Source organism: Nocardiopsis moroccensis (assembly GCF_055763695.1).
In genome coordinates this window covers 4,565,456-4,620,151 of the sequence record NZ_CP199747.1, presented here as the reverse complement: position 1 = coordinate 4,620,151, position 54,696 = coordinate 4,565,456, and the positions used below count along the sequence as shown (strand labels likewise).

56 protein-coding genes (1 of these 56 running past the window's edge) are annotated in these 54,696 nt (G+C 69.6%); 23 read left to right on the top strand and 33 right to left on the bottom strand.

Annotation, left to right across the window (positions count from 1 at the left end):
- The first annotated feature begins 124 nt into the window (after positions 1–124).
- Together ACUKCB_RS20375 and ACUKCB_RS20370 are read left to right on the top strand one after the other, a co-directional pair.
- Positions 125–1,402 (top strand): MFS transporter, encoded by a 1,278-nt coding sequence (locus ACUKCB_RS20375; RefSeq protein ID WP_473037192.1) that lies wholly within the window; start codon positions 125–127, stop codon positions 1,400–1,402.
- A 371-nt stretch (positions 1,403–1,773) separates the two neighbouring features.
- Positions 1,774–3,060 (top strand): MFS transporter, encoded by a 1,287-nt coding sequence (locus ACUKCB_RS20370; RefSeq protein WP_473037191.1) that lies wholly within the window; start codon positions 1,774–1,776, stop codon positions 3,058–3,060.
- Between the two features lie 75 nt (positions 3,061–3,135).
- On the opposite strand, the gene ACUKCB_RS20365 is transcribed toward ACUKCB_RS20370, so the two are convergent.
- From ACUKCB_RS20365 to ACUKCB_RS20345, 5 genes are all read right to left on the bottom strand, one after another.
- Positions 3,136–3,876, bottom strand: coding sequence for an anti-sigma factor (locus ACUKCB_RS20365; protein WP_473037190.1), 741 nt, complete (start codon positions 3,874–3,876; stop codon positions 3,136–3,138).
- A complete protein-coding gene (gene sigK / locus ACUKCB_RS20360; RefSeq protein WP_452540257.1) occupies positions 3,870–4,460 on the bottom strand; it encodes an ECF RNA polymerase sigma factor SigK in 591 nt (196 codons plus the stop codon). Before sigK ends, ACUKCB_RS20365 begins: the two co-directional genes overlap by 7 nt.
- A 143-nt stretch (positions 4,461–4,603) precedes the next feature.
- The gene (locus ACUKCB_RS20355) at positions 4,604–5,254 is read right to left on the bottom strand and encodes a fasciclin domain-containing protein (RefSeq protein WP_473037189.1); all 651 of its coding nucleotides are present in this window, start codon (positions 5,252–5,254) and stop codon (positions 4,604–4,606) included.
- A 98-nt stretch (positions 5,255–5,352) separates the two neighbouring features.
- Positions 5,353–7,053, bottom strand: coding sequence for a molybdopterin-dependent oxidoreductase (locus ACUKCB_RS20350; protein ID WP_473037188.1), 1,701 nt, complete (start codon positions 7,051–7,053; stop codon positions 5,353–5,355).
- A gap of 101 nt (positions 7,054–7,154) precedes the next feature.
- A complete protein-coding gene (locus tag ACUKCB_RS20345; RefSeq protein WP_473037187.1) occupies positions 7,155–7,769 on the bottom strand; it encodes a fasciclin domain-containing protein in 615 nt (204 codons plus the stop codon).
- Positions 7,770–8,010: 241 nt separating this feature from the next.
- Here ACUKCB_RS20345 and ACUKCB_RS20340 point away from each other — a divergent pair, with 241 nt between their 5' ends.
- Complete coding sequence (locus ACUKCB_RS20340; RefSeq protein WP_473037186.1) at positions 8,011–9,603, top strand: OmpA family protein; 1,593 nt, start codon at positions 8,011–8,013, stop codon at positions 9,601–9,603.
- 156 nt (positions 9,604–9,759) lie between these two features.
- Here ACUKCB_RS20340 and ACUKCB_RS20335 read toward each other — a convergent pair whose 3' ends face one another.
- The 7 genes from ACUKCB_RS20335 to ACUKCB_RS20305 all read right to left on the bottom strand — a co-directional run bounded on the left by ACUKCB_RS20335 (position 9,760) and on the right by ACUKCB_RS20305 (position 19,833).
- Positions 9,760–10,449 (bottom strand): hypothetical protein, encoded by a 690-nt coding sequence (locus ACUKCB_RS20335; RefSeq protein WP_473037185.1) that lies wholly within the window; start codon positions 10,447–10,449, stop codon positions 9,760–9,762.
- 164 nt (positions 10,450–10,613) lie between these two features.
- Positions 10,614–12,020, bottom strand: a complete 1,407-nt coding sequence (gene lpdA / locus ACUKCB_RS20330; protein ID WP_473037184.1) for a dihydrolipoyl dehydrogenase — start codon at positions 12,018–12,020, stop codon at positions 10,614–10,616.
- 126 nt (positions 12,021–12,146) lie between these two features.
- The gene (locus tag ACUKCB_RS20325; RefSeq protein WP_473037183.1) at positions 12,147–13,109 is read right to left on the bottom strand and encodes a DedA family protein; all 963 of its coding nucleotides are present in this window, start codon (positions 13,107–13,109) and stop codon (positions 12,147–12,149) included.
- 130 nt (positions 13,110–13,239) lie between these two features.
- Positions 13,240–14,922, bottom strand: a complete 1,683-nt coding sequence (locus tag ACUKCB_RS20320; protein WP_473037182.1) for a hypothetical protein — start codon at positions 14,920–14,922, stop codon at positions 13,240–13,242.
- A gap of 73 nt (positions 14,923–14,995) precedes the next feature.
- Positions 14,996–16,102, bottom strand: coding sequence for a winged helix DNA-binding domain-containing protein (locus tag ACUKCB_RS20315; RefSeq protein ID WP_473037181.1), 1,107 nt, complete (start codon positions 16,100–16,102; stop codon positions 14,996–14,998).
- A 116-nt stretch (positions 16,103–16,218) separates the two neighbouring features.
- The gene (locus ACUKCB_RS20310) at positions 16,219–18,597 is read right to left on the bottom strand and encodes a trehalase-like domain-containing protein (RefSeq protein ID WP_473037180.1); all 2,379 of its coding nucleotides are present in this window, start codon (positions 18,595–18,597) and stop codon (positions 16,219–16,221) included.
- A 519-nt stretch (positions 18,598–19,116) separates the two neighbouring features.
- Positions 19,117–19,833, bottom strand: coding sequence for a class I SAM-dependent methyltransferase (locus ACUKCB_RS20305; RefSeq protein ID WP_473037179.1), 717 nt, complete (start codon positions 19,831–19,833; stop codon positions 19,117–19,119).
- Positions 19,834–20,004: 171 nt separating this feature from the next.
- Here ACUKCB_RS20305 and ACUKCB_RS20300 point away from each other — a divergent pair, with 171 nt between their 5' ends.
- From ACUKCB_RS20300 to ACUKCB_RS20280, 5 genes are all read left to right on the top strand, one after another.
- Complete coding sequence (locus ACUKCB_RS20300) at positions 20,005–20,835, top strand: SDR family NAD(P)-dependent oxidoreductase (protein WP_473037178.1); 831 nt, start codon at positions 20,005–20,007, stop codon at positions 20,833–20,835.
- A gap of 107 nt (positions 20,836–20,942) precedes the next feature.
- Positions 20,943–21,206 (top strand): phosphoribosyl-ATP diphosphatase, encoded by a 264-nt coding sequence (locus ACUKCB_RS20295; protein WP_014913038.1) that lies wholly within the window; start codon positions 20,943–20,945, stop codon positions 21,204–21,206.
- Positions 21,207–21,294: 88 nt separating this feature from the next.
- The gene (hisG, locus tag ACUKCB_RS20290; protein ID WP_191273941.1) at positions 21,295–22,149 is read left to right on the top strand and encodes an ATP phosphoribosyltransferase; all 855 of its coding nucleotides are present in this window, start codon (positions 21,295–21,297) and stop codon (positions 22,147–22,149) included.
- A 278-nt stretch (positions 22,150–22,427) separates the two neighbouring features.
- Positions 22,428–22,586 (top strand): LPXTG cell wall anchor domain-containing protein, encoded by a 159-nt coding sequence (locus ACUKCB_RS20285; RefSeq protein ID WP_473037177.1) that lies wholly within the window; start codon positions 22,428–22,430, stop codon positions 22,584–22,586.
- Positions 22,583–24,025 carry a glycosyltransferase gene (locus ACUKCB_RS20280; protein ID WP_473037176.1) on the top strand — a complete coding sequence of 481 codons (1,443 nt, stop codon included), beginning with the start codon at positions 22,583–22,585 and terminating at the stop codon, positions 24,023–24,025. The genes ACUKCB_RS20285 and ACUKCB_RS20280 overlap by 4 nt, the downstream gene beginning before the upstream one ends.
- A 50-nt stretch (positions 24,026–24,075) precedes the next feature.
- On the opposite strand, the gene ACUKCB_RS20275 is transcribed toward ACUKCB_RS20280, so the two are convergent.
- Entirely contained in the window at positions 24,076–25,557 is a 1,482-nt protein-coding gene (locus ACUKCB_RS20275) for a cellulase family glycosylhydrolase (protein WP_473037175.1), read from the bottom strand.
- Between the two features lie 58 nt (positions 25,558–25,615).
- Between ACUKCB_RS20275 and ACUKCB_RS20270 the strand changes: the two genes are divergently transcribed.
- On the top strand, positions 25,616–26,188 hold the full coding sequence (locus tag ACUKCB_RS20270; protein WP_473037174.1) for a hypothetical protein: 573 nt from the start codon (positions 25,616–25,618) through the stop codon (positions 26,186–26,188).
- Positions 26,189–26,593: 405 nt separating this feature from the next.
- Here the strand turns inward: ACUKCB_RS20270 and ACUKCB_RS20265 are convergent, their stop codons facing one another.
- Both ACUKCB_RS20265 and ACUKCB_RS20260 read right to left on the bottom strand, forming a co-directional pair.
- Complete coding sequence (locus tag ACUKCB_RS20265) at positions 26,594–27,034, bottom strand: hypothetical protein (RefSeq protein ID WP_473037173.1); 441 nt, start codon at positions 27,032–27,034, stop codon at positions 26,594–26,596.
- A gap of 239 nt (positions 27,035–27,273) precedes the next feature.
- Positions 27,274–27,678: a DoxX family protein gene (locus ACUKCB_RS20260; protein WP_473037172.1), complete on the bottom strand. Its 405-nt coding sequence runs from the start codon at positions 27,676–27,678 to the stop codon at positions 27,274–27,276.
- Positions 27,679–27,811: 133 nt separating this feature from the next.
- Between ACUKCB_RS20260 and ACUKCB_RS20255 the strand changes: the two genes are divergently transcribed.
- Positions 27,812–28,522 (top strand): spermine/spermidine synthase domain-containing protein, encoded by a 711-nt coding sequence (locus ACUKCB_RS20255; RefSeq protein WP_473037171.1) that lies wholly within the window; start codon positions 27,812–27,814, stop codon positions 28,520–28,522.
- A gap of 28 nt (positions 28,523–28,550) precedes the next feature.
- On the opposite strand, the gene ACUKCB_RS20250 is transcribed toward ACUKCB_RS20255, so the two are convergent.
- From ACUKCB_RS20250 to trxA, 7 genes are all read right to left on the bottom strand, one after another.
- The gene (locus ACUKCB_RS20250) at positions 28,551–28,769 is read right to left on the bottom strand and encodes an EF-hand domain-containing protein (protein ID WP_452540298.1); all 219 of its coding nucleotides are present in this window, start codon (positions 28,767–28,769) and stop codon (positions 28,551–28,553) included.
- Positions 28,770–28,966: 197 nt separating this feature from the next.
- The gene (gene pstA / locus ACUKCB_RS20245; protein ID WP_473037170.1) at positions 28,967–29,875 is read right to left on the bottom strand and encodes a phosphate ABC transporter permease PstA; all 909 of its coding nucleotides are present in this window, start codon (positions 29,873–29,875) and stop codon (positions 28,967–28,969) included.
- Positions 29,872–30,876 carry a phosphate ABC transporter permease subunit PstC gene (pstC, locus tag ACUKCB_RS20240; protein ID WP_473037169.1) on the bottom strand — a complete coding sequence of 335 codons (1,005 nt, stop codon included), beginning with the start codon at positions 30,874–30,876 and terminating at the stop codon, positions 29,872–29,874. The genes pstA and pstC overlap by 4 nt, the downstream gene beginning before the upstream one ends.
- Positions 30,877–30,981: 105 nt before the next feature.
- On the bottom strand, positions 30,982–32,127 hold the full coding sequence (pstS, locus tag ACUKCB_RS20235; protein ID WP_473037168.1) for a phosphate ABC transporter substrate-binding protein PstS: 1,146 nt from the start codon (positions 32,125–32,127) through the stop codon (positions 30,982–30,984).
- A 385-nt stretch (positions 32,128–32,512) separates the two neighbouring features.
- Positions 32,513–33,298, bottom strand: coding sequence for a response regulator transcription factor (locus ACUKCB_RS20230; protein ID WP_473037167.1), 786 nt, complete (start codon positions 33,296–33,298; stop codon positions 32,513–32,515).
- A 49-nt stretch (positions 33,299–33,347) separates the two neighbouring features.
- On the bottom strand, positions 33,348–34,220 hold the full coding sequence (gene pstB, locus ACUKCB_RS20225) for a phosphate ABC transporter ATP-binding protein PstB (RefSeq protein WP_473037166.1): 873 nt from the start codon (positions 34,218–34,220) through the stop codon (positions 33,348–33,350).
- A 315-nt stretch (positions 34,221–34,535) separates the two neighbouring features.
- A complete protein-coding gene (trxA, locus tag ACUKCB_RS20220; RefSeq protein ID WP_191276307.1) occupies positions 34,536–34,910 on the bottom strand; it encodes a thioredoxin in 375 nt (124 codons plus the stop codon).
- A gap of 275 nt (positions 34,911–35,185) precedes the next feature.
- Here trxA and ACUKCB_RS20215 point away from each other — a divergent pair, with 275 nt between their 5' ends.
- Positions 35,186–35,533 (top strand): YidH family protein, encoded by a 348-nt coding sequence (locus ACUKCB_RS20215; RefSeq protein ID WP_473037165.1) that lies wholly within the window; start codon positions 35,186–35,188, stop codon positions 35,531–35,533.
- On the top strand, positions 35,530–35,898 hold the full coding sequence (locus ACUKCB_RS20210) for a DUF202 domain-containing protein (protein WP_473037164.1): 369 nt from the start codon (positions 35,530–35,532) through the stop codon (positions 35,896–35,898). The genes ACUKCB_RS20215 and ACUKCB_RS20210 overlap by 4 nt, the downstream gene beginning before the upstream one ends.
- A gap of 249 nt (positions 35,899–36,147) precedes the next feature.
- Here the strand turns inward: ACUKCB_RS20210 and ACUKCB_RS20205 are convergent, their stop codons facing one another.
- The 3 genes from ACUKCB_RS20205 to ACUKCB_RS20195 all read right to left on the bottom strand — a co-directional run bounded on the left by ACUKCB_RS20205 (position 36,148) and on the right by ACUKCB_RS20195 (position 38,791).
- Positions 36,148–37,131: an NAD-dependent epimerase/dehydratase family protein gene (locus ACUKCB_RS20205; protein WP_473037163.1), complete on the bottom strand. Its 984-nt coding sequence runs from the start codon at positions 37,129–37,131 to the stop codon at positions 36,148–36,150.
- An 86-nt stretch (positions 37,132–37,217) separates the two neighbouring features.
- Positions 37,218–37,931: a PIG-L deacetylase family protein gene (locus ACUKCB_RS20200; protein ID WP_473037162.1), complete on the bottom strand. Its 714-nt coding sequence runs from the start codon at positions 37,929–37,931 to the stop codon at positions 37,218–37,220.
- Positions 37,932–38,038: 107 nt separating this feature from the next.
- Entirely contained in the window at positions 38,039–38,791 is a 753-nt protein-coding gene (locus ACUKCB_RS20195) for a WbqC family protein (RefSeq protein ID WP_473037161.1), read from the bottom strand.
- Between the two features lie 333 nt (positions 38,792–39,124).
- Between ACUKCB_RS20195 and ACUKCB_RS20190 the strand changes: the two genes are divergently transcribed.
- The gene (locus ACUKCB_RS20190; RefSeq protein WP_473037160.1) at positions 39,125–40,681 is read left to right on the top strand and encodes a glycosyltransferase family 2 protein; all 1,557 of its coding nucleotides are present in this window, start codon (positions 39,125–39,127) and stop codon (positions 40,679–40,681) included.
- A 122-nt stretch (positions 40,682–40,803) separates the two neighbouring features.
- Positions 40,804–41,229, top strand: coding sequence for a DUF3817 domain-containing protein (locus tag ACUKCB_RS20185; protein WP_473037159.1), 426 nt, complete (start codon positions 40,804–40,806; stop codon positions 41,227–41,229).
- Here ACUKCB_RS20185 and ACUKCB_RS20180 read toward each other — a convergent pair.
- The 5 genes from ACUKCB_RS20180 to ACUKCB_RS20160 form a co-directional block, all read right to left on the bottom strand.
- Positions 41,205–42,005, bottom strand: coding sequence for an SURF1 family protein (locus ACUKCB_RS20180; protein ID WP_473037158.1), 801 nt, complete (start codon positions 42,003–42,005; stop codon positions 41,205–41,207). The two genes, ACUKCB_RS20185 and ACUKCB_RS20180, sit on opposite strands and share 25 nt — an antisense overlap.
- Positions 42,006–42,529: 524 nt before the next feature.
- A complete protein-coding gene (locus ACUKCB_RS20175; RefSeq protein ID WP_473037157.1) occupies positions 42,530–42,949 on the bottom strand; it encodes a hypothetical protein in 420 nt (139 codons plus the stop codon).
- Positions 42,927–43,553: an HAD domain-containing protein gene (locus ACUKCB_RS20170; RefSeq protein ID WP_473037156.1), complete on the bottom strand. Its 627-nt coding sequence runs from the start codon at positions 43,551–43,553 to the stop codon at positions 42,927–42,929. The genes ACUKCB_RS20175 and ACUKCB_RS20170 overlap by 23 nt, the downstream gene beginning before the upstream one ends.
- A 14-nt stretch (positions 43,554–43,567) precedes the next feature.
- Positions 43,568–44,476, bottom strand: coding sequence for a phosphotransferase (locus ACUKCB_RS20165; protein WP_473037155.1), 909 nt, complete (start codon positions 44,474–44,476; stop codon positions 43,568–43,570).
- Between the two features lie 66 nt (positions 44,477–44,542).
- A complete protein-coding gene (locus ACUKCB_RS20160) occupies positions 44,543–45,286 on the bottom strand; it encodes a hypothetical protein (RefSeq protein ID WP_473037154.1) in 744 nt (247 codons plus the stop codon).
- A gap of 282 nt (positions 45,287–45,568) precedes the next feature.
- On the opposite strand from ACUKCB_RS20160, the gene ACUKCB_RS20155 reads away from it, so the two are divergent.
- A complete protein-coding gene (locus tag ACUKCB_RS20155; protein WP_473037153.1) occupies positions 45,569–46,768 on the top strand; it encodes a helix-turn-helix transcriptional regulator in 1,200 nt (399 codons plus the stop codon).
- A gap of 1,548 nt (positions 46,769–48,316) precedes the next feature.
- Entirely contained in the window at positions 48,317–48,715 is a 399-nt protein-coding gene (locus ACUKCB_RS20150) for an excalibur calcium-binding domain-containing protein (protein ID WP_473037152.1), read from the top strand.
- A gap of 378 nt (positions 48,716–49,093) precedes the next feature.
- Here ACUKCB_RS20150 and ACUKCB_RS20145 read toward each other — a convergent pair whose 3' ends face one another.
- Both ACUKCB_RS20145 and ACUKCB_RS20140 read right to left on the bottom strand, forming a co-directional pair.
- Positions 49,094–49,285, bottom strand: coding sequence for a type II toxin-antitoxin system VapB family antitoxin (locus ACUKCB_RS20145; protein WP_191276325.1), 192 nt, complete (start codon positions 49,283–49,285; stop codon positions 49,094–49,096).
- A 99-nt stretch (positions 49,286–49,384) separates the two neighbouring features.
- Positions 49,385–49,924, bottom strand: coding sequence for a DinB family protein (locus tag ACUKCB_RS20140; RefSeq protein ID WP_473037151.1), 540 nt, complete (start codon positions 49,922–49,924; stop codon positions 49,385–49,387).
- 150 nt (positions 49,925–50,074) lie between these two features.
- Here ACUKCB_RS20140 and ACUKCB_RS20135 point away from each other — a divergent pair, with 150 nt between their 5' ends.
- Entirely contained in the window at positions 50,075–50,842 is a 768-nt protein-coding gene (locus tag ACUKCB_RS20135) for an alpha/beta fold hydrolase (RefSeq protein ID WP_473037150.1), read from the top strand.
- 78 nt (positions 50,843–50,920) lie between these two features.
- Here ACUKCB_RS20135 and ACUKCB_RS20130 read toward each other — a convergent pair whose 3' ends face one another.
- Entirely contained in the window at positions 50,921–51,331 is a 411-nt protein-coding gene (locus tag ACUKCB_RS20130) for a VOC family protein (protein WP_473037149.1), read from the bottom strand.
- A gap of 352 nt (positions 51,332–51,683) precedes the next feature.
- Between ACUKCB_RS20130 and ACUKCB_RS20125 the strand changes: the two genes are divergently transcribed.
- From ACUKCB_RS20125 to ACUKCB_RS20100, 6 genes are all read left to right on the top strand, one after another.
- Entirely contained in the window at positions 51,684–52,565 is an 882-nt protein-coding gene (locus tag ACUKCB_RS20125; protein WP_473041078.1) for an ABC transporter ATP-binding protein, read from the top strand.
- Positions 52,562–53,416: an ABC transporter permease gene (locus ACUKCB_RS20120; RefSeq protein ID WP_473037148.1), complete on the top strand. Its 855-nt coding sequence runs from the start codon at positions 52,562–52,564 to the stop codon at positions 53,414–53,416. Before ACUKCB_RS20125 ends, ACUKCB_RS20120 begins: the two co-directional genes overlap by 4 nt.
- Entirely contained in the window at positions 53,409–53,678 is a 270-nt protein-coding gene (locus ACUKCB_RS20115) for a helix-turn-helix transcriptional regulator (RefSeq protein WP_452540334.1), read from the top strand. The genes ACUKCB_RS20120 and ACUKCB_RS20115 overlap by 8 nt, the downstream gene beginning before the upstream one ends.
- Positions 53,679–53,720: 42 nt before the next feature.
- Positions 53,721–54,287, top strand: coding sequence for a hypothetical protein (locus tag ACUKCB_RS20110; RefSeq protein ID WP_473037147.1), 567 nt, complete (start codon positions 53,721–53,723; stop codon positions 54,285–54,287).
- A gap of 63 nt (positions 54,288–54,350) precedes the next feature.
- Positions 54,351–54,608, top strand: coding sequence for a type II toxin-antitoxin system Phd/YefM family antitoxin (locus tag ACUKCB_RS20105; RefSeq protein ID WP_473037146.1), 258 nt, complete (start codon positions 54,351–54,353; stop codon positions 54,606–54,608).
- On the top strand, positions 54,593–54,696 hold the 5' end (the start) of the coding sequence (locus ACUKCB_RS20100) for a type II toxin-antitoxin system VapC family toxin (RefSeq protein ID WP_473037145.1). The gene runs 298 nt beyond the window's last position; only the first 104 of its 402 coding nucleotides appear in the window; the start codon lies at positions 54,593–54,595; its stop codon lies off the right edge, out of view. Before ACUKCB_RS20105 ends, ACUKCB_RS20100 begins: the two co-directional genes overlap by 16 nt.

The following is a 54,696-nucleotide window of genomic DNA, read 5'->3' as shown; positions in this document are numbered from 1 at the left end:
AAGCGAAAAGGTCGTATTTGGCTCGCCAGGAAGAGACCCTTCCCTGGACGGCAGTGTCGCCCGCCGGTCGGCCCCGCTCTGGTGCAACGCCGCACCACCGCAACACAAAGGGACGTCCTTCACCATGAGACCTTCCTCTGTCGTGGCCGTCACCGACCGATCGTCGGTACGCCCGGAACTACGGGGCCGCATCCTGGCCCTGGTCGCCATCGTCTGCGCGGCGCTCAACCTGCGCCTCGTGGTCACCTCGCTGTCCCCGCTGTTGACCACGGTGGGGGCGGAGTTCGGCTTCGCCGCCACCGTCGTCGGCGTCTTCGGCACCCTGCCGCTGATCGCCTTCGCGGTCTTCGGCCTGGTCACCCCCGCGATCATGCGCCGCCTGGGGCCCGAGGCCACGGCCGCGCTCAGCATGCTGCTGGCAGGCGCGGGCCAGGTCCTGCGCGCCTTCGCGCCCGACACCGGAACCCTGCTGCTGCTCACCGGGGTCGCGCTCACCGGCGCCGCCCTGGGCAACGTCGTGCTGCCTCCGCTCATCAAGCAGTACTTCCCGGACCGGCTGGCCGCCCTGAGCACCGTTCAGATGGTCGCCATCCACATCGGCGCCCTCTTCCCGCCCCTGGTCGCCGTCCCCCTGGCCGAGGTCGCCGGCTGGCGGGTGGCCCTGGGGGCCTGGTCCCTCCTGGCCCTGGCCGCGGCCGTGCTGTGGACCTTCCAGTGGGCCGGGTCCGGGTCCAGCGCACCCCGCGCCTCCGCCCCCTCCGGTGGGGCGGCCCTGGCCCGTCCGATCTGGCGGGTGGGCATGGCCTGGCGGATGGCGCTGCTGTTCGGCATGGTCACCTGGAACGTCTTCACGATGTTCACGTGGCTCCCCGCCCTGCTCACCGACGCCGGGCACAGCGCGGCCATGGCCGGGAGCATGGTCTCGCTGATGGTCGGCACCAGCCTGTTGTTCGGCCTCGTCGCGCCCACCGTCACCCTCCGGGCGGCCAACACCTTCCCGATCGTCGCCCTGGGGCTGGGCGGCTACGCGGTCGGCTACCTCGGGGTGGCCCTGGCGCCGCAGTTCGTTCCGGTGTGGGCCCTCTTCCTCGGCCTGGGCACCAGCCTGTTCGTGGTCACCATGACCATGATCAACGCGCGGAGCGCCACCCCGCAGGGCGCCGCCGCCCTCTCCGGGTTCGTCCAGGGCGCGGGCAGCGGTATCGCACTGGGCGGTCCGCTGCTGTTCGGCCTCCTCGGTGAACTCACCGGCGGGTGGACCGCCTCCTACGCGCTGATCGCCGGAGGGTCGCTGCTCGTGGCCTTCGTGGTCGCCTACGTCGAACGCACGCCGTGGACGATCGAGGCCGCGGCCCAGGGGCACCTCCCCGGCCGCCGGGCCGAGGAGCTCCTGCACGACTAGGCCGCGGACCGCACGGTCCGGTCGCGGGCAGAACCCGGTACGGCGCCCTCCGGAGCGGTGGCACCTTCCGGAGGGCGCCGCCGGTCGCGGGACGCACGAAGCCCCGGACGGTGCACATGAGGCCGATAGTGGCCATTTCCCTGAATAGGTGCCACATACTTACTCAAAAGCTCGCTGATGCCCACAACAGGCGCATAATGGCGACATGAGCAACCCACCCCCCGAAACACCCTCCTTCGTGCTTTCCGCATTCCGCACCTGACGCCCGCGAACCGCATGCACACCGTGCCGGGGGCGACAGGACCGACGCCCGGAGCGGGATCCCGGGCCGTCCCGACCCCCTCGGGGAACACGACGGGGGCCCACACGCCATGACGATGGAACGGCGAAAGCCGCACCCGCTCCCGGCCCCGCCGGTGGACGCTGCGGCCGCGGCCGCACCCCTCCTGCGCAACCAGGACTTCCAGGCCCTGTGGACGAGCCGCTTCCTCGCCGGCCTGGGCAAGGAGAGCGGCGAGGTCGCCTACCCGCTCCTCATGCTGCTGCTGGCCGGGTCGGCGGCCCAGGCCGGAGCCGTCGGCGCCGCCCAGGTGGCCACCGCCATGGTCACGGCGGTGCTCGGCGGGGCACTCGCCGACCGGGTCGACCGGCGCACCGTACTGCTGGTCTGCGATCTCGGCCGTCTGGTCCTCCTCGTCTCCTTCGCCGCCGCGCTGTTCGGCGGCTACGCGACGGTCCCCCTGGTGGTCTGTGTGGCGGTGGTGTCCTCGGCGCTGATGGGGGTCTCCAACCCGGTCGCCATGGCCGCGGTCAAACAGCTCGTGCCGCCGTCGCAGATGGCCGACGCGGCCGCGCAGAACCAGATCCGCTTCTTCACCACGACCGCCCTCGGCGCACCCGTCGCCGGGTTCCTCTTCAGTCTGGGCCGTGCCTTCCCCTTCCTGGGCGAAGCCTTCTTCTACCTGCTGTCCGCGGTCCTGATCCTGCGTATCCGCAGACCCATGCAGGCCGACCGCCCGGCCGAGCCGGAGCGGTGGAGCCTGCGCGGCTCGGTGAGCGGCTTCGCCCTGCTGGCCAGGCACCCGATCCTGCGGCCGATGATGCTGTGGATCGTCGGTTTCAACGTCGCCTTCACCCAGACCGGGGTGTTCCTGGCGCTCATCGCCACGGCCGACGACCGGGGGGCCGACAACCTCGTGGTCGGCCTGACCGTCTCCCTGGCGGGGACCGGCGGTCTGGTCGGTGCCCTGGTCGCGGGGATCGTCGTGCGCTGGGTGCGGCCCACGGTGATCCTGCTCTTCACCGCCTGGCTCGCCCCCGTGTGCGCGCTGGCGCTCCTGGCCGCCCCGGGCGTGCTCTCGCTCGGGCTGATCGCGGGCTGTGTGTTCGCCGCGGTTCCGTGTGTGAACGCGGTGTTCTACGGCTACGTCGCGACCTCCGTGCCCGACCACCACCAGGGGCGGGCGCTCGGCGCGGTGACGTTCATGTCCCTGCTGTCCCAGCCGGTCGGGATCCTCACCGTGGGGATCGTCTTCGACCTGGCCGGGCCGTCCCCGGTCTTTTTGATGATGGCGGTCGTGTCGGCGCTGGCCGCCCTGTTCACGCTCGGCCCCACCACGCGGGACCTGCCCCGGCCGGAGGAGATCGCGGTGCCCTGACCGCGGCCCGGCCCCGGAAACGGAGCGGCCCCGCCGAGGGGCGGGGCCGCAGGAGGGAACTCTCGGGTCGGCGGGTCAGCCCGTGACCGGCATCGCCATCACCGGCTCGGTGGTGGGCTGCTGCGAACCGCCCTCGGGCTCGATGGTCACCGCGACGCCCTCGGTCAGCTCGTCCGGCTCCGCGAGCACCGGCAGCACGAACCCCGAGTCGTCAACGGAGATCAGGCCGGCCGAGTACACGGTGCCGTCGTCCCGGGTCAGCCAGAGCTGGTAGTCCTCGTCGTGCAGCTGTTCCAGGCCGTGCGCGCTGAACACCAGGTTGCCCAGACTCTCCGAGTGCACGACTGTGACGTTCACGCCCTCCATGGGCTGGGCGCTGGTGGAGACCGCGTCCGGCGCCGAGATCACCGCGGCGATCTGCTGTTCGTTGGCCCGGAGCTCGTCCACCTGACGGCGCTGTTCGACCACCAGCGCACCCAGGGCCAGGACCGCGGCCAGGCAGGCGGCCAGGGCCAGTCCGAGAGCCCAGGGCCAGCCGCGCCGCCGGGGCTCGGGCAGGCGTTCGGGCGCCGGGGCGAGTTGACGGGTCCGCGATACCTCCTCCAGCACCCGCTCCCGCAGCTCGGCGGGGGGCGTCTGGGCGGTTGCCGACGCCAGCAGGGCGGAGGTCTCGGTGAAACCCCGGACCTCCTGTACGCAGGAGTCGCAGTCGGCGAGATGGTCCTCGAAACGGACGCTCTCGGTCGGGGTGAGGGCGTTCAGCGCGTAGGCGCCCGACAGCGTGTGCAGGTCCTGGTTGAGCGTCCTTCTCACCATTCCACCCCCAAACAGTCCCGTAGCCTGATCAGTCCGTCACGCATGCGCGTCTTGATGGTTCCCAGGGGCGCGGACAGCAGCTTGGCCACCTCACGGTAGGAGTACCCGCCGTAGAAGGCCAGCCGCACCGACTGCTCCTGGAGTTCGGTCAGGGTGTCCAGACATCGGCGCACCCGTTCTCGTTCGAGCCTGTTGGTGGCCTCCTCGGCCACCTCGTCGTAGGGGCGCTCGGTGCCCGCGGCGGCCGCCCTGGCCTCGCGGTCGCTGTTGGCCTGCTCCGAGCGCACCCGGTCCACCGCCCTGCGGTGGGCGAGGGTCATCACCCAGGCCTGCGGGCTCCCCCTGCGGGCGTCGTAGCGGCAGGCACTGCGCCACACCTCGACCATGACCTCCTGGGCGACCTCCTCCGACTGGGCCGGATCGCGCAGGATACGGCGCACCAGACCGTAGACGGACGGGCTGATCAGGTCGTAGACCCGGCCGAAGGCCCGTTCGTCGCCGCGTGCGACCAGGAGCAGCAGCTCCTCCAGCCCAGGTGGAACGGCATCGGCCGCCTCCCGCGGTACCGCTGCTGCCCTGTCCATCTGAACCCTTCTCGTATCGGGGGTACGGCTCTTCGTTCGGAAGGGGCGGCGCGGACGCCGCCCCCGGGTCCCGGACCGGGACCCGGACGGCCCGGCGTCAACGCTCGGACCGCCCGGGGGCCTCAGGCCGGAACAGCCTCCCACTAGGAGGGCATCAGGACCGTGTCGACGATGTAGACGGTCGCGTTGGAGGTCTGGACGTTGCCGCAGACCACCTTCGAGTTGCCGTTCACCGTGAACTCCTCGCCGGAGCCCTCCGTGGTGACGTCGTCGCCCTGGAGCGAGGTGAACGTGCCGTCCTCCAGCGCGTCGGGAGCCTGCTCGCCCTCGACCACGTGGTAGGTCAGCACCTCGGTGAGCTGCTCCTGGTCCTCGAGGAGGGCGTTCAGGTCCTCCTCGGGGATCTTGTCGAACGCGTCATTGGTGGGCGCGAAGACGGTGATGTCCTCGGCCGAGTTCAGCGTGTCGACCAGGTCCGCCTCGCCCACGGCCGTGACCAGCGTGGACAGCAGCGGGTTGTTGGACGCCGCGGTGGCGACCGGGTCCTGGGCCATGCCCTCGAAGCTGCCGTCACCGTCCTCGGGCACCTCGGCGCAGCCCGGGCCGAAGTTCTCGCCCGCGGTCTGGGTGCTCTCGTCCATACCCTCGTCCATGCCGGTGCCCTCGGTCTCCTCGGCGCTACCGGTCTCGGTGTTCTCCTCGGCACCGCTGTCGTCCATGCCGCCACAGGCGGTCAGGCCGAAGGCGAGGGCGGCGGCCGCGGCGGTGGTGGTGAGCGCGCTCTTGCGGATCATTGTTATCTCCCTTGTCATTACTATTTCGTGTCCGGTTTGTTGCTGTCCGTGATGGTCTGTTGGGCTGGTGTTCTCTCCGGCGGCCCGGGGGCCGGGCCTCAGGTCGCCGTGAACTGGATGCGGTGCCGGCCGGTGGCGCCGTCGGGGGTCGGGTCCACCCGTTCGGCGGGCTGGGTGAACCCGGTGGAGTCGGTGGCCCGGACCTGGACGGAGTGGTTGCCGGGGTCGAGGGTGGTCTCGGCGACCCACTGGATCCAGGTGTCGATCCCGGGGACGGCGGCGAGCTCGGCCTCCCACCAGTCGCCGTCGTCCACCCGCACCTCCACCGCGTCGATCCCGCGGTGCTGGGCCCAGGCGACCCCGGCCAGCACGACCTCGCCGGAGTCGACCCGGCCGAGCGGGGCGGGCACGTCGACCCTGGACATGGTCTTGACCGGTGCCCGCACCCCCCAGCCGCGCTGGGCCCAGTAGGCCTGTTCGTCGGCGAAGCGGGTGAGTTTGATGTCGGTGACCCACTTGGTGGCGCTGACGAATCCGTACAGACCGGGCACCACCATCCGCGCGGGGTAGCCGTTGACGTGGGGGAGGGGTTCGCCGCCCATGCCGATCGCAAGGAGCGCGTCGCGGCCGTCCATGACGACCTCGGTGGGGGTTCCGCAGGTCCAGCCGTCGCTGGAGGTGCTGAGGATCTGGTCGGCGCCGGACCGGACCCCGGCCTCGCGCAGGAGGTCGGCGAGGGGGAAACCGAGCCACCGGGTGTTGCTCACCAGGTCCCCGCCGACCTGGTTGGACACGCAGGCCAGGGTGATGTCCGCCTCGACGAGCGGACGGGACAGCAGTTCGTCCATGTCGATCTCGAAGGGCCGGTCCACCATGCCGTGCACGCGCAGCGTCCACCGGGTGGAGTCCAGCCGCGGGATGGTCAGCGCGGTGTCGATCCGGTAGAAGTCCTTGTTCGGGGTGGTGAAACGGGCCAGCCCGGGGATGCCGAGGTCGGTGCCGGCCGGCAGCGGGGGCAGGGCCGAGGCGGGTGCGGGCAGGGCCAGTTCGGCCCGGGAACCCGCACCGGACGTCAGGGAGGGCAGCCAGCGTCCGAGGGCGCCGGCGGATCCGGCGGCGGCGAGGACCCCCGCCGCGGTGAGGACGAAACCGCGCCTGCCCGGTCCGCGGTCCGGTCCTGGAGCGGGCGCGGCGGCCGTGGCGCCCTCCGCGTCCGCCGACGGCTCGGCCTCCCCTTGCCTACCCACGGGGCCGGTCCCCTGCGTGGTCCCGTGGACGTCATCCTCCCCGGTCCCTGCTTCGGTGTCGCTCCCCGGCCCGGTGAGGGCTCGCCCCTTCCTCAGCAGGAGGGCGAGGGCCACGGCTGCCGCCGCCGTACCGACGACCACGGCCGAAGCCGCCCCCAGGTCGTCGGCACGGCGGAGGACGACGGCGGCGAGCCCCGCCGCCGCGAACACCAGCAGTCCCGCGTACCCCACCAGGGGGCGGCGCAGAGCCACGACACCGAGCACCGCCCCGACCAACACGAGGATGACCAGCACTCCGGTGATCAGGACGGCCTTGTCGGCCGTACCGAAGAGCGAGATCGCCCACTCCATGAGGAACGGGGGACTGTTGTCGACGAGCGCGTCGCCGACCGTGACCACGGGAGAGGTCGCGCGCAGGAGCCCGGCGGCGAGTTCGCCGAAACCGAGCGCCGTTGCGACGACCAGCAGGCCGATGACCACACCGACAGCCGTTCGTCGTCCGCCGTGTGACCGGTTCTGTTCCCCACGTGTCCTGGTGTTCACGTGGGGCATTCGGGGCCGGTGCGGGAACGGATTGGTGGACCGGGCATTTTTTTCGGTTCCTCTTCCAGCGGGCTTCGGACGGGTGCCGGACGGTCTCTGCGGGGCACCGCTCAGGAGGGGAGGAGGAGCATGCCCACCACGTGGACCGTGGCGTTGGCGGTCCGGACGTCACCGCAGACCACGGGCGCGTAGCCGTTGACGGTGTACTCGCCGTCCGAGGCGGTGGCGCGCAGCAGTCCGCCGTTGCGGGAGTCGAACACGCCCTCGTCCAGTTCCTCGGTCGGGACCCGTCCCTCGATCACGTGCTGGTTGAGCACGTACGCCAGGCCCTCCGGGTTCCCGAGGATTTCGTCCATCTCCCCGTCCGGATACATGTCGAAGGCGTCGTCGGTGGGTGCGAACACGGTGAGCCCCTCGGCCGCGTCCAGGTCCTCGCTGAGTCCGGCCCGCTCCAGGGCCTCGGACAGATTGCCCAGGACCGGGCTGTCGGCGATGGCCGTGGCGAACGGGTGCCCGGCCATCTCGTCGAAGCTTCCCGATCCCTCGCCGGGGAAGTCCGAGCATCCGGGGCCGAAGGGCTCCGCCGTGCCCCCGACGTCGGCCGAAGCCTCCTGCGGGGTTTCCCGGGCGGCCCCCTGCCCGGTCTGGTCCCGGTCACCGCCGCCGCAGGCAGCCAGAACCAGCACGAGGGCCGCCGCGGCCGAGGCGAGGGTGGTCTTGCGCATCGTCACGCCTCCGAGGGATCTCCCTGGGTAACAGAACTGTAACTCTACGTGCCTGATGCCCGTTGTGCGGTGCTCGACTCACCCGTTTCGGCAGGTGCCGGTAACCGAAGAATCCCCCATAGGGATCACCCCTGGCCAGGGCGGTCGACGGCGGTCCTACCGGGACGCTGTGGTCGGTTCGGCCCCACGAGTGCTGCAGGATGTTGCCCGTACGTCTCCTCAACGATCGGAGTTCCCCCACATGGCGCGGAAGACGCCCCTCACCGTGGTCGCGCTCATGGTCTCGGGCAGCCTCCTGCTCAGCGGCTGTACCCCCGTGTCCGACTGGTGGTCCGAGACCTTCGGCGACGCGTCGGGTCCGCCGGAGGTCAGGGAGGAGTTCCCCTACGTCCGTGAGGGTCGCATCTTCCAGGACACCGGTCAGGACGCCGAGATGCGTTTCTCGATCACCGGCCTGGAACGGACCGACGAGTACACGGTCATGCACTACGAGGTCACCTACCTGGACGACTTCACCGGGCCCAACCGGAACCTGAGCATGGCGCACACCCTCGTCGACCCGCTCACCGGCCGGGTGTACCGGCAGTTCCTCGACGGGGAAGGCCTCAAGTACGGCTCGGAGAGCCCGAACGGGGACGGCCTCTACCCCGTGCACGACGGGGTCACCAACGAGTACACCCGCTACTTCCCGCGCATCCCCGACGAGGTCGCGCAGGTGACCTTCGTCGGCAGCGGCCTGGGCGCCATGACCGGCATCCCGGTCCAGGACGTGGAGGCCGAGCGGGAGGCCCCGGAGAACCCCAACGGACCGGACCACCTCACCCTCGACAACCCGCCCGGACGAGGCGAGAACCTCACCTTCGCCAACCGGGCCCCCGACGAGGACGCACAGGCCGACGAGGGGTGGGTGCAGAGCTTCGTCGACTCCGAGGTCGCCTCCACCACCCGTGACGGCGACCGCGAGATCATCTCGCTGCACTCGGACGTGATGTTCGAGTTCGACCGCTCGGACCTGACCGAGAGCGCGGCCGACGTGGTGCGGCGCGCTGCCACCACGCTGGCGGACAACGTCGACCCCGACGACCCCACCATCACCGTCATCGGCCACACGGACGGCATCGGGGACGACGCCTACAACGACAACCTGTCGGTGGAGCGCGCCGAGTCCGTGCGCGACCTGCTCGCGGAGGAACTCGGCACCGACTACAGCCTGGAGGTCGAGGGGCGGGGCAAGCGCGAGCCCATCGCGCGCGAGGGCGGTCCCGACGACGAGCAGGCGCGCGCCCGCAACCGCCGGGTCGAGTTCTCCTACGTCTTCAACCCCACGGTCGAGGCGACCGAGGAGGAGGAGTACGACGACGACGGCCTGGGCGTGGCCCAGCGCAACGTCACCTGGCCCGCGCCCTACAGCGACGACCCGGGCTCCGTGGTCGCCGAGGGCGAGGAGGGCGGGGTGCGCCTGGAGGTCTACCCGCTCCGCCGGGACGGTGCCTACGTCATCGGCACCGTGGCGATGACCAACACCACCGACGAACCCCTCACCCCCGAGCTGGGCGGTTCGGAGACGGTGGCGGGCGGCCCCGAGCAGTTCAACAAGGGCACGCTCGGTGGCTTCCAGTTGTTCGAGCCGGAGAGCGGACTGGTGCGCTACGTGGCGCAGATGGACTTCGGTGAGAACCGCTACAGCAGCTTCGCCGAGGAGGTGCACATGATCCAGCCCGGTAACACCCACGAGCTGGTCGCGGTCTTCCCCGCGCCCCCGGTGGACGTGGAGGAGCTGACCCTGCGCGCCGGCCCGTTCGGTGAGTTCGAGGAGATCCCGGTCGACTACTAGCAGCGTCCTCCCCGGGCCGTCGCCTCGCGTCGGTCCGGGGCCGAGGACCGGCCCGGCCACCGGGTGAGGGGCCGCCGACGCGCTGTCGGCGGCCCCTCGTGTTCGCGGGGTTCCCGGGGCGGCTTCCCCGGGCCCGGGCCCGTGTTCCGGGGAGTCCTAGTTCCGGATCTGGCCGGCGGCCTGGAGGACGATGCGTTCGAGGTCGCCGCGCTCGACCTCGTCGAAGTAGGCGATCGCGGTGACGTGGAAGTCACCGGGCAGCTGCAGGTACAGGTGGCGGCTGGAGCCGTCCACGGTGCCGACGTACTCCAGGTCGCCGCCGAGGTCGTCGGAGTCCTCCGTGTGGTAGGTGTCCACGTCCACGTCGACGTCCACCTCCCAGTTCATCTCCGCTTCGGATCCGGGCACCCGCACGACGTCCGGGTTGGCGCTGGGGTCGGCGCCCGAGGTGAACACGAGGGTGAACGAGGGGGTGCCCGGATCGGTACCCCCCTCGCTGAACGTGCAGGAGAGCTGCTCGGCGTCCTCGATCCCCTCGACGGGCCCGCTCTCCTCGGTCAGGACCGTCCCCGGGGCCACGCCCTCGACGATCTGGGCTGCGCCCGCGGCCTCACACGACTCGGGGAGGCCGTAGGACGAGGCGGTCTCCTCCTGGCCCTCCTCCGCGTCCTCGGGGCTCGGGTCGGCGCTCGCCTCCTCCGCGGGGGAGTCCGAGTCGCCCGACGACAGGTTCAGGTCCAGGTCGAGGTCGACCACATCGCAGCCGACGAGGACGACACCGCCGATGACGACCGCGGCGACGGCTGTGCCCAGGCATGAAAGGGGTGTGGACGGGATCAGGCGCATGGGTGGCTTTCGGTTCGGGGTGCGCCGGGCTGTGGGAGGGGGCTCCGGCGGGGGACACAGGGAAACCTAGCAAGTCCGGCGGGTCCGGGGCGCCCTCCCCGTCCCCTGGCTGCGGGACCGGTTCCGGGGTGCTCCCGGGACCGGCCCCGCGGACCGTGAGCGGATCAGAAGTTGATCATGTGGCCGGCCAGGCCGTGCACGGCTTCCTTGACCGCTTCGCTGAGGGTGGGGTGGGCGTGGATGTTGCGTGCCACCTCGTGCACCGTCAGGTCCCACTGCTGGGCCAGGGTCAGCTCCGGAAGCAGCTCGGTGACGTCCGGACCGACCAGGTGGGCGCCCAGGAACTCCCCGTACCTGCCGTCGGAGATGATCTTCACGAAGCCCCGGGTGTCGCCCAGGCCGTGCGCCTTGCCGTTGGCCATGAACGGGAACTTGGCGACCTGCACGTCGAAGCCCGCATCCCTGGCCTCCTTCTCGGAGTACCCGAAGCTGGCGATCTGCGGCTGGCAGTAGGTGGCCCGCGGGATGAACCGGTAGTCGATCTCCTGGGTCTCGGCGCCCGCGATGGTCTCCACCGCGACGATCCCCATGGCCTCGGCGGTGTGCGCCAGCATGAGCTTGGCGGTGACGTCGCCGATCGCGTAGATGTGCGGGACGCTGGTGCGGCCGCGGGAGTCGATGTCGATGGCGCGCCGTTCGGTCAGCGCCACACCCGCCTGCTCCAGGCCATAGCCCTCGACGTTGGGCTCGAACCCGATCGCCTGCAGCAGCTTCCCGGCCTCCAGGACCTGCTCCTTGCCGTCGCTGTCGGAGACGGTGACCCTGACCCCGGAACCGGTGTCCTCGACCTTCTCCACCCTGGTGGAGGTCATGACCTTCACACCGAGCTTCTTGTAGGCGCGGGCGATCTCCTTGGAGACCTCCTCGTCCTCCATCGGCACCATCCGGTCGAGGAACTCCACGATGGTGACATCGACCCCGTAGTTGCTCATCACGTAGGCGAACTCGACGCCGATGGCGCCCGCGCCCGCGATGATGATGCTTCCGGGGAGCTCCTCGCTGAGGATCTGCTCCTCGTAGGTGACGACCCGCTCGGACAGGGAGGTCCCCGGGATCAGCTTCGTGGACGACCCGGCGGCGATCACCGCGTTGTCGAACGTGACGGTGTTGGTCGACCCGTCCTCGCCCCTGACCTCGACCGTGTGGTCGTCGACGAAGGTGCCGCGCCCGTTGAGCTCGGTGATCCCGTTCTTCTTCATCAGGAAGTGGACGCCCTTGACCCGGCCGTCCGCGACCTCGCGGCTGCGGCTGAACGCCTTGCCGTAGTCGAACTCGACCGTCCCGTCCACCCTGATACCGAACAGGTCGGCGTCGTTGTGGAACAGGTGGGCGAGTTCGGCGTTGCGCAGGAGCGCCTTGGAGGGGATGCAGCCCACGTTGAGGCAGACCCCGCCCCAGTACTTCTCCTCGATGACGGCGGTCTTGAGGCCGAGCTGGGTCGCGCGGATCGCGGCGACGTAACCGCCCGGCCCGGCGCCGAGGACGACCAGGTCGAAGTGTTGCTGTCCCATGACGGGATCTCCTTGAGTGTGTTTGTGACGCACCCAGTGCAGCCGGCTTGCCCGGGGTGTCGGATTGCCGAACGCCAGCCTAGTCGCGGACCCCGCTTCCGCGCGTGACCATGCGCGCCCGCGACCCTACTTTCGGGAGTCCTCGCTGGTCACGGGGTCGTGATCCGTCCCGGTGAGGTCAGCGGGGGCTCCCGGGGCGCTCTCGGCCCCGGCGGAGTCCCCGGTTCCGGCGGAGCCCTCGCTCCTGGCGGCGAGCCGGGCGGTCTCGGCATCGTAGGCCTCGGCCGCCTCCCGGAGGGCCCGCGCCCTGCGCTCCCGCTGGTCCTTGATGCTGGTGCGGAGGGGGATCGCCGCCATACCGAAGATGAGCGCGAACGTGAGCCAGATGGCGTACCTGTCCACGAGCAGGACCACGTCCACCCCGGCCTGCCCCGAGTGGTACCCGACGAAGGCGACGACGGAGGTGATCATCAGGGCGCCGATCACGTCCAACAGCAGGTAGGTGCGCAGGCGCATCCCGCTCACCCCGGCGATGACGTGCGGGATGCCGCCGGGTACGCCCGGCAGGTAGCTCAGCGGGATGAACAGCCGCATGATCCACGGGTTCATCGTCTCCAGGCGTTCGGCGAACCGCCGGCCCCGCTCACTCGGGACGAGGAAGTGCACGATGCCGCGTCCCCAGCGGCGGCCCACCCACCAGAAGAGCCAGTCGATCTTCACCTTGCCGACCACGCCGGCGACGAGCACGAGCCACACCGATCCCTGCCCGACGCCGGCGAAGGCGGAGGCGGCCCCGACCGCGGCGTGGCTGCCCGTGACGAACGCCAGGGGGATCGGGTGGTCCGCGACGAAGAGCGGACGCAGCGGCATGGTCAGGAGGAAGAAGGCCGGGATACCGATGAGGAGCCAGAGCAGAACCTTGTCCTGCCGCTTCATGCTGCCCTGCCAGGGCTTCATGCCCTTCCACTGGTCCTTGCCGCGCTCGGCCTCCTCGCGGTCCCACTTCTGCCTGGCGGCCTTGAGGGCCTCCTCCCGAGTGGGGCGGGGGGCGTCCGGTTCGCTGTGCCGGGGAGCGGTGTTCGAGGTCATGCCAGTACTCTCCCGCGACCGGGGGTTCCCCGGTAGATGTCGTAGTCATCGCACCGCAGTGAGGTACGCGTGGCTCGGTCCATGACAAGTGTCAGGTGTCGGCCGCCCGGGCCCGGGGCCGCCTGGTTCCTCAGCGCTCGGGCGGTCGCATCGGCCACTTCCAGTGCGGGGCCCAGGTGCTGCTGTCGGAGACCCCTGGCGGCATCGGGGGCAGCAGGCGCGCACCGGGCGGGAGGCCGTCGTCGACGGGGTCGGGCGCGTGTGCCGGGGCCGGCTCCCGCACGGGGTCCGGCTCCCGCACGGGGTCCGGCTCCTGGAAGGGGACCGGTTCCTGGAACGGGTTCGGAGCGGAGAGCGGATCGGGGTCCTGGAGCGGTCGAGGGGAACGCCACGCGGGTTCGTCCGGGTCCGGCCCGGCCGACACGGGATCGATCGGCCCCAGCTCGTCGGAGTCCGGTTCGGCAGCGGTCGGGAAGGCGGACCAGGGGGCGGGGACGGAGAAGTCGTCGGGCTCGTCGGACTCATCCGACCCCTCGAGCGGTTCTGTCGGGGACGCCGAGGCGGGCCCCGGGCTGATCGTTACGTCCTCGAACGCTTGGGACAGTCCCGGCTCGGGTGCGTCCAGGGTCGGGTCGAGGGCGCCGAACGACGCCGACATCGGACCGGAGTCCACCTCGGCGAAGTGCGCGGCCACCCCGAAGTGCCGGGGCGGCCGACGGTGCGCGCCGGTGTCCTCGTTCTCGATCGGCGGGGCCTGCGGGTGGCGGACCGAGCCCGCCGGGTGCATCCGCGACCACCACGCGGCGGCCTCGTCCGGGTGCAGCTCCTCCAGGACGGTGAGGGCGCCCGTGATGTGCGGGTGCCGGCGTCCCGCCCGCCAGGAGTGCATCAGTGACTGCGGTTCCAGGACCAGGACCCGTTCGCCGTCCACCAGGGGGATGTCGCCGGGGTAGGCCTCGTTCCCGACCCAGGTGCCGTCGCCGCCGACCAGGTCCCACTCGCCGCGCACCACGTCGGCCAGCGGGTCCACCGGGCCGTCCAGGGAGGCGGCGACCCAGCGGGGGTCCGGGCGGGTGCCGGGCAGCCGGCGCCCCTCCTTGCCGATGAGGGCGTCGGCGAGCAGGGTGTGCAGTTGGAAGTTGTCGCTCACGCCGTCGAAGCGCACGCGAAAGCCCCGCCAGGAGGCCCGGTCCAGGACCAGTATCCGGCTCACCTCGGACATCCGCAGCAGTTCCGCCACCTCGCCGAACTCGCTCAGCCGGGTGGAGAGGGCGTGCACGATCTGTCCGAGCTCGTTCAGCGCGCCGGGGTCCGCGCGCACCGCCGAGCGCACCCCGGGGTCGCCCAGCATGGCCTTGGCGGCCAGGCCGTACCGCAGGGAGGTCCACCAGCCGGCCGTGGCCAGCGGGGCGTTGTCGCCGAGGACCTCCTCGACCCGCTTCTCCTCCGCCTCGCCCGCGTCGTTCGGGGAGGGCAGCGACCCGCCGCCGGTCTTCTCCCAGGCGTGCATGAAGGCCGCGGCGGCCTGGCCGTAGCTGCCGAGCTGCCGCAGCACCTCCAGTCCCACCTGGCCCGCGGGGGCGCCGGACTCCACGAGGGCTCCGGCCAGGACCGACAGGTCGGCCGCGACGCCCGCGTGGGGTTCGCAGTCGCTGAGGACCGGAGTCAGCGCCTCCAACGCGATGGTGAGTTCCTCCCGGGGCACTTCGGAGGAGAGCCGGAACACGTCGTGTACGGCCTCCGGGAAGTCGGGTGCCTGGCTGGCGGCGGTGTCGAGCACACGTTGGAACGCGGCGCGGAACTCTTCAGTCACCCCAGAATCCTGTCATACCCGCCCGTGCTCTCCGTGGTCAGGACGCACGTGCACAAAACGGGCGGACGAAAACTCAGGCGGGGTCGGTGAAACGGACCTCTCCGCCTTTCTGACCTGGGGAGAGAAAGGCGAGAAGACGAACTCCCTCCGCGGTGATCTCCTCGGTTTCCAAGCTTTTCAGCGGGCGGAAGGGTGTGACGTCGAGGGAGAGCGTGCGGCGGCTCCGGTCCACCCGCCAGGCCGCGCCGACCTCGCCGTCGACGAGCACCGTGGCGGGCGGCATCCCGTTGCGCGCCGAGATGCGCCGGAGGTTCTCCGTGGAGATCACCCGGCTCCGGTCGGCGTGGCCGCGCAGCAGGTTGTCGAAGTCGTAGAGGAAACGCACCGGCGCCGGGGTGTCCGGCGCGGGACGCGGGGCGTCGGGCAGGTCGAACAGTTCCGTGCCCTCCTCGTCGCGGAAGGAGACCAGCCGTTCGCGCAGGCCCTCCAGTACGCCCTTCAGCCGGGTCAGCCCCGACCAGGCCTGCGCGTCCCGCACGCTCGCCGGGCCGAAGGCCGCCAGGTAGCGCAGGACCAGCGCCTCCCGGTCCGGTCCGGGCGCCATGGGCCGCCCGGTCCAGGTGTCGGCCGGGGCCAGCGCCGCCGGGCCCGAGGCACCCCACACCCCGCGCGGCGGTACCTGCACGACCGGCAGCAGGCAGCGGACCATGTAGGACAGGTGGTTCCCGGGTACGCCCTCCCACCGTTCGCCGAGCCGCTCTCCCAGCTCCCTGGTGGTGAGCGGGCGCTCCTCCAACAGCTCCCGGCCCAGGGCGACCAGCGCCTGTCGGTCCACCTCGGCGGTGGCCCTGCCGTGCGTGCTGTGCGCGAGGTCCCGCTCGACGGCCTCCTGGGTGGTCGGCCGCAGCCAGCCGGCGTCCTCGGCGGAGACCAGGTGCAGGGTGGAGCGCATCAGCGGCATCCGGACCAGGGTCCCGTCGGTGAGCAGCCGCCCCACCCCGTGCGGGTCCGGGTCCTCCATCCGGCTCTGCAGTCCGACGTACCAGCTGTGCGTGGTCTGCGCCTGGAGTCCCGCCAGGCGGCCGACCACGTCCGTCGCCGACCCCTCCACGCGGCTCAGCAGGAGTTGGCGGCCCAGGGTGGCGCGGTTGAGCGCGCGTCGGCTGAGGGTCGCGGACATGAGGGGTCCCTCCCGTGGTTCCGGAGCGTGCCGGAACCCTACCGGCAGGGTCGGACGGGACCGGGGTCTTGCGGACCGGGCGCGGGACGCGCGCCCGGTCCGGGAGCGGTCGGGTCCTAGAAGCGGTCGAGGAGCTGGGCGCAGCGGATCAGGCCCAGGTGCGAGTAGGCCTGCGGGTGGTTGCCCAGCGCCCGCTCGGTGACCGGGTCGAACTCCTCCGGGATCAGCCCCGTCGGCCCGGCGCAGTCCACCAGGTGCTTGAACAGCTCCTCGGCCTCCGCACGGCGCCCGGTCAGCAGGTACGCCTCGATCAGCCACGTGGTGCACAGGTGGAAGCCGCCCTCGCCACCGGGCAGGCCGTCGTCGCGGTGGTAGCGGTAGACGGTCGGGCCGCTGCGCAGTTCGGCCTCCACCGCGGTGACGGTCGCCTGGAAGCGCTCGTCGGAGGGGTCGATCATCCCGGACAGGCCGATGTGCAGCGATGCGGCGTCCAGGTCCACGCCGTCGTAGGCGGTCGTGTAGGCCTGGGCCTGCTCGTTCCAGCCCTTCTCCAGGACCTCCTCCGCGATCCGCGCGCGCAGTTCCGGCCAGGTCGGGTCCACGGTGCGGCCGTACCGTTCGGCGAGGGCGAGGGCGCGGTCCAGCGTCACCCAGCACATCACCTTGGAGTAGACGCGCTGGCGGGGCTCGTCGCGTTCCTCCCAGATGCCGTGGTCGGGCTCGTGCCAGTGGCGGGCCACCGCCTCGGCCATGGCGCTCACCAGGTCCCAGTCACGGTCGGAGAGCTCACCGCGCACGCCGGCGAGCTGCGCGACGAGTTCGACGACGGGGCCGAACACGTCCAGCTGCACCTGGTGGTCGGCGAGGTTGCCGATGCGGACCGGGCGTGAACCCGCGTAGCCGGACAGCGACTCGATGACCTCCTCCGGGCCCAGACCGGTACCGCGCAGGCTGTACAGCGGGCGCAGCAGTTCGGGGCCGGGCAGCGACTCCACGACCCGGTGCACCCAGTCCAGGAAGGCCTCCGCCTCGGCGGTCGAACCGAGTGAGACCAGGGCCTGGACGGTCAGGGCGCCGTCGCGCAGCCAGCAGTAGCGGTAGTCCCAGTTACGGACGCCGCCGACCTCCTCGGGCAGGGAGGTGGTGGCCGCGGCCATCACACCGCCGGTCGGTGTGCACAGGCCGCGCAGGGTCAGCGCGGAACGGGCGGCGAGGGACTTCTCGGTGAGGGGGAGCTCCAGGGTCTCCAGCCAGGACGACCAGTGCCGTGCGGCCTGCTCCTGGCGCTCGGCCTCGGTGTGCTCCCCGACCGCCAGGGAGTCGGTGCCGCAGCGCATCTCCAGCACGACCGGGCGCTCGGAGCGCGGGTGGACGGTGGCGCGGGCGACGTCGTCGGTGCCGTCGTGGTCCACGTGCCACTCCACGCCGGGGGAGCGCAGGACCATGGGGAAGTCGGCGCCCTGGATCCGCAGGCCCTCGGGTTCCACGGTGATGCGGATCGGTGCGCGGCCGAAGTCGGGGCGCGGGGCGAACTCGACGGTCGCGGGGGTGACGCCGCCGATCACCCGCACCAGGTCGGTGCGGCCGGGGCCGGTGCCGTGCGCCAGGTAGTCGGTGACCTCCAGGCGTGACCAGCGGGTGCGCACGGCCATGGTGCCGGGCAGGTAGCGCTGGCCGAGGGGCAGGCCGCCGTGCGCGGGGGCGATCGCGAAGACGCCCGCCTGGCGGCCGCCGAGGACCTCGGCGAAGAGTGCGTTGGAGTCCGGTTCGGGGTGGCAGAACCAGGACAGGCGCGCGTCCGGGCCCAACAGGGCCACGGAGGCCTGGTTGGACAGCATGGACATGCGCTCGATGGGGGTGGGGCGCTCCCCGAACACCCAGGAGCGCCGTTCGGTGGCGAGCAGGGACAGCAGGGTCGCCGCGGTCGGGGTGTCCGGGACGCGGTGCGCGGCGGCGGTGGGCTCCTCGCCGACCCGCACGCCCGCGTCGGCGCCGGCGTTGAGGTTGGCGAAGACCGGTTCCTCGCCGTCGCCGCCGCCGATGTAGAGGATCGCGGTGGCCTCGACCTGTCCGCGCAGCAGCTCCAGGGCGGCGGCCTTGTCCGCGGGCGGGGCGTCGGGGCCGGTACCGGAGTGGTGCGGGTCGATGGTGAGGTCGGTGTCGAACTCGGTGCCGTAGGCGCCCACGAGGCGGATCTCGGCCGGCAGCCGGGACAGCGCGGCCAGGTCGCGCAGGGGGCGGGCGGAGATGACCGCGCACACGGTGCCCGGTAGGTCCGCGAGGTCGCGCAGGGCGCGGACGGCCTCGGGCAGCGGGCCCCTGCGGTCGGAGTCGACCGGGGCGAGGGCGCCGTCGTAGTCGCAGGCCACCAGCAGGCGCGAGGTGCGGGCGAGGGCGGAGACACGTTGCCGGACGTCGAGGGGCATGGCCTCAAGGGTCGTGTCGGACCCCTGCGGGTCCGCCGGAGCCGTCTCGACCATCTGGGTGAGCGTCACGTTGCCTCCTCCACTGGTCCACTGCCGACCTGGGAAATAGGTGAGATTCAGGACTCCGCGCACATAGGTCCGGTTCAGACAGGTTTGGTGTGTCGAACGTAGATCCAGGGATGGTGGCGCGGGATGAGCCTCGGGGGACTTTGAACAGACTTAAGAAACATTTAACGTACAAGAGGACGAACCGGTTGTTCCGGCTGTTCTGGAAAAAGTCAGGTACCCCAGAAGTCAACGCGAGACTACCCGCGCCCCACGGCAGGTGGGGCACGAGTTTTGTGTGATGCAGGTCACCAATAACGGAATGTCCGGAACTGGGAGAGGTCTGCGCCGGTCACGGGACGGTCAGGCCACCGCCTCCACGGTGGTTCCCGGCGCCCACGGGGCCCGGGCGTACGCTCCGCGTCGGGCGACGTGTGTTGGGACACCCCGCGCACACCGGACCCCGCCCCGGCGCGAACATCCGTTCGCGGCGGGGCGGCGGGGCGGCGGGGCGGTCCCGCCGCGCGGGCGAAGCTCCGCGGCTCAGGAGCTGGAGGACTCCCACTCCGGTTTGCGCAGGTGGTGCACCCACGCGGGCGGGATGTTGGCGAACACCTTCTCCGAACCGACCCCGTAGCGGTCGATCCAGTCCTGCACCAGCCAACTGGTCCTCGCCTGGCGCAGGTAGTCCTCCCGCCGGGCGATCACCGCCTTGACCTCCTTGGTGTACAGGTATCCGTAGAAGGACAGGGTGCCGCCGGGGCGGAGCACCGTGAAGTAGTAGTCGAGGATCCCCTTCACCTGGTCAGCGGTGAAGTTGGCGAACGGCAGGCCCGACACGATCACGTCGTAGGTGCGGTCGGTGCCCATCTCGTCCACGAGGCAGGCGTGTACCTCGGCACTGTCGGCGACCGCCGACAGCACCGGATCGCTCTCCAGGAGGCTCTCGACGTAGGACGCGAACTCGGGGTTGGCCTCCACGAGGTCCGCGGTGTCCCCCGGGCGCATCGCGGCGGCGATCCCGCGGCTGATGGCGCCGGTCCCGGCACCCGCCTCCAGGATGCGCAGGGGCTGGTCGGGATCGGTGCGGAAACGGACGTGGTGTGCCATGGCGTGCGCCAGCGCGCCACTGCTGGGCACGATGGAACCCGTCGCATGGAAGGTACGCAGCGCCTGGCTGAAGAAGAGTCTGGTGTCACGCAGACGCTCGTCCAGCCTGAGGGCGGCAAAGGGTCCGGCGGGGCTCTGGATCTCGGACATGAGTGAACGCTAACGCCTCAGTGTTGCCCGGGGGAGTCCGTGCGGTCCTTTGTCCGGGAAACACCGCGTGGCCATCACCACCGCCCGGACGGGAACCCAGCACCCCCGAAGCCCCCCGCCAGGGCACTCGGGCCTTCGGCGGCCGGAACCGGACAGCCTACGCTGAGGGGTATGAGCGACACCGAGAAGGTCCCCGCCGCCTCCGAACGCCCCAGGACCGCACTGGTCACCGGGGCCTCCAGCGGTATCGGTGAGGAGTACGCCCGCAGGCTCGGCCAGCGCGGTTACGACCTCGTCGTAGTCGCCCGCAGGGAGGAGCTCCTGACCGACCTCGCGCAGGACCTCCGGGAACGCTTCGGGAACGGGGTCGAGGTCCTCGCCGCGGACCTGGGCACCCCCGAGGGCCTCACCTCCGTCGCCGAGCGCCTGGCCGCCGACGGCACCGGGGACGCGGCCCCGATCGACCTGTTGGTCAACAACGCGGGGCGGGGCGACGGCGGCACCTTCGCCGAACAGGACCCCGGCGAGATCGACGCCATGATCGACCTCAACGTCCGCGCCGTCCTCCACCTGGCCCGTGCCGTGCTGCCCGTCCAGATCGCCCGCCGCGCCGCCGGATACGAGGGCAGGCTCGGCGTCCTGAACGTGTCCTCGATGGCCGGGGAGGTCCCCGCCAACCCCGGCGGCTCGGTCTACGGCGCGGGCAAGAAGTTCGTCACCCTGTGGAGCGAGAGCGTCGCCGCGGAGGTGCGCAGGCAGGGCGTCCACGTCACGGTGGTCCTGCCCGGCTTCGTGCGCACCGACATGACCCGGGGCGTCCAGGACCAGGGGCTGCCGGAGTTCGCCTTCGTGCCCAAGGAGCGCATCGTCCGCGACTCGCTGACCGCCTGGGCCGCGGGGCGTTCCGTGGTCGTCCCCGGCGGCCAGTACAAGGTGGCCGACGGCCTCCTGCGGGTCCTGCCCCGCTCGCTGGTGCGCGCGCTCGCCCGCCGAATGGCCTGAGAGGCGCCCCGGGCCCTCTCGAATGCTGAGACTTCCGGTCCCCGGTTGGTCACGGGGAGTCGGATGCGCCTACTCTGGTACCGCACTGTCGGTCGAGGAAAGACACCATGAAGACCTTCGAAGAGCTGTTCGCCGAGCTGTCCGAGAAGGCGCGCTCCCGCCCCGAGGGGTCCGGGACCGTCGCCCAACTCGACGCCGGCGTCCATGCCATCGGCAAGAAGGTCGTCGAGGAGGCCGCCGAGGTCTGGATGGCCGCCGAGTACGAGTCGGACGAGCAGGCCGCCGAAGAGATCTCGCAGCTCCTCTACCACCTCCAGGTTCTGATGCTGGCCCGTGGCCTGCGCCTCGAGGACGTCTACAAGCATCTCTAGGGCCTGCCCCCCGCGCCCCTCCCGGGCGCGGACGCGGACCGGCCCACCGGACGTCCCCGAAGCCGCAGAACCAACCAAGGAAACCACCATGCCCGACATGCTCAGAATCGCCGTGCCCAACAAGGGCCAGCTCTCCGAACCCGCCGTCCAGATGCTGGGCGAGGCCGGTTACCGGCAGCGCAAGAGCAGCCGCGACCTCGTCCTGGTCGATCCCGACAACAACACCGAGTTCTTCTTCCTGCGCCCGAAGGACATCGCCGTCTACGTGGGCGAGGGCATCCTCCAGGCCGGGATCACCGGCCGTGACATGCTGCTGGACTCCGGCGCTCCGGTGGACGAGGTCCTCCCGCTCGGCTTCGGCGGATCCACCTTCCGTTTCGCGGCCCCCGGCGGCGGCCGGATGAAGGTCTCCGACCTGGAGGGCAAGCGCATCGCCACCTCCTTCGACGGTCTGCTCACCGCCTACCTGGACCAGCAGGGCGTCGACGCGCGCGTCATCCACCTGGACGGCGCGGTCGAGAGCTCGGTGCAGCTCGGTGTGGCCGACGCGGTGGCCGACGTCGTCTCCACCGGGACCACTCTGCGCAACGCGGGGATGGAGACCTTCGGCGACCCCATCCTGGTCTCCGAGGCGGTGGTCATCCGGCCCACGGACGCCCCCGAGGACCAGCAGATCGAACAGCTGCTCCGCCGTCTGCGCGGCGTCCTCGTGGCCCGCGACTACGTGATGATGGACTACGACGTGCACGCCGAGAAGCTGGAGCCGGCGGTCGCCCTCACCCCGGGTATGGAGGGGCCGACGGTCTCCCCGTTGCACCGCGAGGGCTGGGTGGCGGTCCGGTCGATGGTGCCGCGCAAGGACGCCCAGCGCATCATGGACGACCTGTGGCAGCTCGGCGCCCGCGCCATTCTGGTCACCGACATCTACGCCTGCCGCCTGTAGGAATCCTCCCCCGGTCCGGACCGCCCCGTCCGTGCGCGTCGTGCGGCGCATACGCGTCGGCGGGAGCACGGTCCGGCCCGGGGTTTTCCCGCCGGTGCGGGCCCCGGAACGGCCCCGACCGGTCGCAGGGGCGCGGACCCGCCCGCGGGAAGGCGTTCAGGGCCGTTATTGGGAAGAATTGACGGCTACTTTGCCCTGGTCAGGATGTTGTTCGCGGCTTTTTCTCCCCTTTCGGAGGGAGAGTGTGAGCGAACCGCACCCGACCGAGGAGAGAGCCCATGCCCTACGGATCAGCGGCCGGACCCGGCGCCACCCTGGCGGCCACCGGATTCGCCACCGGTTACTTCTGGCTCGTCGCCACCGGCCTGGTACTGGTGGTGGCCGGCGCACTGCTCATCCGGATGACCTTCCGCCGCGGCGTCGGACCCGTGGAATGACGGCTTCGGAGAAGGACCGTCCCGCCACGGTCCGCCGTCCCACCCCCGAGGGCCTGCCGACCGACCCCGAGCTGCCCGCAGCCCGCTGCGCGCCACCCGGGGTCGCCGTCCTGTGCGGATCGCTGGCCCTGGCCGGCTTCGCGCTCTGGGGACTGCTGCACGTCTTCGGGGCGGTCTCCCACGCCGGGTCCGGCGGGTCGAGCCTGGCCCTGGTCTGGCTGACCTGCTTCCTGCTGCTCTGGTGGGTGCCGCTCGCCTGGTTCGAGCGCCCCGTCCGGGCGTCACAGGAGCAGCACCGTGCTCTGGACGAGCTGACCGTGACGGTGCAGATTCCCGTCTACAACGAGGACCCGGAGATCCTCTGGGCGTGCCTGTGCTCGGTCCTGGCCCAGTCCCGGCCGGTCCAGCGGGTGCGGGTGGTCGACGACGGCTCCAGGGACGCGGAGACCGGCGAACCCGTGGACTACGCGCAGATCCGTGACGCCTTCCTGGCCCGGGCCGAGGCGGCCGGGGTGGAGGCCACCTGGGACCGGGTGCCGAACCGGGGCAAGCGCTTCGCGCAGATGCACGTGCTCACCGAGGACGACGCCGACGTGTTCGTCACCCTCGACAGCGACTCGGTCATGGACCGCCACGCCCTCCGCGAGGGGATGGCGCCCTTCGCCGATCCCGCGGTGCAGTCCGTGGCCGGGCACGTCCTGGTTCTCAACGATCGGGCCAACCTGCTCACCCGGATGACGTGCCTGCTGTACCTGCCCTTCACCAGGGGCCTGCGCAGCGCCCAGTCGGTCATGCGCAGGGTCACCATCAACTCGGGGACGCTCGCCCTCTACCGCGCCGACGTCGTACGACAGAACGCGGGGGCCTACGAGAACGAGCACTTCTGGGGCCGTCCCATGCAGATGAACGACGACTCCATGCTCACCTTCTACGCGCTGCTGCGCGGGGACACCGTGCACCAGCCCTCGGCGCTGGTGTTCACCCTGGTGCCGGAGAGGTTCGGGCACTACTTCGGCCAACAGTTGCGGTGGATGCGGGGGACGACCGTCCGCCACCTGTGGTGGTTGAGATACATGCCCTTGGGCGGGGTGGTGTTCTGGGTGACGGTCACCGAGTACCTGCACATGCTGTTGGGCGTCGCGGTGCCCGTGGCGATCCTGGCCGACCCCGGCCTGCGCGAGCAGTGGGGGGACATCGCCCTGGCCGCACTGGTGGTCGGCACGGCCATCAGCTACGTGATGGCGCTCCGGATCTTCGCGGTGCGCCGGGAGGGCGAGTCGGTCGGCTACCGGTGGCTGCTCTTCCTGTGCGCGCCGGCGGCCACGGTGTGGCGCATGGTCGTGCTGCGCCCGCTGTACCTCTTCGCGGTGCTCACCTGCCGCCGGATCGCGAACTGGGGCACCCGGGAGCGGGTGGAGGTCGCCGCGGCACGGGTCTGAGGAGGGGCGTCGTCCCCGGGCCCGGGGGGGGTGCCCGGGGCGCGGGTCCCTCACCCCGGCACGACGGTCAGGGCGGTCTCCTCGCCCTCGGTGGAGCCCGGGACGGCCACGTGCAGCACCCGCATGTCCGCGTCCCAACGCGACGTCCACCCGCTGTCCCCGGCCGGGGTGTCCACGGTCAGCTCGAACCCGTCGCCGGGCCCGGTGCCGAAGGTGTCCTCCGGCAGGTACAGCTCGGTGGATCCGGACACCTCCGCGCGTTCGGTGTACCGGACCGACAGTTCGCCGGAGCCCGTGTCGTAGCCCCAGTCCAGGGGTTCACCGGCGATCGCGCGGGGATAGGGCCGGTTCATCACGTCGGCGAGCGGTCCGGGGACGAGCCGGTCATCCTCGTCCCGCCCCTCCCACGGGCCCCAGCCGTCGAGGTCGTTGGACCAGTAGGTACGCCCGGACGCCATCGTCTCGGTCTCCGCGAGCACTCGCCCGACGAACTCCGGAGCGCCCGCCCCGGACATGTCCAGGCCGAACTCGCCCAGCACGATCGGGGCTTCCAGGCGTTCCCCCACCAGTTGGACGCTGCGCGACCACGTGTCCACACTCCTGTCGATCCGGCCCCTGGAATCGCCCTCGTAGGACTGCCCCAGGTCCATGGGCAGCGCGTACAGGTGCGGGGCGTAGACGATGCGCGGATCGCCCTCGCGCGGGTCGTCGAGGCGGGGCAGGAAGGAGGGCAGCCCCCAGTTCACGCCCACGGCCTGGCCCTCCACGAAGATCCACGTGTCCTGGTCGACCGAGCGGATCCGTGACATGGAGCGGCGGTAGAGCTCGGCGAGCGGCCCGGTCTCGAAGTCGGCGCCCTGGAGACTGCCGCCGAAGGGTTCGTTCATCAGGTCGTAGCCGATCACCGCCGTGTTCCCGGAGAACCGTGCGGCCACGTGGCCCCAGGCGTCGGCGTAGGCGTCCATCAGTTCCGGGTGTTCGCCGGTGGTGCCCCAGAAGTGGTCGAAGGACCGGATCACCCCGGGCTCCAGGTAGACGAGCTCCCACATCTCCTGGCTCTCCACCGGTAGCCCGTCGTTGTGCGTGGCCCACGCGGGGGCTCCGTTGCCGGAGTGCTCCTCGGGGCTGGTGTGGCGGCCGTAGAGGTCCTGGTGCATGTCGAGCAGCACGTGGTAGCCCCGGTCGGCGTACCACTCGACGCGTTCGTCGACGGCGTTCAGGTAGTCCTCGTCGTAGACGCCCTGCTCGGGTTCCAGGGCCTGCCACTGGACGAGGAGGCGGACGAAGTTGGTGCCCGTGGCGTCGTACTCGGCCTGGACGTCGTCCTCGGTGATCCACGGCAGCCGGTCGGGGTCGTCCTTGGCCGAACCGGAGGTGTTGAAACCGTGCAGGAAGAGCGCCCGCCCCCGTTCGTCGGTGACGTACCGGGTGGGCCCCGGGTCCTGGCGGGTGAGTGCGGCGGCACAGGTTCCGAGGAGGAGGATGACGGCCAGGGCGATCGGGACGGTCCTGCGCTTGCTGATGCGCTGCATCTCGCTCCTGGGGGGTGGGGAGCAGGGGGGATGTGATGATGAGACCTAAATCACTATCATGCAAAGGGTGAACATTCTCCGCAACAGCCTCCGAAACCCCCGAAATCTTCGGATCCCCTTCGTCGCCGCGGTCGCGTCCCTGGTCCCCTGCCTGTTCTTCGGCAGCACCGCCTTCCTCGCATGGCTGGGCGCCCGTGCGGCCTGGCTGATGCTGCCCACCTCGCTGGGCGTGCCCTTCGCCTTCCCGAGGCTGAGCTTGGCCGCCGTCGTCGGCCGGCCCGGTTGGAGTCTGGCGACCGAACTCGCCGCGGTGCTGATCCTTGCCGCCGTCGCCGCCTGGTGGACGTACCGGGCGCTGGAGCTGCGCCCCGGGGCGAACCCGTGGCGGGTGTTGCTCTCCGCCTGGGCCGGTGTGCTGCTCGGCCTGGCCCTCGCCAACGCCCTGCGCGCGGCCGTCACCGCCCTGGCCGCGGGCGCGGGGGCGCTGCCGTTCCTGGCCTACGCCTTCGCCGGAGCGCTCTCCGGGCTGCTGTGGGCCCTCTGCCTGGGCTGGGTGTGCGCTGCCCCGGTGGCCCTGGTCCACTGGTTCACCGGCCGGGCCCGGGCCGTGGGGGAGCCCGCCCCGGCCTGACCCGGTCCCCTCCCGTGAGGACCCTGGAGCCCTTGGCCCGCACGGGCCGCGCTTCCGGTCGGCCCGGCGGATGCAGAACCAGAGCTGGTGCCGGTCGGTGAGGTCGATGAGCCCGAAGCCCTGTTTCTTTTCCCCGTGATCTTGCTACCAGGGGCGATTTCGGCGCCGAAGTTGCCCCTGGTAGCAAGATCACGGGGATATGCGGGTGCAGGGCACGATACGCCGGTGCTCAGTTTCAGATCTGGGTTCCGCCTTGTCCGTCCACAGGCTGTGCATAACTCGGGTCACGGGTGACTCTCCGAAATCCCCTGCTTCTCCGGCCCCTGCCTTCCCTTTTCCAGATCTCCCGTACTTATCCACAGGCTGTGGAAACAGAACCCTCCCGCCACTGGCGGAGATCTCGACTCACCCGGTGAATCCGGGCGGGAGAATCGACCGGAGGAGCTTTCCGTCCCTCGGACACACCCACGAAGGAACACCGCCCGCCATGTCGGGTTTGGCTGGGTGCACATGTCCGGGGCAGGGCGGCGCGGGTTCTCCACGGGTGCTCTCCAGAACCTCCTCCTGGAGCTGGTCCGCGAGCATGAGCACCGCTTCGGTGTCCGGCAGGGAGTCCGGGAGTCTCACCATGAAGCCGACACCTCCGGGATCGAGGGACAACCCGACCAGCACCCCCGGTTCACCGCAGCCCGGATAGGTGCTGTCGAATTCCAGTTCCAGGGCGGACCCGGGTCTGGGGCCCATGTCGAAGACAAAAGAATTGACGTTCTCCGTGGCCGTGGCGGTCAGTTCCGCCACATGAGGGTTCCCGGCCTGACGCAGCACCTCCTCGGACCACTTCCGCACCAGGTCCGCACTTCTTCTCCGACTCACTTCGCCTCGCTGTATCCGTTTCCGCGGGTGTCACGGGGGGAGCCCTGGCGACCCTATCGACCACGGCCGCCCTCCGCCCTGCTCCACAGGTGCGCGGCGCGGACTCCGAAAAACGGCGAACGCCCCCGGCCGGGGCCGGGGGCGTGCTCGTGTCGGAAGGCGGGCGCGCTCAGCTCCTCGTTCGACTGACGCCCGTCCCGCCTCCCGAAGGATCAGGCGGAGGACCCGGACTTGGGCCGCGACTGGAGCGCCGCCCAGATCAGGGGAATCTGCAGCGGCACCCGCCCCCAGGCCACGACCTTGTTGTCGGCCACCGAGGGCAGACGTCCCGAACCGGAGTCGAGCGCCATCTGGACGTTGGCGGGCCACACGGCCAGGAGCAGCGCGGCGCTGGCCGGACCGGCCCACCTGCGCCGGGTCAGCAGCCCGACCCCGCAGGCCAGTTCGACGGCGCCGCTGCCGTACACGAACGCCCGGTGGGCGGGCAGGCGCCGGGGCATGATCGACTCGAACGTCCTGGGCGCGGCGAAGTGCAGTACCCCAGACCCGAGGAACAGTCCCCCCAGCGCGAGCGGGGCCGCTCCGCGCAGCCTCTCCAGACGTTTACCCATGGTCATGCACACTCCTCTCGTGACGCGCCGCCACCAAAGCTACTCGCTGGTAAGTAAGAGGGTCCGCATCGGCCCTCCCGAAGCGGTGGAAGGTCCCGAACCCAGCGGGCGGAGCGCCCCGGCGGGCACAATGTGGAACATGAACCAGCGAACGCGAGACCTCGCCCCCGAGGGCGAGACGGTCACCCTGGCCCGGGTGACCGGTGAGACCGGCGGTGACCTGGTGCTGCGCAGGGTGGGCGCACACTACGAGATCTACTCCAACGGGATCTTCCTGATGGACACCCGCGATGGAACCTCCGAGCGGGAGATGGTGCGTGCGAGCCTGGCCGGACTCCCCGCGGGCCGCTCGCACGCCCGAGTGCTGATCGGCGGCCTCGGCGTGGGCTTCTCGGCCCGCGAGGCGCTCGACAACCCCCGCGTGTCCCGCGTGGACGTGGTGGAACTCGAACCGCAGGTGATCGCCTGGCACGACGACGAACTCGGCGAGGCCGCCGAGTTCGTCCACCGCGACCCCCGCTGCCGGATCCACAACGCCGACATCGTCGCCTGGCTGGCCGAGGCCTCCGCCGCCACCAAGCCCAGCCGTTACGACGTCATCTGCCTGGACACCGACAACGGCCCCGACTGGACCGTGGTGGAGAACAACAACCGCCTGTACGAGGCGGCGGGCCTGGAACAGCTCATCCGGTTGCTGGCCCCCGGCGGTGTGCTCTCCTTCTGGAGCGCCAACGCCGTGGACAGCTTCGAGGAGCTGCTGCGGACCCGCTTCGGCTCGGTGGAGGTCGCGGAGGTGGTGGTCGCTCGGGGCGTTCCGGACACCGTCTACCTCGCCTCGAACCCCCTCTGACCCCACCCGCTCCGGCGTCCTCCTGGCCTCAGCCCCGGTCGCGGGACATGTAGGCGGCGAACTCCTCCAGGGAGATCCGCTGGTCGCCGTCGGAGTCCATCGCCCGCACCGCCTCGGCGGCCTGCTCCTCGGTGGTCTCCTCACCCAGGTTGCGCATCAGCGAGGTCAGCTCCTGCGCGGAGATGAGGCCGTCGCCGTCGGTGTCGACGAGGGTGAAGGTGGCGGCGTACTCGGTGGTCTCGGGCATCGGGGCTCTCCGGATCTGCTGGGGAAGGGGCCCGGCCAGGCTACCGGTGGCCGCCCGCCCGGACCAGTGGACGGCACGGTTGCCGGGCGGCCCCGCTCCGGGCCCCGGCCGGGGAGGGAACACGGAAGGGGCCGTGCTCCCCGCTGCGGACAGCGGGCGGGCACGGCCCCTCGGTGGCGACAGTTGGTCGACGGGGCTCAGCGGGAGCCGGTGGAGGCCTTCGAACCGATCCAGCGGGCGACGACGGTGAACGCCAGCACCAGCACGAACAGGCTCAGCGCGGCGCCCCAGGCGCGGTCGATACCGGCCTCGAAGGGCTGGGCGGCGCCCCGGTACAGCTGGATGGGGACCGCGCCCTGCGGTTCGCCCTGGAAGGACGTCACGACCAGGCCGGATCCGAAGGCGGTCAGCAGCAGCGGCGCGGTCTCACCGATGCCGCGGGCGATCGCCAGCATCGAACCGGTGGTCAGGCCGGGGGCCGCGGCGGGCAGGACCGTGTGCACGATCGTCTGCCACCTGCGGGCGCCCAGACCGTAACTGGCGTTGCGGATCTCGTTCGGGACCAGCCGGAGCATCTCCTCGGCGGACCGGGTGACGATCGGCAGCATCATCACGGCGATGGCCACCGCACCGGCGAAGGTGCCGAAGCCCAGGCTGCCCCAGCCGATCACCACGAGGCCGTAGACGAACAGACCCACGAAGATCGACGGGATACCGGTCATCACGTCGGTGAAGAAGCGGATCGCGGAGGTCATCCGGTTCGGGCCGTACTCGACGATGTAGACCGCCGTGGCGATACCGAACGGGATCGACATCAGCACGGCCAGCGCCATGATGTACAGCGTTCCGAAGAAGCCGGCCGCGTAGCCGCCGCCCTCGCGCCGGGGCGGGGGCTCGGTCTGGGTGATGAAGTCCAGGTTGATCACGCCGATGCCGCGCCTGGTCACCTCGAAGACGATGAGGACCAGGGGGATCATGGCGATGACCATCGCCGCGGTCAGGACCACGGTCGCGGAGCGGTCCTTGAAGCGCCGGTAGGAGGAGCCCTTGGGGCGTTCGCTCAGCGGAACGTGCCGACTCGGCGGGGTGGAGGTCATGGTGCTCATACGGCGGCGTCTCCCGTCATGCGCCCCAGTCGCCAGACGATGACGCGGGCGAGGATGTTGACGATCATCGTGACCAGGAACAGGGCGACACCGATCGCCATCAGGGCGGTCCTGGCCTCCGGAGCGGCCTCACCGAAGGTCGCGGCGATGTGCGAGGCCATGCTGCTGCCGGTGCCGAACAGGCTTGCCCCCCATGACTGGGAGCCGCCGATCAGCATCAGGACCGCGATGGTCTCGCCCAGGGCGCGCCCCAGGCCCAGCATCGCCGCCGCGACGATCCCGGAGAAGCTGGCCGGGAGGACCACCTTGCGCAGGACCTCCCAGCGGGTCGAACCGAGGGCGTAGGCGGCCATCCTCTGGTCGATCGGGTGCACCACGATGACCTCGCGGATGATGGCGGTCATGATCGGCAGGATCATGATGGCCAGCACGATCCCGGCGGCCAGGTAGCCGACACCGCGGATCGGGCCCTCGAAGAGGAAGAACCAGCCGAGGACGCTCTCCAGGACCTCGAAGAAGGGACGGAGCACGTTCGGGAGGAACCAGTGCAGGCCCCAGAGGCCGAAGATGACGCTGGGCACCGCGGCGAGCAGCTCCACCATGTAGGAGAGCGGCTTGGCCAGGCGGTTCGGCGCCAGGTGGGTGATGTAGAAGGCGACCATGATCGCCAGCGGAAGTGCGATCAGGATGGCGATGGCCGAGGTCACCAGGGTGCCGTAGATGAACGGCCAGGCGCCGTAGGTGCCGCTGATCTCGCTGCGGGAGCTGCCGGCGCTCCAGTCCTCGCCGAACAGGAAGCCGAAGAAGCCCTCCTTGACGAAGACGGGCCAGGCCTCGGACGTGGTGCGGATGACCATCAGGGCCAGGATGACCAGCACGATGGCGCCGCAGACCGTGACGGCCCACTTGAAGATCGGGTCGGCCATCCTCCCCTTGCCGGACCTCAGCGCGCCCCGCCGGGGTTCCTCCGGGGCCGGGGCCTCGGGGGCCTCAGTGGACATGTTGCTTCTCCTCTTGATGGCTTTCGTGGGAGTGGGAGAGCGGTACGCCCCTGCGGGGACGGGGAGGCGGGCCGGGGGCGCGTTCGCGCCCCCGGCCCGGTGGGGTTACTCCTGGTCGGAGTCGCCCTCGGTGTCGCCGTCGGCGGCACCTTCGTCGGAGCCGTTCTCGGAGTTGGTCTTCTCCAGCTCGGCGATGACGCGGTCGGTCAGGTTCGGGCCGAGGGGCGCGTAGCCCAGCTCACCGGCGAGGTCCTGCGCGCCCTCGTCGGTCAGGGCCCAGGTCCAGAAGTCGATGATGGCGTCGGCGGAGGCCTGCTCGTAGCCGCAGGTGTAGGTGAAGATCCAGTTGGTACCGGCGATCGGGTAGCCCTCGCCACCGATGTTGTCGATGGAGAACTGGAAGTTCTCCGGAACGTCGGCCTCCTCGGAGGCGGCGATGGTGGACTCCAGGGTCGGCTCGATCGGGGTGCCGTCGGCGTTCACGACCGAGGCGACGGCCAGGTCGGCCTCCTGGGCGAAGGACTGGTTGATGTAGCCGATGCCGCCGGGGTTCTGGGAGATGCCCTGCGCGACACCGTCGTTCTGCTGGCCGCCGACCAGACCGGAGGCCCAGTCGAGCTCCTTGCCCTCGCCGTACTCGTCCGCCCACGACTCGACCTCGGTGCTGAGGTAGTGGGAGAAGACCGCGGTGGTGCCGGAGCTGTCGGAGCGGTGGACCGGGACGATCTCGTCGCTCGGCAGGTCCATGTCCGGGTTGAGCTCGGCGATCGCCGGGTCGTCGAAGGTGGTGATCTCGGTGGAGTAGATGTCCGCGATGGTCTGCGCGTCCAGCACCAGACCGTCGAGGTCGGGGTTGCTGAAGGCGATGACCACGGAGCCGAAGACGACCGGGAACTGGACGGCCTCGCAGCCGCGGTTCTCGGCCGCGACGGCCAGGTCCTCCTCGGTGAGGTAGGCCTCGGAGGAGCCGAAGTCGACGGTCTCCTCCAGGAACTGCTCCACACCGGCGCCGGAGCCGACGCTCTGGTAGTTGATGTCGACGCCCGGCTGGACGTCGCTGTTGTAGGTGTAGATCCAGTCCTGGAACAGGGGGTCGGGGAAGCTGGCACCCGCGCCGGTCAGTGACGCGCTGAGGTCACCGCCGCCGTTGCCGTCGGCACTGTCGCCGTTGTCCCCGCCACCGTTGCTGCACGCCGCCGCGAGCAGGGGGATGGTCGCCAGAACGGCGAGCTTGTAACGCCCGTTGCGCATGTCGTAGTTCTCCTCGTTGAATCACCGCTGTCGGGGCTGACGTGAAACGACAGTAAGCGTGCAGAAAGGCGTCGTGTCATCGAAATGAAGGACATCCGGTAGAAGGAGGGTGAATGGCGGGTGAATGAGGGTTACTATTTGATAACGGCACCTGTGTGTAGTGGTGCCGATGGCTGTGGGTGACCCTGAGTGTCCCGCTCTGACCTGTAGTTATGACGAGGTTCTCGGGTGTGTCGCCGTGGGTTCGTGGTCGTTTGTATGACAACTTCCACTTTCCACTGATTCATCTGTCCGTTGGTCTGGTGAAAATGACCCGGACATGAATATCGGGCCTCTCCGTGGTTTCCGGAGGGCCCTGGAAAAGGTCCCGACTTCCTTCGTGCGGTTACCCGCCGTTCGCCGTGTCCAGCCGGTACCCGATGCCGCGGACCGTGTGGATGAACCGGGGCTGGGACTCGGAGTCACCGAGTTTGTGCCGCAGGCGGCGGATGTGCACGGCGATCGTGTTGTTCACCGGCGGGAGCGGCTTGCGCCAGACCTCCGTCCACAGCTCCTCCCGGCTCACCACTCTGCCGCTGTGTCTGAGCAGGAAGTCCATGATCCCGAACTCCCGCAGCGCCAGGTTGACCGGATGCCCGTCCACGAACAGCCGGTGGCCGAGGGCGTCCAGTTCCAGGTCGCCCGAGCGCAGCGCGGTGGAGACGCCGGCCTCCGCGGCCGGCAGCCCCTCCACCCCCGGCAGCGAGCCGCGCAGCAGGGCCGACAGCTCGGGGATCCGGTAGGGGCGGTTCACGCACGCCGTGGCGCCCGCGGCGAGCGCCCGCATCGCCCGCTGCGAGTCGCCCGGGCCCACCCCGATCAGGATGGGGATGTCCGTCGCCCGCCGGGTCACCCGCACCAGGGTCTCCAGCTCCACCTCGGGCGGGGCCGAGTTGGTCAGCAGTGCGTCCGGACGCGCCATCCCCACCCGCAGCAGGGCCTCGGCCCCGTCCACGCAGACCGTGATGTCCACGTCGTGACCGCTCAGCGAGAGCACCAACTGGTGCGACTGCTCGGACTCGGGTTCCACCAGTAGGACCCTCAGCGGACCCTCCGACCGCTTCACCCGAACCTCGGCGTCCGGTACGCCGGAAGGCGGCGGCACCGGTGCGGAGGAGGTGAGCGCGGGCATGGGCGGGTCCACTTCGTCGAGAGGGGTGGTACTGGGCGCGGGCGCTCGGTTACCCGAAGCGCCCCGAGATGTAGTCCTCGGTGCGCTGGTCGGCGGGCTTGCTGAAGATCTTCGCCGTTTCGTCGAACTCCACGAGGCTGCCGTAGCGGTCCCCCGCGTCGTCCACACCGGCGGTGAAGAACGCCGTGCGGTCCGAGACCCGGGCCGCCTGCTGCATGTTGTGGGTGACGATGACGATCGTGTACTCGGCCGCCAGCTCGTACATGAGGTCCTCGATCTTGAGCGTGGCGATCGGGTCGAGCGCCGAACAGGGCTCGTCCATGAGGATGACCTCGGGGTTCACCGCGATGGTGCGCGCGATGCACAGGCGCTGCTGCTGGCCGCCGGAGAGGGCGAAGGCGCTCTCCTTCAGCTTGTCCTTGACCTCGTCCCACAGGGCGGCCTTGGTCAGCGTCTCCTCGACCAGGTCGTCCATGTTGCCGCGCACCCCGTTGATCCGGGGGCCGTAGGCGACGTTGTCGTAGATGGACTTGGGGAACGGGTTGGGCTTCTGGAAGACCATCCCGATCCGGCGGCGGACCTCGATCGGGTCCACGTCGGAGGCGTACAGGTTCTCTCCGTGGTAGGTCACCCTGCCCTCGACCCGCGCTCCCGGGATGAGGTCGTTCATCCGGTTGAGCGTGCGCAGGACCGTGCTCTTACCGCAGCCGGAGGGGCCGATCATCGCGGTGATCTGGCGCGGGCCCACCTTCATGTTCACGTCACGGACGGCCTTGTTGGACCCGTAGTGGATCGACAGGTCGGAGATGTCGAAGACGGGGTTGCCCAGGTCGGGAACCTCGCGGTTGTACCGGACGGTGTCGGGGGCGATGCCGCGGCCGGACTCGGTTCCGCGCGGGGTCGCGGTGTTGCTGACAGACATGGGGCCACTTCCGGGTCGGACGGAGCTCGTGTGCACGTGGGGGGTGAAACCCGCGGAGCGCGGTCGATACCCATGAAAATATGCCTGCGTGAAGCTGGGGTGAACGAACCCCGTGGCCAAGGTGAACGTGGGCGGTGGAGTGCGAAGCCCCCGGTGACGAACCGGTGTCGTCCCTCGGCCGCCCTGCTGCAGCCGCGCCCGTCCCCGGCCTGGAGCGGGGCGCGTTCGGGGTCCCGGGCCCCCGAACGCGACCGCCCCGACGTCCGAGCACCCGCAGGGGCGGGCGGTGGGACGTCGGGGCGGTCGGGGTCCGCGTTACTGCGGGGTGTCGCCGGCCTGCTCGGCGACCTTCTGCTTGACCTCTTCCATGTCCAGCTCCCGGGCCTGGGTGATCAGGCTCTCCAGGGCCTCGGCGGGAAGGGCACCCGGCTCGTTGTAGATGACCGTCTGGTCACGCACGATCATCAGCGTCGGGATGGACTGGATCTTGAACTCGAAGGCGAGCTCGCGCTGCGCCTCGGTGTCCACCTTGGCGTGCACGATGTCGGTGTGCTGGTCCGAGGAGCTCTCGAACACCGGGGCGAACTGCCGGCAGGGTCCGCACCAGTCCGCCCAGAAGTCGATCAGGACGAAGCTGTTGTCCTTCAGCGTCTCGGCGAAGTTGTCTTTGGTGAGTTCGACGGTGGACACGTGGTCTCCTGCTCTTCGTACGTCTTGTTGGTGTCGACCGGTGGCCAACTGCCATCCTCTTGGGTCCTACAGCGGTGGTGCCCACTCGTTTGTTCCACATGCCCCGACGGCGGTCCGAGCATCCCTCCTGGCTTGGAGGTTTCCGACCCAACACGTGTTGCATACCTGTTTGGGAGGAAAGACCGATCGAGGTTAGTGTCGGTTCTGGGTCACGGGTTCATTGTCGTGACCGAAGCCCTTGTCGGGGGGCCGAACGCCGAAAACCGGGGGGACCGATGAGTGCTGAGGTGCCTGAGGGCGACCGGCCCGTCGACTACCGGTTCACCCTCGCCAACGAACGTACCTTCCTGGCCTGGATCCGCACCGCGCTTGCTCTGCTCGCGGGGGCGGTCGCCGTACTCCACCTGCTGCCGCTGAACTGGGACGCGGCGCCCCGCACCCTGGTCGGTCTGATCCTGGCCGGGCTGGCCGGTGTCGTGACCGTGTACGCGCCGCTGCGCTGGTACCGCGTGCAACGCGTCATGCGCCGCGGCGGGACCCTGCCGATGAGCCCCCTCCCGCTGATCACCACGTTCGCGGTGGGACTCGTGTGCCTTCTGGTCCTGCTGGGGAACCTGCTGTGAAAGCGGGGGTGGAGAGGGATCCCGGCCTCCAGCCCGAGCGCACCCTGCTGTCCTGGCAGCGCATGCTCATCCTGCTGGCCGTGGTGGGCCTGCTGTACCTGCGGGGACCGCTCGAACCCGGCTCCTCCGCGGTGCCCGAGGTGGCACCGGCGCTCCGTGTGGGCGTCATGGCCTTCACACTCATGCTGGGCGCGTCCCTGGGCCTGCACCTGTGGTGGAGGTGGCGGAGCACCGGCCACGGACTCCGTGACCCCCGGACGGGGAAGCCACCGCAGAACGTGGCCGGCCCTTGGGCGATGGGCCTGCTGAGCGCGGGTGTGCTCGCCCTGACGGTGGTCGTGGTGACGACGGTGGTCGTGCCGTGAACCGGAGCCACGGGTATGCCCTGTCCACGGGCGGGGCTCGGGGTTCGATACCCGGGGTGCCGGAGACGGCCGGTGCCGGGGCCCTGTCCTCGGGCCGGCGTCGGGGGGCGTCGGGCCGGCGGCGAGGCGGGGACCGGGCCTCGCGTGCGCCTCCTCTTTCGTCTGGCGGTCAGCGGCCGTGGAACGGCCGCGGGGCAGGCGGACCGGGCGGCGGGAACCCGGGTGCTGCCTTCCTCGTCCGGCTCGTGGTCAGACCGGCTCCGGCACCGAGTGGGCCGAACGGCGGTGCCGCACCAGGGAACCGATGATGTCGTTCAGGTCCCTCGTCGGCTCGTAACCGATCAGGCGCGCGGCCAGGGAGGTGTCGGGGTAGCGGCGCTGCATGTCCTCGTACCCCTCTCCGTAGGCCTGTTCGTAGTCGACGTAGGTGATCGCGCTGGAGGACCCGGTCAGCTCCACGACCCGGTCGGCGAGCCCCTTGATCGAGACCTCTTCCCGGCCGCCCAGGTTGACCGCCTGGTTGTAGGCCTCGGGGGTGTCCATCAACCGCGTCAGGGCGGGGACCACGTCGTACACCGATCCGAAGCAGCGGCGCTGGGCGCCCGTTCCGTACACGGTGATGGGCTCCGCCGACAGCGCCTGGTCCACGAACCGGGGGACGACCATGCCGTACCGCCCCGTCTGCCTGGGCCCCACCACGTTGAAGAAACGGGTGATGACGCAGGGCACGCCGGACTCCGTGCCGTGGATGTAGGCGACCAGTTCGTCCAGGCCCTTGGCGGCCGCGTAGGACCAGCGGCTCTTGATGGGCGAGCCGTAGATCCGGTCGTCGTTCTCCTTGAGGCCGTCGGCGTCGTTCTTGCCGTAGACCTCGCTGGTCGAGGCGACCATGTACGGCACCCGGTGCCTGACCGCGGCCTCCACGACGTTCTCGGTGCCGTGCAGGTTGATCCGCAGGGAACGGAGCGGGTTGTCGACGATGTTGTAGACACCCACCGCGGCGGCGAGGTGGAACACGGTGTCCGCCTCCGCGACGAGCTCGCTGACCAGTTCCTGGTCCAGGATGTCCCCCTGGACGAAACGGAACCCGGGTCGGTCCTTCAACTGGGACAGGTTCGACAGTGAACCGGTCGAGAGGTCGTCGAGCACGGTGACCTCGTGTCCCTGCGCGATGAGGTGATCGCTCAGGTGTGAGCCGATGAACCCGGCTCCACCGGTGATGACAGCCTTCATGGTTTCCCCTCCACTACGGACTGGGCGGATGTTCTGCTCTTCACGGGGGTGGGTTGTGACAGGTGGGGGAGTTCGCGCGTCGTCGGTCAGGCCAGGTGGCGCAGGACGTGGTAGCCCTCGCCGAGGGCCACCCCGGCCTGCATGCCCCGGAGGACGGCGAGGCTGCGCAGGGTGAGTTCGGAGCGGGTGTGCGGGTGCTCGTGGCTCTGGGAGCCGTACAGCTCCATGCCGTGGAGCTTGGCCGCCAAGTCCTGTTCGGCGAGTTCGACGATGAGGTTGGGGGAGCACACGGGTTCGGTCCGCCACTGGTCGGCGGCCTCCTCGTAGGCCAGCACCATCCGGGGGTGGTGGCGCAGGAGGGTGTTCGAGGGGCGCAGGGCCGTGTGGGCGGCCTCGGCGGTGGCCTGGTGGTCCTGGTTGTAACTGGTGCGGTGCGGCAGGAGCACCACGGTCGGTCGCAGGCGCGCGATCGAGAGCGGGCTCTCCCGCTCGATCAGCTGTGTCAGGTCCACCCGGGGGGAGGAATCCAGCCTCAGGTGGTGCGTGTCGCCCGGCAGGGCCATGTGCCAGTCGTCCCAGCGGAAGTGTTCGGAGACCTTCTTGATCTCGGTGTAGCGCTCCTCCGCGGTGGAGAAGCCCCTCGGAGACTGGTCCGCGGTGTCGCCGACCGTCAGGAACTGCACGAAGACCTCCGCGCCCGCCTGTTTGGCCTTGCTCATCAGGCCGCCGCAGCCGAGGGTCTCGTCGTCGGGGTGAGGGGCGTAGACCAGGAGGCGCTCCTGTGACCAGTCCGTCGTCATGCCAGTTTCCCGTCCTTTGCCGAAGTGGGCGATCGGTTGTTACCCGAGCCGTCGGAACCGCTGCGCCCGAGGGTTCGGGTCGGCGGTGCCCCGCTCGCTGACCCTGGTCAGCCGCGGGACCTTGCCTGTCGGAGCACACTCAGCGCATCCGGTCCGGCGTTGAGCAGGAGGTCGATCGCCGACAGGCGGGGCACGAATTCGTCGGCGGGTCCGCGTGTGTGCTGCCGGTACACCGGGTGGTCGAAGTCCTGCCACTCGATGTCCACCCCGTAGCGGTTCATGATCCCGGGGTCCAGGTAGCCCCTCGCGCCCGCACCGGAGAGCAGGGTGTGCGCTCCGGCCTTGGCGCAGATCTGGGCGAGCAGCTCACTCTTCTGTCCGGGGAAGTCCCCGAGTTCGCTGGCGCGCAGAATCGGTGTGTCGATTCCGAAACCGCGTGTCAGCAGGCGGGTGGTCGCTATGGCCAGCTCCGCGAGGTCCTCCCACTCGGTCTCGTACAGGCGAGCGATTTCTTCTGCGTAATCGCCCCAGTACGGGGCTTTTCGGTAACAGTGCTCAGCCAGCGCCCTGTGGTGCTTGGTGCGCCATTTGTGGGTGTTGTCAATCTTCTTGTCCAGAATGGTCTCGTCACGGCTGGCCTGTGTGACGGGCACGGTGAGCAGCACGGGCTTACCCGGTCCGGCGACGTAGTTTCGGTTCTGCCAGCCTCGGCGCTCGAACTGAACCGTGTCGAGCATCACGAAACAGTCGGAGCGGTCGATCTTGTCGATCAGTCCCAGCCAGGGCCAGTAGTGCGGCTGGTGCACCGCGGCGAGGACGCGGTCGGTGTCGCGGCTGTTCGAGGCAGTTCTCCCACTCACGGGCTCCGGGGCTGCGCGGGCAGGATCTGGCGAGGGGGATCTCGGGTCGCCGATCACGCCGGGCGTTCTCCTTGTCTTGTTCTGTTGCGTTTCGCGAGGATTTCCCGGGCCCTGGGTGACCTCGGGCAAACCGGGGCGGCACCATCACCGACGCCTCGCCTCAAATATCTTCTAATGGGTACCACCTCACGCAAGCCCGTGTATACGATTTGCGTGGCCTACATAGGACGCGAACCCGGGTGAACCCACCGGTCGCGTAGGGCGTCAACCTAACACCGACTTTGCGGGTTAATGTCGGTCCGAAACCGATAACTTTCGGAGGGTCCCAGGCCTGTGCGTATTGCGCGTTTCATCGGCGGTTTACTGACCGGGTTGATCGCCCTGGTCCTGGCTGCCGCACTCTTCGTCTACTGGTTCGACTTCGCGACCTCGATGGCGGCAGCCGCCGGCATCGGCGCCCTCGGCTACGTGTTCCTGTGGATGGCCTTCGGGCTGAACCTTCTGCTGTGGACCGTGGTGGGCCTGCTCAGGCTGGCCGAGGGCGGGGCCCGGGGCGCCCTCCGGCGCAGCTCCCGGGGACGTCGGCCGCGGGTGGCCCCCGGCGGCCGTGAGCGCGAGCGGGTGCTCGTCGGCGCGGCGGGCGCGGGCGGCGGCACCGCGCTGTCCGAGAGCGGGGCCGGAACCGGCCCCGCCGGCGCGGACACCGTCGAAACGGCGTCCTCCGACGGCGCCGCGGCGGTTCGGGACCCCGAGACCACCACCCTCGCCGTCATCATCCCGGCGCACAACGAGGAGCCGGTGATCGGCACCGCGATCTCCTCCGCGCTGGGCCTGTTCGACCGCTGGGACATCTACGTCGTCTCGGACTCCTCCGGGGACGCGACGGCCGAGATCGCGGCCAGGACCGGGGTGAACGTCCTCGAACTCCTCACCAACCGGGGCAAGGCCGGAGCGATCGAAGCGGTCATCGAGGAGTTCTCGCTGACCGAAAACTACGACGGCGTAGTGATCCTGGATGCTGACACCGAGCTCGACTCGGGGTACGTGGAAGGCGCCAAACGCCAGCTGGCCGACCCGGGTGTGGCCGCCGTCGCGGGCTTCGTGGTCTCGGAGTGGAAACCGCGGGAGCGCAACGTCATCGGGCGGATCATCTCCGCCTACCGGGACCGGCTGTACTTCATGCTCCAGTACCTCATGCGCTTCGGGCAGACCTGGAAGCGGACCAACGTCGCCTTCATCGTCCCGGGCTTCGCGAGCGTGTACCGCAGCCGTGCGCTCCGGGAGATCACCGTCAACCCTCCGGGGCTGGTGATCGAGGACTTCAACATGACCTTCGAGGTGCACCGCAAACGCCTGGGCAGGGTGTCGATGCGGCCGGACACCAAGGCCTACAGCCAGGACCCGTTCACCTTCCGGGACTACCGCAAGCAGGTGGGCCGCTGGACGCTGGGCTTCTGGCAGACGGTCCGGCGGCACGGGGTGTGGCCGAGCTTCTTCTGGCTGGCCCTGGCCCTGTACATCCTGGAGGTCGTGCTGGTCTCGTTCCTCTTCCTGGTCACCGTGGCGATCGCGGTGTTCGTGCTCATCGGTACGTTCGGCGGGGACGTGGCGGCGGGCCTGCCGTTCTTCACGGAGGGGTTCACCGCGGTCACGGCCTTCCTCCCGCTGACCGTGCTCGCCATCGGCCTGCTCGTCCCCGACTACATGCTCACCTGCGTCATGACGGTGGTGCGCCGTCGGCCGTCCTACCTCCTCTACGGCCTGTTCTTCTTCCCGATCAGGATCGTGGACGCCTACCTGTCCCTGCGGATGATCCCGAAGGCGTGGACGGCCAAGTCCGACGGACGGTGGAGCAGCCCTACCCGGGTCGCCAACAAGGACAGGAAGTAAACCGGCACCGAACTGCGAAAATGTGAGATTTTCCGGGCGCGGCCACCCCGGGGACCCGCCGCGGTGGACAGCACTTAGCCTCGATGGAGGGGACCCGACCCTCCTCGGGGCGAAGTTGTTGAATGGGTGAGGTCGCAGTGGACAAGAGGCGTGTTTCGTTCGCGTTGTACCGGGTGCTCGCTTACATCACAGGTGTCTTCCTGTTGGGCCTGACCTTCGTGGCCATGCCCGCCAAGTACCTGGTCGGCGAGAGCTCGATGTTCGCCCTGGCACCCGCCCCCGAGGGCCTGGAGCACTGGTTCGGTCCCGAGTCACCGCTGATGCTCTTCATCGCGATGCCGCACGGCTACGTCTACATGGCCTACGTGCTCGTCGTCCTGTGGGTTTCCCTGGACCGCCGCTGGGGCGCGGGCCGGACCCTGGGCGTCGTGCTCGCGGGCACCATCCCGGTACTCGGTTTCGTGGTCGAGCACCGTGTGGTCAGGTCCGAGAGGGACAGGGAGTCGGCGGCCGCGCGTGCGGCTCAGGAGCCCGCGCCCGCCGGTTGATCCGGGTTCCGTCCGCTTTCCTCCGAGGCCCCGCCCGTGTTCCGGGTGCGGGCCTCGGCCAGTTCACGGCGCATGAGGATGATCCAGAACGCCACCCCGGAGGCACCGAACATGGCCCACTGGACGGAGTAGCTGAGGCTGCGCCAGTTGATCGAGAACTCGGTGGGCGGCTCGGGCGGCGGCATCGGGGTGAGCCCGCCCGCTGCGGGGTCGCTCCCGGGCAGGGTGAGGTAGGCCGCGTAGAGCCGGTAGTCCCACTCGCCGACCAGTACCGACGGGGCGATCCGCTCTGCTGTTCCCGCCTCGGACTCGCCCATGGGGACAAAGCCCTCGGAGGAGTCCTGGGGCGGTTGGAGCCAGCCGGTGACGGTGACCTCGCCCTCGGGGGAGGGGGGCAGGTCGGTGCCGTCCGCGGACCAGCCCCGGTTCACGGGCAGGGCCACGCCCTCCTCGGTGACGAGGGGGGCGACCACCGCGTAGCCCTCGGCACCGTCCATCCGCTGCGGCACCAGGAGTTGGGCGTCGGCGTCGAACCGCCCCCGGGCCCGGACCGCGGTGTTCGCGGTGAGGTTGGGGTGCAGGTAGGTGCCGGGTTCGCCCAGCTCGGTGACGGGCACGGCGTCGGCCAGGTCCTCCACCGGGTTGGTGATGACGTCGCGGTCGGGTTCGAACGCGCGGTTGCCCTGCCAGTAGGCACCGGCCGTGCACACCAGGGCCACGAGCAGAGCGGCGAGGTGGAGGCCGAGCCAACGCGGGCTGAGGAGCGGTGATCTCACCGGTCCAGGCTATGTGCGGCCTCCGAGCGGCTGGTCATGACCCCGTGTTGACGATGGCCACAGCCACTTGGCGGTTCCCCGGCCGAGGAATGAAGATCACTTTAAGTAGTTTCTCGTAACGGAGGGTTGTTCTTCGTGGGTGTGGTGGGTAGTGTCTCTATCAACGCGGAACGACAAGATCGCTTCCACGTGAGAGACCTTCAAGGCCGCGACTCCAGGGGGGAGGAGTCGCAGGCCGCTTCCCAGAGCGAGGGTTGCCTCCGTACTTTGAGGGGGGATGCGGAGGCGACCCTCGCCACCTCGTAGACGGGGCGGGTTCACCGGTCGGTGGCCCCGCCCCGTTTTCTTTTCGCCCTGTTGTGGCCTTGACTGATACTCGTGGCTGCCGGGGTCAGTGCGGATCGGTGCGGAAGTCGGCCCAGAGGTCGACGGCTCGTTCCAGGTCGAGGGCGGCCACCTTCTCGGGGGAACCCCGACGGTGTCGGTCTGGAGTTTGGACGACGGCTGTCGACGGTGGGCTCTGGCTACCAGAGAGAGGCTTCGTTCGACGGGTGGGACAACACGGTCATCACCCGGTCGAGATGGTCTCGTGGGAAGAAGAGGTGAACTTCCTCAGAACCGGGCCTCGGACGACCACCCGCCGGGCTCGGCAGGACCGGCTTCACGCACAACCACGATTCGGGCGTGGCCCACTGAGATATCGCCAACCTCAGGTTCGGGTCGTGGACGAGGAGCGTCACCAGGCGCTCCCCATCGTCTGGGCGAAGCTTCAACCAGACCCGATCGAGATAGAAGTTCGACCACCTCTGAGCCCCTGCGGGCATCCCCGGCCCCGAGGCCGTGAGCGATTCACCGTAGTTCTGACAGCTCGACTTCGTGCGCAGCCCCAGTTCCCACAGACGCAGGATCAACGGCACGATGTCACGGTCGATGGGCACCACCATCCCGTTGGGGGTCGCCAGCGAATCCGTGGGGTGAAGCTGCGCTTCGCTCATCTGCTCTCTCGTTCGTGTGCGAGTCCTGCATGACCGCGACCGCCCATGTGCGTACGGCGTCGATGTGGGACCGCTGGAGTCCCTTGTACGGGTCGGGCTGGATGAGCAGCGTTGGCACCCCGCTGAACGCACGCTCCCTGGCCCACTCGTGGTCGGGCGGAGCGAAGTCGTCATCCACCCAGACCAACGGTGCGCCCCCAGACCAGGCGCTGACGGGGTCGCGCTTCCACAGGTAGCCGGACGGGTGGGGTGTGCTGATGTCGGGGTTGCCGAGATCGACGTGGGGCATGGAGCCCAGGCCCAGGAGCGGGGCGATGAGGCGGTTGGCCTCGGTGTTCCAGCTCGTTGCCCATCTCGGGCGCACGATGCCCAGTGAGCGCGTCGCGATGATCCATGAGCCGTGTTCGGGGTTCAGCCAGACCGGAACGTCGGGGTTGCCGTTCGGGTCGAGTCGGTGGGGGCGAAACCCTGGAGGGATGGACCCTCCGGGGCCGGGGAACGGGTTGAGAACGCCGTCGATGTCGATGAGCAGGAACGGGGGGTGGACTGCCATCGGTGCCCTTCGGTTCAGACGCGCAGCAGGGCCGCCGCGTCGTTGACGTGCCGTCGGATGACTCGCTGGTACGCGGTGTCGCTGTCGGGGTTGGCGATCCACATCAGCGCCTGGTCGAGGAACCACTCCGCGACCCAGACGCGGTGCCACCCCAGAGCCCAGTTCTGGACGGGGAGCCCGCCCCGCTCCTGGATCGTCTGCGCGGGACCGCCCTCCTCGACGTAGGTCTCCAGCAGAGCCCGCATCCCGTCCGGGTCAGGGGTGTCCACGGTTCCCTTCCACGAGGCCAGGTCGATCAGGCCGGAGCCTCGGAAGGCCCTGGCGAAGTCGAACATGTACGTGTGGTCCTCGGTGACCAGCAGGCTCTCAGGGTGGAACTCCGAGTGGACCCACCCGAAGGGGCGCAGCGTGGCGCCTTCCGCTCGCGCGGACGCGGCCTTCTCGATCTGCTGGAGGGTGACCGTGATGTCGTCGGTGCCCTCCCACCGCTCGCGCTGGAGAAGGTGAAGGGTGCGCAGGGCGCGGCTGGGCAGCGACCGAAGCCACTCGGTGTCACCGGGCGGGAGGAAGCCAGGGGCCGAGGCGCTGTGCAGCTGGATCGCCGCCGCGACGCCGTCGGCGTCGGAGGCTTCACGCACGGGTGTGCCCAAGTCCTCCATGAGCATCCCCAACGTGGTCGGCGTGCGCAGGGTGGTGCGCAACCTCGGCACGGTCACGCCCGCCTGCCAGGCTGCGGTCAGGTTGTCGTGCTCGTGGGTGAACGGATCGGTGGCGCACTTGAAGACGAGTGAGCCCTCCGAGGTGGTCAGGCGCTCGACGTGTGAGAGCTCCCAACTGTGGAGGACGGTGGATTCCACCTCGGGGCTGAGACCTGCCTTCTCCAGGACCTCGCCGCGAAGTCTGCGGATTGCTGTCAGGTTCAACTGCTCTTCCTTTCTCCAGGGCCGGGGGCCCGGTCGCCGGTGCCGGACCCCCGACGACCGCCTCGTCTAGGCGGCGTCACCCAGGTTGCGCACGGAGGCGATCCACTCGTCGCGGAACTCGTTCAACTGGTCTCGGAACGTGTCCATCGAGGTGGCGTAGGGAGCTACCACCCCGCCCCTGCGGTCCGGGGCGGACTGGCACCCGTGGACCAGCCGTCCACCGAGGGCCGTGTGCGCCTTGATGGACTCGATCCGGCGGTTCTCGTTGAACAGTCCTCCGTGGAAGACCTCGTCCAGCTTCTCCACGGTCGGCTCGTCCAGGTCGTAGACCACCTGCGCGGTGTCCGCGAAGAACCAGGACGGGCCGACGATGCTGATCGTGCCGTCCTGCTCCACCTTGTTCAGCGCGGTCAGAGTCGAGACCTCCGCGAGGATCTTCAGGTGCTCGGCGGTGATGCCCTCCACACCCAGGATCGGCAGGTGCTCCTGGCGGAACAGGTGGCTGTACACCTGCCAGGCGATGCCGAGGACTTCGGTCGGGTCGTGGGTGGTGCGCACGTTGGTCTTGATGAAGTCGAGCGCCTTCTGCTCCAGGGCGACGTCCTCGGTCTCGGTGACCGGGAACATCTCGGTGACGACGGTCTCCCAGTCGATCACCCGCCATCCGGGAACGGTCGCCTTGAAGAAGTGCTCCTTGGGGTCGATGTGCAGCACGCCGTTCGAGACGGTCACACCGTTGACGCGGTTCCACCGAGGGTCGAAGGCGTGGTTTTCCAGCTCCACAGTGAACGGAGCGATGGTGACTGCCATGCGGTTGTTCCTTTCCGTGGTTGGAGACGTGCGGCGGCGAGGGGCGACCCCACCACGACGAGCTCAGGATCGCCTCTTACCGCTGCGAACCCGACCGGTCAGACGTGGCCTCTGACCAAACGGGCGTTCAGACGCCCGCTTCGGCTTGCGCCAGCTGGGAGAGGTCTTCGGCATCGACGTTGAGCGTGCCCGGCCGATGGGGTCCAGCGTTCCGCGTCCGCATGTACGGCGGAGTAGCCCAACTGTGGGCCCCGCTGTGGGCCCCTGGGTCACAATGACGACATGACCCCCGAACCGCTCCCTGCAATGCTCCGCCGTCTGCGCACGGGTCGCGGCTGGTCGCAAGCCCGACTAGCGGACGCGCTGTGTGCGGTCTCCGGACGTTCGACCGTGACGCGCCACGATGTGAGCAGGTGGGAACGAGGCAAGCGTGTCCCGCGCGTGTGGCTTCCGCACCTCGCGGAGGTCCTGGACGCCCCCCGGGAGACGTTGGAGCTAGCCACGGTCCCGGAGGAGGGAACCGTCCCGGTTGCGGAAACGCTGGAATCCCTGCTGCCTCCCGGGGACACTGTCGCGCCACTCACGGCCCGTACCGGCCGGAGGGTAGGCCGGACAACGGCCGTTGATCTCGCGGCCCGTGCGCACGGCCTACGGCTCGCCGACGACGTTCTAGCCGGAGGGGACCTACTCGGCCCCGTGTTCCGCGAGTTGGACGCGGCCGTTCGTGTGCTCCGGGAGTCCACGCACAGCGACGCGGTACGGCGGGAACTACTCCGGGCCGTTGGTGAACTCGCACAGATTGCCGGTTGGGTCGCGAGTGACGCGGCTGATCCTCGTACAGAACAGACCTACCGTCTTGGGTTGGACGCGGCTCGGGAAGCCGGAGACAAGCCGTTGGCGGCGCAACTCGCGGGATCGCTCGGCTACCACCTCGTGAACAACGGCCGCGTTGCCGACGGCGTCGCTCTGTCGGTCGCGGCCGTAGCGGAAGCGGGGCCGGACGCCCCGGGGAAGACGCGGGCACTGTTCCATGACCGGGCCGCATGGGCACAGACGCAAGCCGGGGACGTACAAGCCGCCATGCGGTCGTTGGGCGCCGCGCACGAGGCCATGGCGGACGACAGCGGGGACGCTCCGCAATGGGCTTACTGGGTGAACGAGGCGGAGCTAGAGGTGATGGACGCGAGGGTGTACACGGAACTCCGGCGGCCCCTCCGCGCCGTTCCACTGCTCTCCCGCGTCCTTCGGGGATATCCGGTCACGTCCACGCGGGAACGGGCGTTGTATGAATCCTGGCTTGCCGTGGCCTACGCGGACGCGAACGAACCGGAGGAAGCCGCGCGCGTCGCGGCCCGTGTGATCGAACTGTCCGGGGACGTGGCCTCCGCGCGTGCGTCCGAGCGGGTCCGCGTGGTGCTGTCGCGGCTCGCGGAGTTCCGGGACGTCCCGGAGGTTCGGGAAGTGTTGGACGCCACCCGGTAGGGGCGCAGACAGCCTGGTTGTGAGGGGGGAATTGGTACGGAGCCTCCGTCGGCCCGGTTGTATTCGTCTGAGAGGCTGCGCGCGTCGCGCGTCGGTTGGGATTTGGTCGACGCCCGTGGCTCAACCCGCAGAGGTTTCTCTGGAAAAGCTCAACAAACATGTTCCTCTCGATCTAATGTATCTAATGTGAGGATTAATGCATGGATCGAAGAGTCTTTCGCAAGTTTCAAGAGGTTCTTTGGGGTTCGCTCTCGGGATCATGGATCGTGGGGTCCAGAATTACTGGAAGATGCGCTTCTCGTGCTGAGTGGAATGTCCTTCGATGGGCGAAGCGGAAGTACTGATCGTGATGTCTTGCGTGCGCTCATGCTGATGGGTATTGATTTTTCGACCGTTGCACCGATGGCAAGCCTCCGTGAGCTTCATTTGAGGTCTGGTCACTCAAGGGGTGCTGTTCATGCGTCCTTGAAGCGATTGGATTCGTCAGGTTGGATTGCTCGGCGCACTTCTGGTCAAAACGGGCGTTCGATGGTTTACATAATTAATCTGGACAGGTTTTCCTCAGTTGACCCAGACGTACACGTGTCGTCTGGGTCAACTGAGGAACTGCTGGTGTGTCATCCGCTATTTACTTCTTCGAAGGGTCTGCTGGGCAGGCCCTTCGAAGTGTGGTCGAAGCTTCCACGGCGATGGTTGACGGTAGTTGAAGCTGCTGAATTTTCTGGATGCGAGTGCGCTGTTGCAAGGAGGTCTCTGAGGAAGCTTGTCAAATTTGATCTTGCTTATGTGAGGGAAAGGGCTGGTGTGAACGGGAGTCATCTCTACATGTGTGTTGACCCAATGCGGAGGGAGCTAGATGAGATAGCCCGCCGATTCGGAGTCTTTGAGGATTTGGGGATAAAGAGGTATAGGGTCGAGGTGGAGAGGAAAGAATGGAATTCGAAGCGCTCATCTCGCTTGCGCGGTCTCTCCTTCGTGCCTGATCCGTGGAGTGAGGGAGAGGACGGGGCGCCCGAGCCCTTCTCAGCTCAGACGCCCCGCCGCTAATACCCCACCTGATACTTGGCTTGATACTGCCCCCCGGGTATCAGGGTGTCCCGGGATGCTCGCGGATGTGTCGGGGACCGTCCCCTGCCCGTCCCCACCTGCGCCTGGTGGTACCAGGATGTTCCTGGTTCCGCTGTCGACACGGGATGCGGAGGCGACCCTCGCCACCTCGTAGACGGGGCGGGCCCACCGGTCGGTGGGCCCATCCCGTTCTCGTGTTCGGAAGTTTCGACACTTGTCTGAGTGCTCGCGCCACCGAGAATTTCTCCGAGTGCCGGAGTCGAGGTCGAGTAGTCCCTCGCGGGCCGTTTGCTCCCATGCCCTGTGAATAATGGGGTGCGGAACTGACCGCGCAGGTGTTGCCGGGTTCTGCTGGAGGCTGGAGGTCGTCCTGGCCTCCTGCCGGCGGGAGGCGTGCGGTGCCTCGTGGGTGCGAGCAGATGACGACTCCTGCTCCTCTTAAACGCGGCTAATGTGTGCGAAAAGGTGCATCATGGGTGCATGATCAGTACGCCGTCCACATTCACCGCTGGTGGAGCTGTTCTCAGTAGTCTCGCCATCACCGGCGTCATTATCGCGGTCGCTGCGTGCGGTGGTGCGGGAGAGGCATCCGATCCCGTCACGGAAACGGAGACCGTGCAGGTCACCACCTCCGAGACGGTCGAGGTCACCGCGACCGCAACGGACACTGTCGAGGTGGAGGTCACCGCAACGGAAAGGGAGACTGTGCGGGAGACCGCCACCGAACAGGCTCCCGGGGGTGGAGGCGGAGGTCTCGACACCTTCTATGAGAACTGTGACGCAGCACGCGCCGCCGGGGCTGCTCCGGTTTACGAAGGTGACCCGGGGTACGGCCCCCATCTGGATCGTGACCGTGACGGTGTCGGCTGCGAATCCTAGCGGTCGTTCGGCCGTTGGTTCCAACCGGGCTGGAACCAGCCGGAAGGGCTTTGCCGAGCGGAGGTTGCCGACATCCCGCAGCCATCGGGGGTCGGGTCACCGGGGGGCGTACCCGGAAGTCCGCCCAGAGGTCCACGGCCTGTTCCAGGTCGAGGGCGGCCACCTTCTCAGGATTCATGCCAACGGTACGGACCAGGCGTTCGGCCAACCAGCCCGGGGCGGGGCCTCTCCTGGGTGCCGACTCGTGCGGCACCTCTCCCGCGGGTTTGCCGAGATGCTCGATGACGACCGCGGGCTGCTGGACCGCCGCTGCTGTCCGTTCCGGTGCCCGTACCGGACGCCGAAGCCCGCACGGTGGGCCGCCCGGGCGGGCTCCGGTCAGTTCCGCGGGCGCCGCCGCTTCGGGGGCTCCGTCCTGTCGCGCTCCCTGAGGGTCTCGGCCCTGCTCCGGTGGCGCGCCGCGTAGACCCGCAGGGCCAGGTTGACCGCGTCATCCTCGCTCCGGGCACCGGAGAACCTCATGGCCTCCCGGAGGGCCTCGTCGTCGATGTCGATCCAGGTCGGGCTCACGCCGCACTCCTTGGCGCTCAGGAACGTGTGGGACGCCCCCATCGTCTCGCACACGGAGGGTGACGCGCGCACTACCGAAGGATGCGGTCCGTGTCGGGGTCAGCCCATGGTCTTCTGCCCGTCCAGCGACTCGCGGATGATGTCGGCGTGGCCGCAGTGCTGCGCGGTCTCCCGGATCAGGTGCAGCAGGACGTCGCGCGCACTCCACGAGGTGTCCTCGGGGAACCACGGCGCGTCCGGGAGCTTCCGGCTGACCTCCAGATCCGGCAGGGTGCGGACGTAGGCCTCGGTCTCCTCCGACGCCCGCGCGTACTCGGCGAGGACGCCCTCCAGCGTCTCGCCGTCGACCAGACGGAAGGTCTCCTCGTGGCGCTCGAAGGTCCTCGGGTCCTCGTAGTCGACCTCCTTCGGCCCCTCCTCGATGAACCCGACCCACCCGCGCTCCACCTCGGTCAGGTGCTTGGCCAGGCCGGCGAGGGTGAGCTCGCTGGCGGTGGTGCGCCGGGTGGTTTGCTCCCGGTCGAGCCCTCTGAGGGTGGTGAGCAGGAACTCGCGCTGCTGCGCGAGGAAGAACAGGAGCGTCTCCCTCTCGTCCGAGCGGGCGCGGTCCTGGTTCTGCTCCGCCGTCTGCACCGTCATGGCTCTCCTTCGTCCGGTTCGTCCTGGTGCTCCGAACTCTAGAAAGCATGGCGGTCAGTTACTGTCCTCCACCTGACCGGCCTGGCCGGACTTTCTGGCTTCGGCGAAAGCCCTGCGGTTAACCTGGCGGTCTGGCGACCCGGAGGTTCCATGGCCCTGATACCGCTCCAGTACCGACTCGACGGCCCTGTGCACGCGCCCGTCGTGCTGCTCGTGCCGCCGTTCGGCACGAAGATGTCGGTCTGGGAACCCCAGATGCCCGAACTCACCCGCAACCGCCAGGTGTTGCGGATCAACCACCGGGGGCACGGGACCTCGCCGGCGCCCGAGGGCCCCTACTCCGTCGAGGACCTGGCCCTGGACGTCCTCGGTGTCCTGGAGGACCACGGCTTCTCCAGGGTCTCGGCTGTCGGTGCCGGGTTCGGCGGATCCCTGCTGCTGTGGATCGCCGCCAACTCCCCGCGCACCCTGGAGCGGCTCGCGCTGCTGGCCGGGACACCGCGCACGCCGCCCATGCACCGCTGGGACCGGGTCGCCTCGCGGGTACGGGGGGCGGGGCTGGAATCGGTCACCTCGGACGTGGTCCTGCCCTGGTTCACCCCGGACCTGACCGAGGACCGCCCGGAGGTCGCGGCCCGGTTCACCGAGGACTTCGGCAGTACCGACCCGGGCGCCTTCGCGTCGATCTGCGACACCGTGGCCGGAATGGACCAGCGCAACCTGGTCTCCGGCGTGCGCGCGCCGACCATGGTGGTCTCCGCCGCGCACGACCCCCTGCTGCCGCCCGGGCACGGGCGCAGGCTGGCCGACGGGCTCTCCGACTCGCGGTTCGAGGTGGTTTCCGGGGCCGCGCACCTTCTCGGGGTGGAACGTGCCGACCGGGTCAACGAACTACTCGTGGAGCACGTGGCCGCGTGAGGGGTCGCGGTCGAACACGGACCCCGTGCGTGGCCCCGGGTGCCCGGGGGCTCGGTTCCGCGTCCGCCGGGTCCGGGCTCAGGTCTGGTCGGGTACCGGGATCAGTGGGCTGTTGATCTCCAGCAGGTAGCCGTCCGGGTCGCGGAAGTGGGAGGCGCGGATGCCCCACGCGGTCCAGTCGCGGGGTTCCATCACCTGACGCGCGCCGTCCGCGACCAGGCGGGCGGCGGCCTCGTCCACGTCGTCGACCTCGAAGATGATCGCGAGCCGGTCCTGGTTGGGCAGCTCCGGGTCGGCGGTGTCGGTCTCCAGGGCCTCGGCCATCACCTCGCGCTGGTTGATCGCCAGCCTGGTCTGCGAGTGCACGTCGAACTCGGCGTAGCGGCTGTTCTCGTCGCCCCAGAGGACGGGGAGCTTGAGGATGTCGGCGTAGAAGCGGAAACAGGCCTCGTAGTCGTTGACGAGGAGCCTGGTGTAGCTGAAGCGCATGGAAGTCTCCTGCCCTATGGGTCGTCGGCACCATTCTCACGTCCGAGAGTGACGGATCACTGAGTATCCGTACCCGGATGTGCTGTGGCCGGATGTGGCCACATCCTTTCCGTTTGCTTGGTTGACCTGCGGTTTCGGTTTTGGAACCCCGTCTCCGGGCGGACGCGGTCGCCCTTCGGCTCTCGACTCCCCCTGTGCCCAAAAATGTAGTAGGAGTACTATCAATCAAAGTAGACTAAGTACGAAAGGAGGGAGAGCTGTGACGAACCAGGTACCCACGGACCGGTCCAGGGTCAGCCCTGCGGCCTCCGGCCACCCCACCGAGACCGTGCTGCGGGCCAGCGGCCTGCGGATGAACTACGGCAGCACCGAGGTCCTGAAGGGGGTCGACCTCACCGCGCGGCGGGGCGAGGTGATCGCGCTTCTGGGCCCCAACGGGGCGGGCAAGACCACCACCATCGAGATCCTGGAGGGCTTCCGGCGCCGATCGGCCGGAGAGGTCGAGGTCCTCGGCTCCGACCCCGAGCACGGCGACGAGGAGTGGCGCTCCCGACTTGGGGTGGTCCTGCAGTCCTGGCGTGACCACGCCGCCTGGCGGGCGCGGGACCTGCTCCACCACTTCGGCCGGTTCTACGCCCCCCACTCCCGGCCCGGCCGCGTCCGTCCGCACGACACCGACGAACTCCTCGCCCTGGTCGGCCTCACCGAACAGGCGTACCAGCGGGTCAAGACCCTCTCCGGGGGTCAGCGCCGCCGACTCGACGTGGCGATCGGCGTGGTCGGCCGCCCCGAGGTCCTCTTCCTGGACGAACCCACCGCCGGGTTCGACCCGAAGGCCCGCCGGGACTTCCACGACCTGGTGTTCCGTCTCGCCGACGAGGAGGACACCACGATCCTGCTCACCACCCACGACCTGGACGAAGCCGAGAAACTCGCCGACCGCATCCTCCTCCTCGCCGGGGGCACGATCGTCGCCGACGGCAGCGCCGACCAGCTGGCCCGCCTGGTCGCCCGGGACAGCGAGGTCGTCTGGACCGCCGACGGCGCGCGCCACGTCCACAGCACCGACAACCCGGCCAGGCACGTCGCGGAACTGTACGCCGTGCACGGGGACGGGATCACCGACCTGAAGGTCACCCGGCCGTCCCTGGAGGACGTGTACATGGCCATGGTCCAGCGGCACGAGAGCGGAGACGCCGAGAGCGCCGCCGCCGACTTCGGGGAGATCCGATGAACAGCACCCTCAACGCGCTCCGGGCCGGCCTCTCCCGGGGCTGGATCGAGTTCACACTGTCCTTCCGCAGCGCCCAGGAGCTGTTCGGCTACCTGTACATGCCGCTCCTGTTCCTGGGGATGGCCATCGCCTTCAACAGCACCGGGATGGCGGACGACGAGGGCCACCCGATCGGTGCGGTCGTCCTCAGCGGCGGCGCGGCCTTCTTCCTGGTGATGCTGGGAGTGACCACCGTCCTCCAGGTCCTGGCCAACGAACGGGAGGACGGCACGCTGCTGCGGGCCAAGGCCGTTCCGCGCGGGCTGCTGGGGTACACCGTCGGCAAGGCCGTGCACGTCGCGGCCATGTCGGTCACGGCCATGGCCCTCATGGTGGTTCCGGGACTGCTGTTCGTCGACGGTTTCGGCTTCGAGCGGTGGACCGACGCCCTGATCCTGCTCTGGGTGTGCGTGCTCGGCATGCTCGCGCTCGCACCCATCGGGGCGATCATCGGCTCGTTCATCAGCAACCCGCGTATGGGGGTCACGCTGGCGGTGTTTCCCACCATCCTCATCGTCATGGCCTCCGGCCTCATGTTCCCCTTCGAGTTCATGCCCGACTGGGTGCAGGTCGTCGGCCAGATCCTGCCGGTGTACTGGCTCGGCCTGGGGGTCCGTGCCGCGATGCTGCCGGATTCCTACGCCGCCCTCGAACTCGCGGGATCCTGGCAACTGCCGCAGGTGGCGGGGGTTCTGGCAGTCTGGGCGCTGGTCGGGCTCGTGGCTGCCCAGTGGGTCCTGCGTCGGATGGCACGGCGCGAGTCCGGGTCACGGGTCCAGGCAGCCCGAGAGGAAGCGATGAAGCGTGCCTAGCGAGAAGTCGAACGGTCGCCGTGCCAGGTCGGCGGCCACCACGGAGACGATCCACAACCGGATCGCGGTACTGCGGGCCGAACGCGGCGTCTCCCGCCGGGAGCTGGCCGAGGCCCTCGGGGTCCACTACCAGACCGTCGGCTACCTGGAGCGGGGCGAGTACAGCCCCAGCCTGCACCTGGCGCTGCGCATCGCGAAGTACTTCGAGGTGCCGGTCGAGGTCGTCTTCTCCACCGAACCCTTCCCCCGCATCGGCCAGTGACGGCCCTGCCCGAGACCCCCGACTTCGCGAAGGAGAACCGCCATGAGGAGAAGCCCCGAGGAGCGCACGGAGGCCCATCTCCAGAAGCTGACCGCCCGGTTCGAGGACCCGAAGATCCGCGGGCTGTGGGCCGATCGGCCGGCCCGGCGTCGGAGGTTGTTCCTGGCCCTGTTCCTGGCCCTGCTGGGCACTGCGGCCCTGACCTCGCTGGCGCTCTCCCAGAGCACCCTGATGGTGCTCGGCTCCAGCCTCGCCCTGCTTGTCGTTCTGGTTCCCCTGAACATCACCTTCCAGGTGCTCGAAGCCGGATCACGGACCACGCACGGCTACGAGCTGGTGGTGGACGAGCGGCAGCGCGCCGAGATCGAGAGCGCCCGCTCCCTGGGCCACTCGATCACGTCGGCCCTGCTGATCCTGGCGGTGGCGGTCGCCGGTGCCGCCCACGTGCTGAGCATCAGCCCCGCAGCCGACCTGACCGTGCCGATCGGGCTCTTCCTCCCGGTTGCCTGGGTGGTGCTGCTGGTGCACCGCTCCTTCCCCGCCTGCTACCTCGCCTGGACCCAGCCCGACGAGCTCCCCGACGACGAGGGTGAACCTGTCGACCAGTAGGGCCGATTTTTGGTTCGGCATACCTACGAGGTGCGAATCTGATAATCAGATACCATGTTGTGTATGCGTGCGATCACCGCGACCGAGGCCGCGAGAAAGTTCTCGGAGCTACTCGACGCCATTGAGAACGGTGAGCGGGTGACCATCACCAGGGGGCAGGTCCCCGTCGCCGAGATCGGTCCGGCCCGCCGCCGTACCGGAGCAGAGCTCCGATCGGCGCTGGAGAGCATCGACCCCCCGGACAGCAGGTTCGAGGAGGACATCAACGAGGCCCGCGGGTTCGTTCTCCCCCAGGAGCGTGATCCATGGGACGGCGCCTGATCCTGGACACCAATGTGCTGATCTCCTACGAGAGGGGCACAGTCGACCGGTCGCTCCTGGACGATGACGACCTGGCGATCGCGGCTGT

Excerpts from the sequence above, each read along its gene's own strand:
- ACUKCB_RS20375 (WP_473037192.1), top strand. The coding sequence starts at position 125 with ATGAGACCTTCCTCTGTCGTGGCCGTCACCGACCGATCGTCGGTACGC.
- ACUKCB_RS20370 (WP_473037191.1), top strand. The coding sequence starts at position 1,774 with ATGACGATGGAACGGCGAAAGCCGCACCCGCTCCCGGCCCCGCCGGTG.
- ACUKCB_RS20365 (WP_473037190.1), bottom strand. The coding sequence starts at position 3,876 with ATGGTGAGAAGGACGCTCAACCAGGACCTGCACACGCTGTCGGGCGCC.
- sigK (WP_452540257.1), bottom strand. The coding sequence starts at position 4,460 with ATGGACAGGGCAGCAGCGGTACCGCGGGAGGCGGCCGATGCCGTTCCA.
- ACUKCB_RS20355 (WP_473037189.1), bottom strand. The coding sequence starts at position 5,254 with ATGATCCGCAAGAGCGCGCTCACCACCACCGCCGCGGCCGCCGCCCTC.
- ACUKCB_RS20350 (WP_473037188.1), bottom strand. The coding sequence starts at position 7,053 with ATGCCCCACGTGAACACCAGGACACGTGGGGAACAGAACCGGTCACAC.
- ACUKCB_RS20345 (WP_473037187.1), bottom strand. The coding sequence starts at position 7,769 with ATGCGCAAGACCACCCTCGCCTCGGCCGCGGCGGCCCTCGTGCTGGTT.
- ACUKCB_RS20340 (WP_473037186.1), top strand. The coding sequence starts at position 8,011 with ATGGCGCGGAAGACGCCCCTCACCGTGGTCGCGCTCATGGTCTCGGGC.
- ACUKCB_RS20335 (WP_473037185.1), bottom strand. The coding sequence starts at position 10,449 with ATGCGCCTGATCCCGTCCACACCCCTTTCATGCCTGGGCACAGCCGTC.
- lpdA (WP_473037184.1), bottom strand. The coding sequence starts at position 12,020 with ATGGGACAGCAACACTTCGACCTGGTCGTCCTCGGCGCCGGGCCGGGC.
- ACUKCB_RS20325 (WP_473037183.1), bottom strand. The coding sequence starts at position 13,109 with ATGACCTCGAACACCGCTCCCCGGCACAGCGAACCGGACGCCCCCCGC.
- ACUKCB_RS20315 (WP_473037181.1), bottom strand. The coding sequence starts at position 16,102 with ATGTCCGCGACCCTCAGCCGACGCGCGCTCAACCGCGCCACCCTGGGC.
- ACUKCB_RS20305 (WP_473037179.1), bottom strand. The coding sequence starts at position 19,833 with ATGTCCGAGATCCAGAGCCCCGCCGGACCCTTTGCCGCCCTCAGGCTG.
- ACUKCB_RS20300 (WP_473037178.1), top strand. The coding sequence starts at position 20,005 with ATGAGCGACACCGAGAAGGTCCCCGCCGCCTCCGAACGCCCCAGGACC.
- ACUKCB_RS20295 (WP_014913038.1), top strand. The coding sequence starts at position 20,943 with ATGAAGACCTTCGAAGAGCTGTTCGCCGAGCTGTCCGAGAAGGCGCGC.
- hisG (WP_191273941.1), top strand. The coding sequence starts at position 21,295 with ATGCCCGACATGCTCAGAATCGCCGTGCCCAACAAGGGCCAGCTCTCC.
- ACUKCB_RS20285 (WP_473037177.1), top strand. The coding sequence starts at position 22,428 with ATGCCCTACGGATCAGCGGCCGGACCCGGCGCCACCCTGGCGGCCACC.
- ACUKCB_RS20280 (WP_473037176.1), top strand. The coding sequence starts at position 22,583 with ATGACGGCTTCGGAGAAGGACCGTCCCGCCACGGTCCGCCGTCCCACC.
- ACUKCB_RS20275 (WP_473037175.1), bottom strand. The coding sequence starts at position 25,557 with ATGCAGCGCATCAGCAAGCGCAGGACCGTCCCGATCGCCCTGGCCGTC.
- ACUKCB_RS20270 (WP_473037174.1), top strand. The coding sequence starts at position 25,616 with ATGCAAAGGGTGAACATTCTCCGCAACAGCCTCCGAAACCCCCGAAAT.
- ACUKCB_RS20260 (WP_473037172.1), bottom strand. The coding sequence starts at position 27,678 with ATGACCATGGGTAAACGTCTGGAGAGGCTGCGCGGAGCGGCCCCGCTC.
- ACUKCB_RS20255 (WP_473037171.1), top strand. The coding sequence starts at position 27,812 with ATGAACCAGCGAACGCGAGACCTCGCCCCCGAGGGCGAGACGGTCACC.
- ACUKCB_RS20250 (WP_452540298.1), bottom strand. The coding sequence starts at position 28,769 with ATGCCCGAGACCACCGAGTACGCCGCCACCTTCACCCTCGTCGACACC.
- pstA (WP_473037170.1), bottom strand. The coding sequence starts at position 29,875 with ATGAGCACCATGACCTCCACCCCGCCGAGTCGGCACGTTCCGCTGAGC.
- pstC (WP_473037169.1), bottom strand. The coding sequence starts at position 30,876 with ATGTCCACTGAGGCCCCCGAGGCCCCGGCCCCGGAGGAACCCCGGCGG.
- pstS (WP_473037168.1), bottom strand. The coding sequence starts at position 32,127 with ATGCGCAACGGGCGTTACAAGCTCGCCGTTCTGGCGACCATCCCCCTG.
- ACUKCB_RS20230 (WP_473037167.1), bottom strand. The coding sequence starts at position 33,298 with ATGCCCGCGCTCACCTCCTCCGCACCGGTGCCGCCGCCTTCCGGCGTA.
- pstB (WP_473037166.1), bottom strand. The coding sequence starts at position 34,220 with ATGTCTGTCAGCAACACCGCGACCCCGCGCGGAACCGAGTCCGGCCGC.
- ACUKCB_RS20215 (WP_473037165.1), top strand. The coding sequence starts at position 35,186 with ATGAGTGCTGAGGTGCCTGAGGGCGACCGGCCCGTCGACTACCGGTTC.
- ACUKCB_RS20205 (WP_473037163.1), bottom strand. The coding sequence starts at position 37,131 with ATGAAGGCTGTCATCACCGGTGGAGCCGGGTTCATCGGCTCACACCTG.
- ACUKCB_RS20200 (WP_473037162.1), bottom strand. The coding sequence starts at position 37,931 with ATGACGACGGACTGGTCACAGGAGCGCCTCCTGGTCTACGCCCCTCAC.
- ACUKCB_RS20185 (WP_473037159.1), top strand. The coding sequence starts at position 40,804 with ATGGGTGAGGTCGCAGTGGACAAGAGGCGTGTTTCGTTCGCGTTGTAC.
- ACUKCB_RS20175 (WP_473037157.1), bottom strand. The coding sequence starts at position 42,949 with ATGGTGGTGCCCATCGACCGTGACATCGTGCCGTTGATCCTGCGTCTG.
- ACUKCB_RS20170 (WP_473037156.1), bottom strand. The coding sequence starts at position 43,553 with ATGGCAGTCCACCCCCCGTTCCTGCTCATCGACATCGACGGCGTTCTC.
- ACUKCB_RS20160 (WP_473037154.1), bottom strand. The coding sequence starts at position 45,286 with ATGGCAGTCACCATCGCTCCGTTCACTGTGGAGCTGGAAAACCACGCC.
- ACUKCB_RS20155 (WP_473037153.1), top strand. The coding sequence starts at position 45,569 with ATGACCCCCGAACCGCTCCCTGCAATGCTCCGCCGTCTGCGCACGGGT.
- ACUKCB_RS20150 (WP_473037152.1), top strand. The coding sequence starts at position 48,317 with ATGATCAGTACGCCGTCCACATTCACCGCTGGTGGAGCTGTTCTCAGT.
- ACUKCB_RS20140 (WP_473037151.1), bottom strand. The coding sequence starts at position 49,924 with ATGACGGTGCAGACGGCGGAGCAGAACCAGGACCGCGCCCGCTCGGAC.
- ACUKCB_RS20135 (WP_473037150.1), top strand. The coding sequence starts at position 50,075 with ATGGCCCTGATACCGCTCCAGTACCGACTCGACGGCCCTGTGCACGCG.
- ACUKCB_RS20130 (WP_473037149.1), bottom strand. The coding sequence starts at position 51,331 with ATGCGCTTCAGCTACACCAGGCTCCTCGTCAACGACTACGAGGCCTGT.
- ACUKCB_RS20125 (WP_473041078.1), top strand. The coding sequence starts at position 51,684 with ATGAACTACGGCAGCACCGAGGTCCTGAAGGGGGTCGACCTCACCGCG.
- ACUKCB_RS20120 (WP_473037148.1), top strand. The coding sequence starts at position 52,562 with ATGAACAGCACCCTCAACGCGCTCCGGGCCGGCCTCTCCCGGGGCTGG.
- ACUKCB_RS20110 (WP_473037147.1), top strand. The coding sequence starts at position 53,721 with ATGAGGAGAAGCCCCGAGGAGCGCACGGAGGCCCATCTCCAGAAGCTG.
- ACUKCB_RS20105 (WP_473037146.1), top strand. The coding sequence starts at position 54,351 with ATGCGTGCGATCACCGCGACCGAGGCCGCGAGAAAGTTCTCGGAGCTA.